The sequence below is a fragment of the Azospirillum sp. TSO22-1 genome, from assembly GCF_003116015.1.
Lineage (GTDB): Bacteria > Pseudomonadota > Alphaproteobacteria > Azospirillales > Azospirillaceae > Azospirillum.
In genome coordinates, this window is record NZ_LGQZ01000007.1 from 56,509 (window position 1) to 111,241 (window position 54,733).

Sequence of the window (54,733 nt, forward strand, 5' to 3'; positions counted from 1 at the left end):
CCGTTCAGGAACACGCCACCCAGCGTGTAGGTGCCGTGCACCCCCAGCATCGCCGTCTCGACCCGGCCGGCGCTGGATCCGGCGTCCTTCCAGTCCAGCCGGCTGCGCAGGTAGGCGCCGCCGACGCCGATCTCCAGAGCGTCGGACACGCGGTAGTCCGCGCCGCCCATGCCGGCCCAGGTGGCCGAGCGGTAGCCCGCCATCTCGTCCGTGCCGCCCAGGCGCGCGGCCGCGCCCAGTGCCTTGGTCCACACCGTCAGTCCCGACGCCAGCACCGCCTCCGGCCCGCCGCCCCGCCGGCCGAGCGCGTCGAGGAACAGCGTGCGCTGGTGGTCGAGGACGTGCGGCAGCGCGCCGTATACCTCCGGCCCGAACTGCCGGACGGCGGCCTGCAACGGCGCGGCGTCGGCCGGGCTGGTCAGGTTCAGCACATCAAGCGTCAGCAGCGCGCGGTCGAGGCCGCCGTAGGCGGCCACCGGCACGCCGTCCAGGTAGGTTCCGACCGCCTTCGCCGCGCCGGACAGCCGCGGGCCGTAGGCCAGCACCGGCCCCGGATCGGCGCTGCCGGTGACGGTGTAGTTGGCCGCCGGCACCTGATAACCCTGCACCCCCGCCGCGCCCCAGCCGACGTAGTACTGGATGCCGCCACCCCGGCCCCAGGTGCCGGTGCCGTCCACGGCGTCGGTGATCGGGCCGGCGACGCCGCTCCAGAACGACACGCCGGCCGGGACGACGACCAGCGTCATCGTGTTGTTGCGCGTGCCGTCGCTGTAGACCGGCAGCGCCCAGCGGTCGAGGATCCGCGCCCGCGTCAGCCCGCGCATCTCGGCGATGGGCATGATCCAGCCGCCGGTCTGCCCCGCCTTGCCCGGCAGGTCGCGTGGGCTGACGTAGCTGCGCACCGCCACGAAGGGCTGCGTGGTGCGCACGACGTACGCGGTGGTGCCCGGCTCGAACGGCGGGTTGACCTGGGTGGTGCCGTAGATGCCCTGGAAGACGGTGAGCATCGACTCCGCGCTCGCCGTGCCGAGGACGGTCAGGCCGGGGATGCCGGTGGCCGTCGCGGTGCCCGCCGCCAGCGCGGGGGACGCACCCGGGAGCGCAAGTGCGGCCAGGATCGCCGCGGTGTGCCGGAAGGCCATGCGGACGTATTTCCCGCCTTACGCCGCCGGCTTGAAGAACGTTGCGACGAACTCCTTGATGATGATGTCGATCATCCAGCGGGAGACGTGGACGGACGCGCCGTCGTCGGCACCGTACGCGGTGCCGTCGTAGGCGCCCAGCCACTTCACCGCCTCGAAGGCCGGCCAGTACCAGACGTCTTCGGGGTTGTCGCGCAGCGCCTCGGCAATGGCGACGCGCAGCGTCGACTTGGACAGGCAATCGGTTTGCACCGCCGGCATATCGCCGAACGCCACGTGCAGCGGCACCGGCGACAGGGTGACGACGATTTTCATGGCGGGGTTGAGGCTGCGCAGCAGGGTGAAGATCTGCCGGGCGTTGTCGACGTTCTCCTGCACCGTGCTCATCCGCGAGTGGCACTTGCCGGTCAGCGCGTGCACCGAGGCGTGGCTGCCGCCGGCCAGCGTGAACGCGCCCGTCGCCTTGTCGAAGAAGCAGGGGGCGACGCCGAAGGTGAAGATGAACAGCGACGAGCGGGCGATCGCCTCCCGGTCGGCGATGGGGTCGCGCCCGATCATCTCGCACAGCGCCCGGCCGTTGTGGTCCAGCGGAAAGCCGCAGACGCGCTCGATGTAGGCGCGGTTGGCGAAGGTGCTGTTGATGAGCTCCCCGAAGCCGGCGTTGATGGTCCGCACGCCCTGGGCGGTGAGCGCCAGCGCGATGTTCTGGGCGAAGCACGAGCCGGCGGTGAACACCTGCGCGGTGCGGTCGAGCGGTGGTTCCATGCCGACCAGCTTGCCCAGCACGTGCTTGCGGAAGCTGCCGGCGATGTCCGCCTTGATGTCGTCCACGCGCTCCGGGAAGCGGGAGAACGGCTGCCGGCGGATCTTGCCGAGCTTCTCCAGCTCATCGCGGGTGCTGCGGAACGCCCCGTTGTCGGGGGCGAGCCGGACGGCCGTCTCCGAGCACCGGAGCGCGTCGTCGAAGCGACCGACGGTGGAGAGCACCGTCGCCATGTGATGATTCGCCGCCGCCTCCAGCCGGGGGGCCGCCGCCGCGGCCTCGATGTGGTGCAGCGCCTCCTCGTAGCGGCTCTGGACGTACAGCGCGCGGCCCAGCAGCAGTTGTGCGTCGGCGTTGTCATGCCAGTGCTCGACCGCCACGCCCATCCAGCGCGCGGTCTCGCGCCCGTAACCGGGGCCGAGCTGGAACAGCAGATAGCCGAGCATGTAGGCGGCCGCCACGAACCGCTCGTCCACGGCGAGCGCCGCGCGCAGCTTCTCGACGTTCGCCAGAACGGTCGAAAGCTCCCGCGCCTGCGGGGAGGGGAGGGACGCCCAGACCTCCAGGACGTTCCGGGCCGCCGCCATGTAAGGACCCGGCGGCTGCGGCAGGCGGTCCGCCGCCTCGGCGGTCTCGGGATCCAGCTTCAGGCCGTAGAGGCGCAGCGCCGCCTCGGCGAAATACCCGTGGTTCAGCAGGGCGGTCACGGGGTCGGCGCCGTCCTCGCCCGGCGGCAGGAAACCAACGAACGGGCAGTCCCTCATCTCGGTCCTCTTCGGCAGGGGGCGCGGCCACGGACGGGACGCCGGACCATTGTACCCGCCGCCGTTCGGCCACCCCAGGCCTTTGTGGTCGCAGGGCCGGGACAAACCACGGCACCCCGTACGCTGCCGCTTGCGGAAAACCCGCGCCTGCCGCTACTTTTGCCGCCTTTCCTGTCCAGCGAGAGTGATCGCGGTGCGCTACATCAGCACGCGGGGCGCGGCCCCGGCCCTGGGTTTCGAGGACGTCCTTCTGACCGGGCTCGCCCGCGACGGCGGCCTGTACGTGCCGGAGACCTGGCCGCAGTTCACCGCCGACGACATCCGCGCGCTGCGCGGCCTGCCCTACAGCGAGGTGGCGGTGCGCGTCATGCTGCCGTTCCTCGGCGGCGCGATCTCCGAGAGCGACTTCCGCGCCCTGGTGCGGGACGCCTACGCCACCTTCGACCACGACGCGGTGACGCCGCTGGTGCAGCTCGACCAGCGCACCTGGGTGCTGGAGCTGTTCCACGGGCCCACCCTGGCCTTCAAGGACGTGGCGCTGCAGCTGCTCGGCCGCCTGTTCGACCACGTGCTGGAAAGGCGCGGCGAGCGCGTGACCATCGTCGGCGCCACCTCGGGCGACACCGGCTCCGCCGCCATCGAGGCGTGCCGCGACCGCCACAACGTGGACATCTTCATCCTGCACCCGAAGGGCCGCACGTCCGAGGTGCAGCGCCGGCAGATGACCAGCGTGCTGTCCTCCAACGTCCACAACATCGCGCTGGAAGGCAGCTTCGACGACTGCCAGGACCTCGTGAAGGCGATGTTCAACGACACCGCCTTCCGCGACAAGCTGAACCTGTCGGCGGTGAATTCCATCAACTGGGCGCGCATCATGGCCCAGATCGTCTACTATTTCGCGTCCGCGGCGGCGCTCGGCGCGCCGGACCGCGAGATCGACTTCGTGGTGCCCACCGGGAACTTCGGCAACGTCTACGCCGCCTATGGCGCGCGGGCGATGGGGCTGCCTACGGCCAAGCTGATCGTCGGGTCGAACACCAACGACATCCTGGCGCGCTTTTTCGCCAGCGGGACGATGGCGGCGCAGGGCGTCACGCCTACTTTAAGCCCCAGCATGGACATCCAGATCTCGTCCAACTTCGAGCGCCTGCTGTTCGACCTGCTGGGCCGCGACGGGGCGGCGGTCGAGGCCTGCATGCGCACCTTCCGCGCCGAGGGCCGCTTCGCCGTCACCGACGCGCAGCTCGCCCAGGCCCTGGCGATCTTTGCCGGCCACCGGGTGGACGAGGACGCTACCATGGCCACCATCACTGACACCTGGAGACGCCACGGCGGCTACACTGTCGATCCGCACACCGCGGTCGGCGTCGCCTCGGCCGCCGCGGCCGGGACCGCGCCCGGTCGTCCGGTCGTCGTGCTGGCCACCGCGCACCCGGCCAAGTTCCCCGATGCCGTCGAGAAGGCCACCGGCCGCCGTCCCGCCCTGCCGCCGCGCCTCGGCGACCTGTACGAGCGCGAGGAGCGGTTGAGCGTGCTGCCCAACGACCTCGCCCAGGTGCAGGGCTTCGTCACCCAACGCGCCCGCGCCGCCCAGGGGGTGGCATGAGCCGGGTGCGGGTGACCACGCTGGCGAACGGCCTGCGCGTCGCCACCGACACCATGCCGGACGTGCAGACCGTGTCGCTCGGCTGCTGGGTCGGCGTCGGCACGCGCAACGAGGCGCCCAGCGTCAACGGCGTCGCCCACCTCGCCGAACACATGCTGTTCAAGGGCACCAAGCGCCGCACGGCGTTCCGCATCTCCGAGGAGATCGAGAACGTCGGCGGCCAGCTGAACGCCTACACCACGCGCGAGCACACCGCCTACTACGCCAAGGTCCTGCACGAGGACGCCGGGCTGGCGCTGGACATCATCGCCGACATGCTCCAGCACTCGCTGCTCGACGAGGGCGAGCTGGCGCGCGAGCGCACCGTGGTGCTGCAGGAGATCGGGCAGGCGGCCGACACGCCCGACGACATCATCTTCGACCACTTCCAGACCACCGCCTACCCGGAGCAGGCACTGGGGCGGCCGGTGCTCGGCTCGGCGGACATCGTCGGGCGGCTGCCGCGCTCGGCGCTGGTGGACTACCTGGGGCGGCACTACTCCGGCCCCGCCACCGTGCTGGCCGCCGCCGGGCGGATCGAGCACGACGCCTTCGTCGCCCTGGCCGAGAAGGCCTTCGCCCACCTGCCCAACACCACGCACCCCGAACCGGAGCCCGCCCTCTACCGAGGCGGCGACTTTCGCGAGGAGCGTGACCTGGAGCAGCTGCACCTCGTGCTGGGCTTCGACGGGGTGGGTATCCACGATCCGGACTTCTACGCCCACGCGGTGCTGTCGACGCTGCTGGGCGGCGGCATGTCGTCCCGCCTGTTCCAGGAGATCCGCGAGAAGCGCGGCCTCGTCTACTCCATCTACACCTTCACCGGCGGCTACCGCGACGGCGGGCTGTTCGGCGTCTACGCCGGCACCGGCGAGGGCGAGGTGGAGGAGCTGGTCCCGGTGGTCTGCGACGAGATCGTCAAGGTCGCCGACGGCGTCAGCGAGGACGAGCTGGCCCGCGCCCGCGCCCAGATGAAGGCCGGCACGCTGATGGCGCTGGAGAGCACCATGTCGCGCTGCGAGCAGCTCGGCCAGCAGCTCCTGGTCTACGGCCGGCCGATCCCGGTGGAGGAGATCGTCACCCGCATCGAGGGCGTGGACGCGGATGCGATCACCCGCGCCGCCCGCCGCCTGCGCCAGTGCCGCCCGACCGTGGCGGCGCTCGGCCCCGTGCACCGTCTGGAGGCGTATGAGCGGATCGCGGCCAGATTGGCTTGATAGCTATTGGCGTAAGGGCGCGCCGTCATGATCCGCCTGCTCGGCAGCGGCCTCATCAGCCCGCCGGCGGTGCGGCTCGACGGGCCACGCTGCTACATCCGGCCGCCGCTGCCGCGTGACTGGCGCGAATGGGCCGACCTGCGCGCCGAATCCCGCGCCTTCCTGACGCCGTGGGAGCCGACGTGGCCGGCCGACGCGCTGACCCGCTCCTCCTTCACCCGCCGGCTGCGCCGGCAGGCGCAGGAGTGGCGCGACGACGAGGGCTACAGCTTCCTCGCCTTCGACCGGCCGACCGACACCATGGTCGGCGGCCTCGGTCTGTCCAACGTGCGGCGCGGCGTGGCGCAGATGGCGACGCTCGGCTACTGGGCCGGCAGGCCGTACGCGCGGCGCGGCTACGTCTCCGCAGCGACGCGTCTGGTGCTGGATTTCGCCTTCGGCCAGCTCGGCCTGCACCGCGTCGAGGCCGCCTGCCTGCCGACCAACGAGGCGAGCCGCGGCCTGCTGGAAAAGGTCGGCTTCACCCATGAGGGCTACGCCCGCGGCTACCTGCGCATCGACGGCACGTGGCGCGACCACGTGCTCTACGCCATGCTGCGCGAAGAGTGGCGCGATTAGGAAGTATCAATAACTCCCATTCGAACGTTCCGGATATTGCCGAGTTAAGCAACGTTTAACCTCTTCCGGGCACCCTGTAGGCAACAACGTTCCAAAAGCCTATGGTGCAGCGATGACCGAGAAGCCGATCTGGACGCAGGAATCCTCCCGCCACTACACGCTGAATCTGGCCGACCGCCGTGTCGAGGTGCGTTACGAGGCCGCCGGGTTCCAGAGCGCCTGGGCGATCGTCGTCGGCAGCCGGGTGGTCGAACGCTGCCAGGAATTCATGCAGGCCCGCGGCGTCGCCCTGGCGGTGGCCTCGCGTTAACAGCGGTTCCGTTCACAACAAAAAGGCCCGGTGCGTCTGTGCGCACCGGGCCTTTTTGTTTCTGGGACGCTCAGGCGGCGTTGGGGTTGCGGCCGAGCGCCACGTCCTGTGCCAGCTGGTCGATGCGCCCATCAAGCCGGCCGATTTCCTTCAGGCGAACGAAGCTCAGCATCTCCTTCATCTGACGCTGCTCGTCTTTCATCTGGCGCTGCTCCTCCCGGAGCAAGCGCTGCTCATCCTCAAGGCGCGCAATGTCGTCCTTGGTGGCCATGTTCGCTTCGATCCGCTCGACCTTGTCGAGGAGGACAGTCAGAAGCGACTTCATCTCGGGGTCCATGGCGTCTCTCCGGCAGCGCCCGCCCGGCAGGATACCACCCGCACGCGATGGCATTCAACCGGATGTTCGCGCATCACGCGTGCCCGGCCTCGCCCGACAGCATCGACACGCTCACCCCCAGCTTGCCGATGGCGCGCTCCCACTTCGCCTCCAGGTCAGGGTCGAACAGCAGGTCCTCGTCGCAGGGCACGTTCAGCCAGCCGTTGGCCTGGATCTCCGCGTCGAGCTGCCCGGGCCCCCAGCCGGCGTAGCCGAGCAGCAGGAACGAGCGCTTCGGCCCGCGGTTCTCGGCGATGGCGCGCAGGATGTCGATGGTGGCGGTCAGCGCCACCTCGTCGTCCACCACCAGCGTGCCCTCGCGCACGTAATCGGTCGAATGCAGGACGAATCCGCGCCCGGATTCCACAGGTCCGCCATAATGCACGGGCAAATTGACCGTGGGCTTGGTATCCTCCAGGCCCAGCTGGTCGAGCAGGTCGTGGAACGTGATCGAACCGAACAGCTTGTTGACGACGAGCCCCATGGCGCCGTCCTCGTTGTGCGCACACATGTAGATCACGGTGCGCTGGAAGCGCGGATCCGTCATGCCGGGCATGGCGATCAGAAGCTGTCCGGTGAGGTACTCGGAAGACTTCAGGAAACCGGAAGACTTGGTCGAGTACGGCATGCGCGGATATCCTTCGGCCTGGGCGGAAACGCCCGGGGTGCAGGGACCCCGCCGCCGCCTGAATTGCAAGTGTGACAGCAGGAGGCGCGGGCTGTCACCCAAATTTGCGCCACCGGACGCGCGGTGGTCGCGGACTGAGATGAGAACAGTGCGGACGATGAAAAAGCTTGCCGTCCTTCCGATGCTCTTGGCCCTCGTCCTTTCGGGCAACGCTTTCGCCGCCGCCGGTCCCTGGATCAAGGGCGGGCCGGTGGAGGCGCGGCTGGTCTCGGCGGTGGAGGCGGTGGGCGAGCGTGAGTCGCTGCCGCTGGCGCTGGAGGTCCGCCTGGACAAGGGTTGGAAGACCTACTGGCGCTCGCCGGGCGATGCCGGCCTGCCGCCGCGCGTGGAGTGGGAGGGCTCGGCCAACCTGAAGGAGGCCGGCTTCGGCTACCCGGTGCCGCACCGCACGACGACGCTGGGGATCGAGACGGTCGGCTACGAGGGCGCGGTCACCTTCCCGGTACGCGCCGTACCGGCCGAGCCGGGCAAGCCGCTGGGCCTCAAGGCCGGCGTCGACCTGCTGGTGTGCTCGGAGATCTGCGTGCCGCAGCGCGTCGACGTGGCGCTGAGCCTGCCGGCCGGGCCGGCGACGGCGGGGCCGGAGGCCAACATCGTCTCGCGCGCCGAGAATTCCGTGCCCGGCGACGGCCGCGCGGCAGGGCTGGAGATCCGCGCCGTCCGCACCCAGGGCACTGTGCTGGAGGTCGAGGCCGCCGCCCGCGAGCCCTTCGCCAAGCCCGACGTCTTCGTCGAGCTGGATCCTCCGGCGCCGCTCACCGCGCCGACCGTGCGCCTGTCGGACGGCGGCCGCACCGCGGTGCTGCGCTTCCAGGTGCCGGACGCGCCGAAGGACACCGACCTGACCGGCCGGCCGGCGGTGCTGACCCTGGTGGACGGCGCCCGCGCCGCGGAGTTGCGCGCCACCGTCGCCGCCGGGCCGGTGGGCGGCGCGCCAGCCGGGGTTGCGCCGTCGCTGCTCGCCATGCTGGGCGTGGCGCTGCTCGGCGGGCTGATCCTCAACCTGATGCCCTGCGTGCTGCCGGTGCTGTCGCTGAAGCTGCTGCACGCCGTCCAGCACTCGGCGGCGCCGCCGCGCGCGGTGCGCGCCGGCTTCCTGGCCTCGGCGGCGGGCATCGTCGCCTCGTTCCTGCTGCTGGCCGGCGTCATGGTCGGCCTGAAGGCGGCGGGCGCGGCGGTGGGCTGGGGCATCCAGTTCCAGCAGCCGCTGTTCCTGGTCTTCATGGTGGTGCTGGTGACGTTGTTCGCCGCCAACCTCTGGGGCCTGTTCGAGATTCCGCTGCCGCGCCGGATTGCCGACGCGCTGGCCGGGCCGGAGGAGGGGCACGGGCTGGCCGGACCGTTCGCCACCGGGGCCTTCGCCACGCTGCTCGCCACGCCGTGCTCGGCGCCGTTCCTCGGCACGGCCGTGGGCTTCGCGCTGGCGCGCGGGGCGCTGGAGATCGTCGCCGTCTTCGCCGCGCTGGGCGTCGGGCTGGCGCTGCCGTATCTGGCGGTCGCCGCCTTCCCGCGCGCCGCGCGGCTGCTGCCGCGGCCGGGGCGCTGGATGCTGACGCTGCGCCGGGTGATGGGCGCGGCGCTGGCGCTGACCGGCGTGTGGCTGCTGACCGTCATGGCGGTGCAGGTCGGCGACACCGTGGCCGCCGTGGTCGCCGGGCTGATGCTGGCGCTGCTGGCGGCGCTGTGGGTGGGCGGCGGTCGCGGCGGGGCCGTGGGATGGGGCGGTGCGGCGCTGGCCGTGCTGCTGACCGTCGCCTCCTTCGTCGTGCCGGCGCAGTTCGGACGCGGCGCCGACGCCGCCCCCGTGGTGGACGCGGTGGCGCGCTGGGAGAGCTTCGACGAGGCGGCGATCCGCAGCCACGTCGCGGCCGGCCGCACGGTGTTCGTCGACGTCACCGCCGACTGGTGCATCACCTGCCAGGCCAACAAGAAGCTGGTCATCAACCGCGGCGAGACCGCCAAGCGCCTCAAGGGCGGCGGCATCGTCGCCATGCGCGCCGACTGGACCCGGCCGGACGAGCGGATCACCGCCTATCTGGCGGCGAATGGCCGCTACGGTATCCCGTTCAACATCGTCTACGGCCCCGGCGCACCGGATGGCGTGGCGCTGCCGGAACTGCTGAGCGAGGCGGCGGTGGTCGAGGCGTTCGACAAGGCGGCCCCGAAAAAATAAGTGGCAAGCGCTGCGCTTGCCGGGTGCCGCCCCCGCCGGTACAACGGGTGCTTGGCCCAACGAACCAAAGGGAGAGAGACCATGGCCATTTCCGTCGGCGACGCCGTTCCGTCCGTCGCGCTGAAGCATCTGACCGACAACGGCATGCAGGAGCTGAACACCGGCGACTTCTTCAAGGGCAAGAAGGTCGTGGTGTTCTCGGTTCCCGGCGCCTTCACCCCGACCTGCTCGGCCAAGCACCTGCCGGGCTTCGTGCAGCAGGCCGAGGCCCTCAAGGCCAAGGGCGTGCAGGAGATCGTCTGCCTCGCCGTCAACGACCCCTTCGTCATGCGCGCCTGGGGCGAGAAGAACGGCGTCGAGGGCAAGGTGTTCATGCTGCCCGACGGCAACGCCGCCTTCACCGAGGCGCTGGGCCTGACCATGGACGGCTCGGGCTACGGCCTGGGCAAGCGCGGCCAGCGCTTCGTGCTGGTCGCCGAGAACGGCAAAGTCACCCACCTCGCCGTCGAGGAGCCCGGCAAGTTCGAGGTGTCGAGCGCCGAGGCGGTGCTGGAGACGCTCTGAGGCCGTGAGGGCGTAGCCCCCACCCTAACCCTCCCCCGCCGGAGGCGGGGGAGGGAATTAGGCCCGTCCCAGCCCGCGCTCCTCGCGCGATTCGGCCAGTCCGCGCCGGGCCAGCTCGTCGGCGCGTTCGTTCTCCGGGTGGCCGGCGTGGCCGCGCACCCAGTGGAATTCGATCTCGTGGCGCTGCGCCGCCTCGTCGAGGCGCTGCCAGAGGTCGACGTTCTTCACCGGCTTCCGGTCGGCCGTCAGCCAGCCGCGGGCTTTCCAGCCCTTGATCCACTGGGTGATGCCGTTCTTCACGTACTCGCTGTCGGTGTAGAGCCGCACCGTCACCGGCCGCTTGAGGGCTTCCAGCGCCTGGATGGCGGCCATCAGTTCCATGCGGTTGTTGGTGGTGTTGGCCTCGCCGCCGCACAGTTCCTTCTCCACGGCGCCGAAGCGCAGGATGGCGCCCCAGCCGCCAGGGCCGGGGTTGCCGCTGCAGGCACCGTCGGTGAAGATGTCGACGGCCTTGTCCTCAGATGTCATAGCTGCCGCCATCGTCCAGGGCGTAGGCGCCGACGCTTCGCACCGTCTGGTGGAAACGCAGCTTGCGCAGGTACTCCAGCGGGTCCTTCGGCCGCACGAAGGCGCCCGGCGGGTGGTTCAGCCAGTCGTACAGCCGGGTCAGCAGGAAGCGCACCGCGCTGCCGCGGCACAGCCAGGGCAGGGCGCTCAGCTCCTCGGCCGACAGCGGCCGGACGCGCTGGTAGTTGGTCAGCAGTTGCCGAGCCTTGGTGGCGTTGAACGACCCGTCCGCCTCGAAGCACCACGCGTTCATGCAGATGGCGATGTCGTAGGCCAGGAAGTCGTTGCAGGCGAAATAGAAGTCGATCAGGCCGGACAGCCGCTCGCCGCTGAAGAACACGTTGTCCGGGAACAGGTCGGCGTGGATGACGCCGCCGGGCAGCCCGTTCGGCCAGTGCGCGGCGAGCGCGTCCAGCTCTGCCGCCAGCGTGTCGCGCAGGCCGGGGCGCACCTCATCGGCACGTTCGGCGCACCGGGCGAACAGGTCCTGCCAGCCGGCCAGCGACAGCGCGTTGGAGCGGGTCATGTCGAACCCCGCTCCGGCGAGGTGCAGGCGCGCCAGCGCCTCGCCCAGCTGCGCGCAGTGCTGCGGCTGGATGCGGCGCGGCCACATGCCCTTCAGGAAGGTGACGATCACCGCCGGCCGGCCGCACAGCTCGTGCAGCGCCTCGCCGTCGCGGGCGTGCACCGGCAGCGGGCAGTCCACCCCGTGCTCCGACAGGTGCTCCATCAGGCCGAGGAAGAACGGCAGGTCCTCGCGCTTCGTGCGCTTCTCGTAGAGGGTGAGGATGTACGGCCCGGTCTCGGTGACGAGGAGGAAGTTGGAGTTCTCCACCCCCTCGGCGATGCCCTTGCACGACAGCACGGCGCCCAGGTCGTACTGGGCGGCGAACGCGCTCAGCTCCTCGTCGGAGACTTCGGTGTATACGGCCATGGGCCAGCCGCTTACCGGGATTCGCGGCGGCGGTCAACGGCTAGAACGCGGAATTAGAACGCCACGCCCTCGTGCATTATGCGTCCACCCCCGCCTTCCGGAAAGCGCCATCCTCTTCCGTCAGCGCCTTGGGCAGCTTGAACACCACGTCCTCGGTGGCCGTCCGCACCTGCTCCACGCTCACCTGGAAGCGCTCCTTCGCCGCGGCAATCACCTCCTCGACCAGCACCTCGGGCGCCGAGGCGCCGGCGGTGATGCCGAGGCGGCGGATGTCGCTCAACGCCGTCCAGTCGATGTCGGCCGCCCGCTGCACCAGTTGCGCGCGGGGGCAGCCGGCGTTCTTCGCCACCTCGACCAGCCGCTTGGAGTTGGACGAGTTCGGTGCGCCCAGCACCAGCACCGCGTCCACCCCGGGCGCGATGGCCTTCACCGCCTGCTGGCGGTTGGTGGTGGCGTAGCAGATGTCCTCCTTGCGCGGGCTGGAGATCGCCGGGAAGCGCGCCTGGAGCGCCGCGAGGATGCCCGCCGTCTCGTCCACCGACAGCGTCGTCTGGGTGGCGAAGGCGAGGTTCTCCGGGTCCTCGACCTCGATGCGCGCCACGTCCTCCACCGTCTCCACCAGCACCACGGCGCCCGGGGGCAGCTGGCCCATGGTGCCGACCACCTCCGGGTGGCCGGCGTGGCCGATCAGGACGACCTGGCGGCCCTCGACGTGGTGGCGCTCGGCCGCGCGGTGGACCTTGCTGACCAGCGGGCAGGTGGCATCCAGGTAGAACAGGCCGCGCCGCTCGGCCTCCGCCGGCACCGCCTTGGGCACGCCGTGCGCCGAGAACACCACCGGCACGCCGTCCGGCACCTCGTCCAGCTCATCGACGAAGATGGCCCCCAGGGCCTCCAGGCTCTCGACCACGAAGCGGTTGTGCACGATCTCGTGCCGCACGTAGACCGGCGCGCCGTAGCGCTCCAGCGCCACCTCGACGATCTGGATCGCCCGGTCGACGCCGGCGCAGAAGCCGCGTGGCGCGGCGAGCAGGATGGTCAGCGGGGGCTTGGCAGTCATACGTCCTCAGGGGTCCTCAAGAGCGGTGCGCCGCCTTGTGCGGGTGCGGCGGGTTCTCTACAGTGCGGCGCCACACGATCCAACCGAGAACAGGCCAGACCTATGGACCGCCGCGACCGTAATATAGGAACCCCCGTCCGGAAAAGCCTGCTGGCGCTTGGCATTCTGGCGCTGTCCGGCTGCTCGATGTTCGGCGGCGGGCAGCCGGCCAATCCGGCGACCGCGGCGCTGGCGTGCCCGAAGATCGGCATCGTGCGCGAACTTCAGGAGGTGACTCAGTTCCGCGCCGGCGGCAAGGACATGACCGACGTCACCTCGCGCGCCGCGATCACCGACTACAGCGGCAACTGCGAGTACGGCAGCGACGGCGTCACCATCAACCTGAACCTCTTCGTGCTGGCCGAGCGCGGCCCGGCCATGCAGGGCGACCAGGCGACCTACCGCTACTTCGTGGCGGTCGCCCGCCCGGACGAGGAGAACCCGGCCAGCAAGGCGGAGTTCGAGACCTCCGTCGCGTTCCCCAAGGGGCAGACGCGAGTCGTCACCAAGGAGGAGCTGGCGCCGAAGATCCCGCTGCCCAAGGACGCCAACGCCAAGAGCTGGCGCGTGCTGGTCGGCTTCCAGCTGACGCCGGAGCAGCTCAACTTCAACCTCGCGCAGATCAAGCGCTGAGCGGTGCGGCCTACGGCCGTTCGCGCGGATTGACAATCCGGAGCGAGCCGGTAGGTTAGCCGCACACGCCGACGACCCCTCGCGGGAGAGACCGCCGCGGAGCCTTCTCCATAAAGGAAGACGGCTCCGGCAGGCGGCGCCGAAGGAGCAACCGCCCCCGGAAACTCTCAGGCAAACGGACCGCAGGGAAAGGCACTCTGGAAAGCAGGCGCCCCGCCGTTGGGCAGGGCGTCTCACCGAAGGAGTAAACCGGTTTCCGGGCTTGTGCCCGGCCGGTGAATCTCTCAGGTCCACGACAGAGGGGGCTGGCACACCGCGCATCCGCGCGGTGTGAACCACTGTCGGAGGACGCGCGTGACCGATTCGCCTGAAAACCTGTTGAAGACGCCCTTGCACGCCCTGCACGTCGAGCTGGGCGCGCGCATGGTGCCGTTCGCCGGCTACGACATGCCGGTGCAGTACCCCGCGGGCATCCTCAAGGAGCACCTGCACACCCGCGCGAAGGCGGGCCTGTTCGACGTGTCGCACATGGGGCAGGTGCGCCTGACCGGCGACGACCCCGCGGCGGCGCTGGAGTCGCTGGTGCCCGGCGACATCAAGGGCCTTGGCCGCGGCCGCATGCGCTACACCCTGTTCACCAGCGAGACCGGCGGCATCCTGGACGACCTGATGGTCACCAATGCCGGCGACCATCTGTTCCTGGTGGTCAACGCCGCCCGCAAGGAGCACGACATCGCCCACCTGCGCGAGCGCCTGAAGGGCAAGGCGGAGGTGGAGCCGCTGCCCGACGCCGCGCTGATGGCGCTGCAGGGGCCGGACGCGGCCGGCGTGCTGGCGCGCTTCGTTCCCGAGGCGGCGACCATGAAGTTCATGACGCTGCTGCCGGCCACCTTCAATGGCATCCCGGTGCTGATCACCCGCTCCGGCTACACCGGCGAGGACGGTTACGAGATCTCCTGCGCGTGCGCGGACGCCGAGACGATCGCCCGCGCCCTGCTGGCGGAAGCCGAAGTCGAGGCCATCGGCCTGGGCGCCCGCGATTCGCTGCGCCTGGAGGCCGGGCTGTGCCTGTACGGCCACGACATCGACGAGACGACGACGCCGGTCGAGGCGGCGCTGGAGTGGGCGCTGTCCAAGCGCCGCCGCGAGGAAGGCGGGTTCCTCGGCGCCGAGGTCATCCTCGGCCAGCTCAAGACCGGAGCCCAGCGCCGGCGGGTCGGCATCCGTCCGGACGGCCGCGCCCCGGCGCGCGAGCACACGGAGATCGCCGACGAGGCCGGCAACCGGCTGGGCGAGATCACCAGCGGCGGCTTCGGCCCGACGGTGAACGGCCCGGTCGCCATGGGCTACGTCGGCATCGGCCGGGCGGCCGAGGGCTCGCCGCTGGCGCTGATGGTCCGCGGCAAGCCGCTGGCCGCCCGGGTCGCGGCCATGCCGTTCGTTCCTCAACGCTATTACCGGGGCTGATCGCCCGCACCATGAATACGGATAAAACTGGGCACGACCAACAGGGGGCATCCATGACCGTCAAGTACACCAAGGATCACGAGTGGGTCCGCGTCGAGGGCGACGTCGCCACGGTGGGCATTTCCGACTACGCGCAGAGCCAGCTCGGCGACGTGGTCTTCGTCGAGTTGCCGGAGGTCGGCCGTGAACTGACCCAGGGCAAGGAGGCTGCGGTCGTCGAGTCCGTCAAGGCCGCCAGCGAGGTCTTCGCGCCCGCCTCGGGCACCGTCACCGAGGTGAACGCCGACCTGGAGGGCGAGCCGGCCAAGGTCAACACCGGTGCCGAGGGCGACGGCTGGTTCTTCAGGATGACGCTCGCCAACCCGGCCGAGCTGGACGGCCTGATGGACGAAGCGGCCTACAAGGACTTCGTGGAGGGTCTGCACTGATGCGTTACCTGCCCCTCACCGAGGCCGACCGGCACGCCATGCTCGCGGCCATCGGCGCGTCGTCGGTGGACGAGCTGTTCCGCGACGTGCCGCCGGCGGCCCGCCGCTCCGGCCCCGTCGAGGGGCTGCCGGGCTTCGCCGGCGAGCTGGAGGTCGAACGCCAGCTCGCCGCGATGGCGGCGAAGAACATCGCGGCCGGCAGCGTGCCGAGCTTCGTCGGCTGCGGTGCCTACCGGCACCACATCCCGGCCACCGTGGACTACATGGTCCAGCGCGGCGAGTTCCTCACCGCCTACACGCCGTACCAGCCGGAAATCAGCCAGGGCACGCTGCAGGTCCTGTTCGAGTTCCAGACCCAGGTGTCGCTGCTGACCGGCATGGACGTCGCCAACGCCTCCATGTACGACGGCGCCACCGCGTGCGCCGAGGCCGTCATGATGGCCAACCGCCTGACCCGGCGGAAGAAGGCGATCCTCTCGGGCGGCCTGCACCCGCATTACCGCGACGTCACCACCACCGACGCCCACTTTATCGGCTTCGAGGCGGTGGCGCTGCCCCCCGCGCCGAAGGGCGGCGAGGACCTGGTGGCGCTGGTGGACGCCGACACCGCCTGCATCGTCGTGCAGAACCCGGACGTGTTCGGCCAGGTGCGCGACTACACCACGCTCGCCCAGCAGTGCCAGGCCAAGGGCGCCCTGCTGATCGTCGTGGTGACCGAGGCGGTGTCGCTCGGCCTGCTCACCCCGCCGGGCGAGATGGGCGCCGACATCGTCGCGGCCGAGGGCCAGTCGCTGGGCAACGCGCTGAACTTCGGCGGGCCGTACGTCGGCCTGTTCGCGGTCAAGGAGAAGTACGTCCGCCAGATGCCCGGCCGCCTGTGCGGCCAGACGGTGGACGCCGACGGCCGCCGCGGCTTCGTGCTGACGCTGTCGACGCGCGAGCAGCACATCCGCCGCGAGAAGGCGACCTCGAACATCTGCACCAACGCCGGCCTGTGCGCGCTGGCCTTCTCCATCCACCTCAGCCTGCTGGGCGAGGAGGGCTTCACGCGTCTGGCGAGGATCAACCACGCCAAGGCGGTGCAACTCGCCGACCGGCTGTCGGGGGTGAAGGGCGTGTCGGTGGTGAACGACAGCTTCTTCAACGAGTTCACGGTGACCCTGCCGCGCGCCGCGGCCGAGGTGGTGGAGGAACTGGCCAAGCGCCGCATCCTCGCCGGCGTTCCGGCCTCGCGCCTCTTTGCGGGCCAGCTGGAGGATCACCTGATCCTCGCCGCCACCGAGACCACCACCGAGTCCGACATGGATGCGCTGACCAAGGCGCTCTCCGAGGTGCTGTGATGACGATGAATTCCCAGGGACGCCCCTCCACCCCGGCCGGCGCCGACAGCGCCGTCCCGGAGACCGTCACCGGCAACCGCGGCCTGCAGATCGAGGAGGCGCTGATCTTCGAGCAGGACAGCCCCGGCATGTCCGGCGTCGACCTGCCCGCGGTGCCGGCCACGCCGCTCCGCCTCGGCGCCGTCAAGCCGCGCGGGCGCGTCGGCCTGCCGGGCCTGTCGGAGCCGCAGGTGGTCCGCCACTACACGCGGCTGTCGCAGAAGAACTATTCCATCGACACCGGGCTGTACCCGCTCGGCTCCTGCACCATGAAGCACAACCCGCGCCTCAACGAGAAGATGGCGCGGCTGCCGGGCTTCGGCGACGTGCACCCGCTCCAGCCCGTCAGCACCGTGCAGGGCGCCCTGGAGCTGATGGACGCGCTGGCGCACTGGCTGAAGACGCTGACCGGCATGCCGGCGGTGACGCTGGCCCCGGCGGCCGGCGCGCACGGCGAGATGGCCGGCATGATGGCGATCCGCGCCGCGCTGGAGCACCGCGGCGAGGCCGGCCGCACCCGCGTGCTGGTGCCGGAGAGCGCGCACGGCACCAACCCGGCGACCGCGGCGGCGCTGGGCTTCTCGGTCGATCCGATCCCGGCCGGGCCGGACGGGCGGGTCGATCTGGCGGCGATGGAGGCCAAGCTGGGGCCGGACGTGGCCGGCATCATGCTGACCAACCCCAACACCTGCGGCCTGTTCGAGCGCGACATTCGCGCCATCGCCGACGCCATCCACGGGGCCGGCGGCTACTTCTACTGCGACGGCGCCAACTTCAACGCCATCGTCGGCCGGGTGAAACCCGCCGACCTCGGCATCGACGCCATGCACATCAACCTGCACAAGACCTTCTCCACGCCGCACGGCGGCGGCGGGCCGGGGTCGGGGCCGGTGGTGTTCTCGGAGGCGCTGGCGCCCTTCGTGCCGGTGCCCTACGTGGTGCACGACGCGAACGGCTTCCGTCTGGTGGAAGGCGCCCAGGTTGAAAATGGGGGGCAGGGCACCGAGGTCGGCCGCATGAAGGCCTTCCACGGCCAGATGGGCATGTTCGTCCGGGCGCTGTCCTACATCCTCAGCCATGGTGCGGACGGGCTGTGGCAGGCGGCGGGCGACGCGGTGCTGAACGCCAACTACGTGATGGCGCGTCTGCAGGACACGCTCAGCGCGTCGTTCGAGGGGCCGTGCATGCACGAGTGCCTGTTCGACGACCGCTTCCTGAAGGGCACCGGGGTGACCACGCTCGACATCGCCAAGGCGCTGATCGACGAGGGCTTCCACCCGATGACCATGTACTTCCCGCTGGTGGTGCACGGCGCCCTGCTGATCGAGCCGACCGAGACCGAGTCCAAGGCCGGTCTCGATCAGTTCATCCTGGCGCTGAAGTCCTTGGCTGAGCGGGCGAAGGAGGGCGACGTCGCCTACTTCCAGGGCGCCCCGCGGCTCACCCCGCGCCGCCGCCTGGACGAGACGGCGGCGGCCCGCAAGCCGGTGCTGCGCTGGACGCCCGCGTCCGAGCCGGCGCTGGCCGCGGAGTAACGACGAACGCCGGCCGGAAGCGGATCGCTTCCGGCCGGTTCCGTTTCAGGGGTTCGTTCAGCGCTGCTTCACCAGGGCGCCCTGGCCGGCGAAGTTGCCGATGCCGGCGGAGAGGTTTTGCACGTTGGCGGCGTTCGACGGCGCGAACTTGCCCTTGCTGCTCTGCATGACCAGCGCACCCTGGTGGGCGTGGTTGCCGATGCCGGCGGCGGTGTTGCCGACCGTCGCCGTCGAGCCGCCGGAGAACAGCCCGCTGGAGCGCTGCTTCACGGTGGCCGCCTGGGCGGCGTGGTTGCCGATGCCGGCCGCGGTGTTCGACACGCTCGCCGCGTTCGGGCCGGCGAACATGCCCTTGCCCTTCTGCATGACCAGCGCGCTTTGCTCGGCGCTGTTGCCGATGCCGGCGGCGGTGTTCGAGACGTTGGCGACGTTCTGCGCCATGGCCGGGGCGGACAGCAGCGCGAGCGAGGCGAAGCCGGCGAGCAGGGAAGTGCGGATCATGGTCGGTCTCCTGTAAGGGGGCCGGCGCTCTGTCGCGTCCGGCGCGTTGTCGATGACAGGACCCTACCGACCCGCGCCCGGCGCCGATGTGAGCCGGGCCACAGTCGGGCGGCGTTTCCAGGAATTGACGGATCAACGGTTCGTCCGGCATTCGCGGCAAATGCGGTTTCGCCTACGAACCTCTGCCTGTTTCCCATCGTGCGCGGAATGCTGTAGGCTTTCCCCTAGGGATTGGGGAAACCAGTCGGGAGGCGGTCATGTCCGTGTGGCGCCGTTACCTCGTACGGGAGACATCCGGGCGGCTCGTCGAGTTGCCGAGCCATGCGTTCGACCGCGCGGACGACGGCGTGGCACCAATCCCGGATTTCGCCGGACGCTGCGTGAACCTCGTCGCGGCCGTGCTGGTCGCGGAGGAGGGTGGAGAGCCGCGCCTCGCCGAGGTCGAGTTCACCAAGCTGTATTTCGACGCCTCGGGCTTCGTCGACGGCTCCAAGCGCGACCGTATGATCCGCCTGATGCTGGAGAGCACCGCCGACCGCCGTTGCGTGTCGCCGATCCAGCCCGGTTGCCTGGACGCCGCCATGCGCGCCGACGCCGCGCGCGACCAGCTCGCCCGCGAGTTCGGCTGGCAGCCCGAACCGGCCGAGGTGAACGAGGTGCTGTTCCGCCTCGACGGGCTGCGCTGGATGCCGGCCTCGCCGACCCTGCACTGACGGGGAGGGTGTTCGCCGCTCCCGCGCGCTCCCATATGCCTGGGCAGTGACCGCGCAGGGAGACATCGGGGCCGCCATGGACCGTCACCACGCCGCCAAGACCGCCACATTGTCGTACGACCGTGTCCGTCAGCTGATGCTGATCGGCATGGGCTGGACGATCATCGCGCTGGGCGTGCTGATCGCGCCGCTGCCCGGGCCGGGCGGCATTCCGGTGATCGCGCTGGGCGGCATGCTGCTGCTGCGCAACTCGGCCGATGCGCGCCGCCTGTTCGTCCGCGCCAAGCGCCGCTGGCCGCGCGCACTCTATCCTTTCGAGAAGCTGCGCCAACGCTTCCGCAAGCGCTGAGCGGCTGGACTTTCCCGGCTCTACGCTGCCATCCTCCCCTCTCCGGTTGAGAGGAGATGAGAGCGGTGAAGGCTGGCAACGCGATCCTGTCGGGCTATGGGACCACCATCTTCGAGGTGATGTCGCGCCTCTCGGAGGAGCATGGCGCCATCAACCTGGGCCAGGGCTTCCCCGACGAGCGCGGCCCCGCCGACGTGCTGGAGGCGGCGTCCAGGGCGATCCTGGAGGGCTGGAACCAGTACCCCTCGATGATGGGCACGCCGGACCTGCGGCAGGCGCTCGCCAGCCACGCGAAGCGCTTCTACGGCCTGGACGTGGACTGGCGGACCGAGACCATGGTCACCTCCGGCGCCACCGAGGCGCTGACCGCCAGCCTGCTCGGCCTCATCAACCCGGGCGACGAGGTGGTGCTGTTCGAGCCGATGTACGACAGCTACCTGCCGATCGTGCGGCTGGCCGGCGGCGTGCCGCGCTACGTCAACCTCAAGGCGCCGGACTGGAGCTTCACCCGCGCCGACCTTGAGGCGGCGTTCTCCGACAAGACCAAGCTGGTCCTCATCAACGATCCGCTGAACCCCGCCGCCAAGGTGTTCAGCCGTGCCGAACTGGAGCTGCTGGCCGAGTTCGTGCAGCGTTTCGACGCCTTCGCGGTGTGCGACGAGGTGTACGAGCATCTGGTCTTCGACGGCCGCGGGCACATCCCGCTGATGACGCTGCCGGGCATGCGGGAGCGCTGCCTGAAGATCGGCTCGGCCGGCAAGACCTTCTCGCTGACCGGCTGGAAGGTCGGCTACATCACCGGCGCACCGCACCTGCTGCAGCCGGTGGCCAAGGCGCACCAGTACATCACCTTCACCACGCCGCCGAACCTCCAGGCCGCGGTGGCCTACGGGCTGGGCAAGGAGGACGCGTACTTCACCGGGCTGGCGGCCTCCATGCAGGCCAAGCGCGACCGGCTGGCGGCGGGGCTGCGGGAGGCCGGGCTGACGGTGATGCCGAGCGCCGGGACCTACTTCCTGACCGTGGACATCGCCTCCACCGGCTTCGAGGGCGACGATCAGGCGTTCTGCCGCTGGCTGACCGCGGAGGCCGGGGTGACGGCGATTCCGGTCAGCGCCTTCTACGTCGAGAACGCGCCCACCACCGTCATCCGCTTCTGCTTCTCGAAGAAGGACGAGGTGCTGGACGCGGCGGTGGAGCGGCTGAAGACGCGGTTCGCATAGACGGTCCTACCCCCCGCCCGGCACGCGTCCGGGCGGCGCGTACCATGTGGTCATCGCCCAGCGCTCCCAATGGGCGGCGGCGGGGCCCAGGGGCTCGACGTCGTGCTGTTCGAGGGTCGGGCGGAACAGGACCAGCCGGTTCGGCAGGGGATCGAGCGCCCGCACCAGCGCATCCCCCTCGTACTGGCGGAGCCGGCCGCCGAACGTCGGCTGCCAGCCCGTCCCGAAGTACAGGACGCTGCACAGGGTGCGGCCGTGGTTGAAGTCGTTGTGCCGGTCGAGGCGCTGGCCGTACCGGGTGATCCGCAGCAGACTGAACGGCGCCACGCCGGCGCACAGCCCGGTCAGCCGGTGCAGGAACGCCAGATGGGCCGCCGATTGCAGGAACATCCGGAACCGGACGTGGGTGACCATGCCGGGGCTCAGGCGGTGCTCGGGCTTGGGGCCGGCGAACCTCATCTCGTCGTGGAATCGCCGGCCGGGCTCGGCGTCACGCCATTCCTCGGGGGTGACGTCCCTGGCGCGACCGTCCGCCGCCCGTTCGTAGAGGCGGTGGACCTGTTCAAACGCGCCTTCGGTGGCGAACACGCGCTGAAGGTTGGCGAACGGCTCCGGCATCAGGAAATCGTCGAGCCAGATGGTGTTCAGCGGATCCCCGGCGAACGACGACGCCATGCGTTCCATGGAGTCGGGGTGGAGATGCCGCGGGTCGATCCAGCGTTCGATGCCACTCACATGCGTGTCTCCGTCCCGCGTTGATCGTCAGGCGCGAGAAGCAGGGTAGCGGAGCGCGGCGGCGCGAGCCAGCGGACGCATGCCCCGGATCGCGCCGCCGCGGCTGAAGGCGCCGCTGGAAACCGCCCTGCCAGTTCGGCATACTCCGCCGCCGAACCGTGCGGGGTACTCCACTCCGGCGCGTCCTCTTCTTCCAAGGGTCTCCGGTCATGCAGCGTGCCTTGGCGCGTGTCCTTGCCATCCTCGTCGCCGGTGCGGCCGTGCCGGCGCTCGCCGCCGAGACCGCGCCGCCGCAGGCCCCGCCCGTCGAGCCGCCGGCCCCCGTCGGTTTCCAGGTGAGCGGCAGCGAGGTGCTGGCCGAGCGTGACGCGCCGCAGGTCTGCTTCACCTTCACCGAGCCGCTGGAGAAGTCGCGCGCCATCGATTACCGCGCCTACGTCGAGGTGCAGCCGCGCGTCGAAGGCAACGTGGTGCCGCGCGACAAGACGCTGTGCGTCGAGGGCCTGCAGCACGGGCAGATGTACGACGTCACGCTGCGCGCCGGCCTGCCGTCGGCCGGCGAGCGCTCGCTGGCCGCCACCGAGCAACGCCTGATCGAGGTGCCGAACCGCAAGCCGAGCCTCGCCTTCCGCGGTGCCGGCTACATCCTGCCGCGGGTCGGCTCGGAAGGGCTGCCGCTGCGCACCATCAACGTCGAGCGCGCGCGCCTGCAGGTGCTGCGCCTGACCGACCGCGCGGTGGTCGAGCAATTCTACTTCGGCCGCATCAACCAGCAGCTCACCGACTACGACGTCGGCGTCATGCTCGACAAGGCGGCGCAGGAGGTCTGGAAGGGTGAGATGGCGGTGCAGTCGGCGCGTAACGCGCCGGTGGTCACCGCCTTCCCGATCGACGCCGTGCTCGGCGCGCTGGAACCCGGCGTCTACGTCGCCGTGGCCGGCGCTGACGGGGCGCGCGACGGCTGGGCCTCGAAGGCGACGCAGTGGTTCGTGGTGTCCGATCTCGGCCTCAACACCATCCTTGGCGACGACGGGCTGCTGGTCTTCGCGCGCAGCCTGTCGAAGGCGGAGCCGGCTGGCGGCGTGTCGCTGCGCCTGCTGGCGCGCAACAACGCGGAGCTGGGCAAGGTCACCACCGGCGCCGACGGCATCGCCCGCATCGACGCGGCGGCGCTGAAGCGCACCGGCAACGAGGCGCCGCAGGCGGTCTTCGCCGAGCGCGGCGCCGACGTCGGCTTCCTCGACCTGTCGGTGCCGGGCTTCGACGTGTCCGACCGCGTGCCCGGCGGGCGCGCCGCGCCGGGGCCGCTGGACGCCTTCCTGTACGCCGAGCGCGGCATCTACCGCCCGGGCGAGGCGGTGAACCTTGCCGTGCTGCTGCGCGATGCCGGCGTCAACGCCGTGGCGGGCAAGCCGCTGACGCTGAAGGTCCTGCGCCCCGACGGCTTCGAGGTCGAGCGGCGCACGCTGACCGACTCCGGCGCCGGCGGTTACGCGGCGCGGGTCGATCTGCCGTCCAGCGCCTTCCCCGGCACCTGGAGCCTCACCGCCCACGCCGAGCCGGACGGCCCGGCCATCGGCCGCATCGACCTGCTGGTGGACGACTTCGTGCCGCCGCGACTGGAGTTCGGCATGACCGCCGCGGCGAAGCGGCTCGCCCCCGGCGATACCGCCAGGCTGGCCATCGACGCGCACTACCTGTTCGGCGCCCCCGCCGCCGATCTGCCGGGCGAGCTGTCGCTGACCCTGCGCGCCGCCCGCAACCCGTACCCGGAGCAGGCCGGCTACCGCTTCGGCCTCGCTCAGGAGGAGGTGCAGCCGCAGCGCGCTGACCTGCCGGGCTTCACCACCGATGACGCCGGCAAGGCCGAGGCGGAGGTGAAGCTGGAGCGCAAGCCGGAGAACACCCGCCCGCTGGAGGCGGTGCTGCGCGCCAGCATCTTCGACATCGGCGGCCGGCCGGTCAGCCGCGAACTGGTGCTGCCGGTGCGCCACCAGCCCTTCGCCATCGGCGTCAAGCCGCGCTTCGACGGCGACGGCGTGCCGGAGGGGGCGACGGCCGGCTTCGACGTGGTCGCCGTCGGCCCGGACGGCGCGCCGATCGACAAGTCCGACCTCGCCTACGAGATGTACGAGGAGGAGTACGAGTACGTCTGGTACGAGGCGAACGGCCGCTGGGACTACAAGGTCCAGGTCAAGGACAAGCGCGTCACCGGCGGCACCCTGTCGCCCACCGCCGCCAAGCCGGCCGCGGTGGAGGAGCCGGTGGGCGCCGGCCGCTACCGGCTGGAGGTGTCGGACCGCGCGTCCGGCGTGGCGACCAGCGTGCGCTTCGCCGCCGGCTGGTGGATGACCCCGACCGCCGCCGACCGCCCCGACAAGGTCGAGGTGACGGCCATGCTGCCCAGCTACAAGGGCGGCGACACCGCCTGGGTCTACGTCAAGCCGCCGTACAAGAGCCAGGTGCTGGTCGCCGTCGCCGACCGCAGGGTGCATCAGGCGTTGACCCGCGAGGTCGGGCCGGAGGGCGCCTTCCTGCAGATCCCGGTGGACGGCGGCTGGACCGGTGGCGTCTACGTGGTGGCCACCGCCTTCGCCATGCCCGACCCGCAGCTGAAGGGCGCGCCGCGCCGCGCCATCGGCTCGGCGTGGCTGCCGGTCGACCCGGCGGCGCGCATGCTGGACGTCGAGGTCTCCGCGCCCGCCGAGGCGGAGCCGCGCCGTACCGTCACCGCCGAGGTGACGGTCACGGGCGCCGAGGAGGGCAAGCCGGCCTTCGTCACGCTCGCCGCCGTCGATGACTCGGTGCTGCAGGTGACCGATTTCTGGGCGCCCGATCCCAACGACTATTACCTGGGCAAGCGCCACCTGGGCGTGGAGCTGCGCGACGTCTACGGCCGTCTGATCGGTCCGGAGCCGGAGCGCGCCGCCGAGCGCCCGGTGCCGCGCCGGGTGCGGCAGGTGGGCGCGCTGCCGCAGCGCACGTCGCGCGTCGTCTCGCTGTTCTCCGGCATCCTGCCGGTGGGGCAGGGCGGCAAGGTGGCGGTGCCGCTGGAACTGCCGGACTTCCAGGGCCGCGTCCGCCTGATGGCGGTGGCGTGGAGCGAGGGCAGGCTCGGCCACTCCGACACCACCATGGTGGTGCGCGACAGGGTGGTCGCCGATCTGGCGCTGCCGCGCTTCCTGGCGCCGGGGGACAAGGCGCAGGTGCTCGCCACGCTCGACAACCTGGACGGCGCCGCCGGGGCCTACGCGATCACGCTGAAGGCCTCCGGCGCGCTGGCGCTGGAGGACGGTGCGGTCGAGGTGCCGAATCTCGCCCGCGGCAAGCGCGCCAGCGTCGGCCGCGTGCTGACCGGCACCACTGCCGGCACCGGCACGGTGACGCTGGAGGTGTCCGGCCCGAACGGGTGGGCTTATAGCCGCAGCTGGGAGGTGATGGTGCGCCCGGCCGCGCCGATGGTGGTCCGCCGGCAGGTGGCCACCCTGGCGCCGGGGCAGGCGGTGCCGGTGCCGGCCGATCTCGCGGCCGGGCTGCGGCCGGAGACGGTGGTGCAGGCGCTGTCGCTGACCACGCTGCCGGACTTCGACGCGCCGGGCCTGCTGGCGACGCTCGACCGCCACCCCTACGGCTCGGCCGAGCAGGCGGCCAGCCGCGTGCTGCCGCTGTTGTCCGGCGGCGACCTCGCGGTGTCGCTCGGCCTGTCCACCGAGGAGCGGGTGAAGGCGCGCGTGCAGCGCTCGCTCGACCGGCTGCTGACCATGCAGCGCGCCGACGGCGCCTTCGCGCTGTGGTCGCCGAAGGGCGACGCCGACCCGTGGCTGACCCCTTACGCCGTGGATGTGCTGGGCCGCGCCCGTGCCGCGGGCTACCGCGTGCCCGACGCGCCGTACCGCAAGGGCATGGAGTGGCTGCGCGGCCTGGTCGACAACTCGTGGTTCGACATCGACGAGTTGCCGGGCCGCGCCTACGCGCTCTACGTTCTGGCCCGCGCCAAGGCGGTGGACACGGCCGCCGCCCAGCATTTCCAGGAGACCTACTGGAACAAGCTGCAGACCGACTTCGCCCGCGCCCAGGTCGCCACCGCGCTCGCCCACCTCGGCGACGCCAAGCGGGCGGGGGAGGCGTTCGACAAGCTGTCCGGCGGTGCCCGCGTGGTGCCGGCGAGCCTGCGCGATTACGGCTCGGTGGTGCGCGACCAGGCCGGCGTGGTGGCGCTGATGGCCGAGGCCGGCATCGAGCGCGACCGCATCATCGCCGCCGCCGACCGCCTCGCCAAGGCCTACGCCACGCTGTCGGTGCCCTCGGCGCAGGAGCAGGCGTGGCTGCTGCTGGCGTCCCGCGCGCTGGCCGAGCGCTCCGGCCCGGTGAAGCTGGTGGTCGGCGATCAGTCGGCGGAGGGCAACAAGCCGTTCACCCAGCGCCTCGACGCCGCCAGCCCGCCGTCGGTGAAGAACGCCGGCGCCGAGCCGCTGCGTCAGACGCTGACCGTGGCCGGCGTGCCCGCGACGCCGCTGCCGGCCGAGGAGCAGTCGCTGAAGATCACCCGCAAGGTCTTCGACATGGAAGGCACGCCGGTGGACCTCGCCGCGGTCGAGCACAACGAGGTGCTGGTGGTGATCCTGGAGGGCGAATCGACCGACCCGCTGGAGCATCAGGCGATGGTGGTCGACCCGCTGCCGGCCGGGCTGGAGATCGAGAACGTGCGTCTGGCCGACAGCGCGCAGCTCGGCGACCTGACGTGGCTGGGTGCGCTGTCGCCGGCGCGGCACGTGGACTATCGTGAGGACCGCTTCGTGGCGGCGGTGGACCTGTCGAAGGAGAAGCCCGGCTTTCGGCTGGTCTATCTGGTGCGCGCGGTGACCCCCGGCGACTACCTCGCCCCCGGCGCCTCGGTGGAGGACATGAACCGCCCCCACCTGCTGGCGCGCACGGCGGCGGCGCGGGTGCGGGTGCTGCAGGAGGAGTGATGCGCGCTACGCCCGGTGCCCGTCGTGGTCGCCGCGGTGCCGGGCGATCAGCAGCAGCACGCCGACGAGCACCGCGAAGAACACGGTGACCGCGACGTAGAACGCCAGCGCCATGCCCACCGTCAGGGTGCCCAGCAGCACCATGAGGAGGATCCCGAGGCCAAGCGCGACAATGCTGCGCGACGACATGGGGTGTCCCTAACCCGCCCTGTGGATACCGGCTTCGATGATGGTGCGCGTCCGCTGCATGGGCGGTCGCGTCTTTGGTAGGACCAAAGTGGCCTTCGCGTGTGCGAAACTGAACGTGGCAAGCTGTCACTGCGCGCCCGCGCCGCACCCGTTCGTCAGGGCTATGACGAACGTCAGGGGTGTTGACCCAGCGGTGTGCGCCGTACCCTTGGGGCAACCAACAACGCCCCTGAGGGAGGGATCCGCATGTCCGTTCGGTCGTGGAGTCTGGCTGCGGCGCTTGGCGCCGTGCTCGCGTTCACCGTTCCCGCCGCAGCAAGGGCCGCCGAATCGTCGCGGCTCGACGCCGTGCTGGCGTCCGGCACGCTGCGCGTCGGCACCACCGGCGACTACAAGCCCTTCACCTACCTGAACCCGCAGACCCAGCAGTTTGAGGGCATGGACATCGACCTCGCCAACGCGCTGGGCAAGGCGCTGGGCGTGAAGGTGGAGTTCGTGAAGACCTCCTGGCCGACGCTGATGCAGGACCTCGAATCCGACCGCTACGACATCGGCGTCGGCGGCGTGTCGGTGACGCTGGAGCGGCAGAAGAAGGCGCTGTTCTCCTCGCCGCTGATGCGCGACGGCAAGACGCCGATCACCCGGTGCGAGAACAAGGATCGCTTCCAGACCGTCGCGGACATCGACAAGCCCGGCGTGCGGCTGATCGTCAACCCCGGCGGCACCAACGAGAAGTTCGCCAAGGCCAACGTCACCAAGGCGGAGATCACCGTCTACCCCGACAACGTGACGATCTTCGACCAGATCATCGCCGGCAAGGCCGACCTGATGATCACCGACGCGGTGGAGACGCGCCTGCAGCAGAAGCTGCACCCCGAACTGTGCGCCGTGCACCCGGACCAGCCCTTCGACTTCTCCGAGAAGGCGTTCCTGATGCCGCGCGACATGGTGCTGAAGCAGTTCGTCGACCAGTGGCTGCACCGCGCCGTCGCCATCGGCGAGTACCAGGCGGTCTTCGACAAGTGGCTGAAATGACAGGCTGAGCAGGGGGCGGATCGTCCGCCCCCTCCGCTTTCGGCGTAGCCACACGCAGGGGCTTGACAGGCTTGGTCACGTACCTTACGTTTACGTCAACGTAAGGTACGGGAGGGACGAATGCCGGGGGCCGCGCCGCTGCGCATCGACAGCGACGGACAGCGCACCTACACCATCGGCGAGCTCGCCGATGAGTTCGGCCTGACGTTGCGGACCATTCGTCACTACGAGGACGAGGGGTTGCTGGCGCCGGCGCGCGACGGCATGAACCGGGTCTACGGCCACCGCGACCGCGCGCGCCTCGTGCTGATCTGCCGGGGCAAGCGCCTGGGGTTCAGCTTGGCCGACATCAAGGAATTCCTCACCCTCTACGACGGCAGCGACGGGCAGGTGCGGCAGATGCAGCACCTCCAGGCGCTGACCCGCCGCCGCGTTTCGGCGCTCGAACGGCAACTCGCCGACGTCCAGCAGACGTTGGCCGAACTGCACCGCATCGACGCCCGGATCACCGACCATCTCACTCAGCACCTTCGCCGCCACGGCATCGACGAGACGAGCACCAGGGAGGACAAGAACCTATGAAATCCGTCGTCATCGCGGGCTACGCCCGCTCCCCCTTCGCCTTCGCCCACAAGGGCGAGCTCGCCAAGGTCCGCCCGGACGACCTGCTGGCCCGCGTGGTCGCGGCGCTGGTCGAGCGTACCGGGGTGAATCCGCAGGACATCGAGGACGTCATCGTCGGCTGCGCCTTCCCCGAGGGCGAACAGGGCCTGAACGTCGCCCGCACCGTGTCCTTCCTGGCGAAGCTGCCGGCCAGCGCGGCGGCGACGACGGTCAACCGCTACTGCGGCTCGTCCATGCAGGCCATCCACATGGCGGCCGGTGCCATCGCCATGGGCGCCGGCGACGCGATCGTCTGCGGCGGCATCGAGTCGATGAGCCGCATCCCGATGATGGGCTTCAACCCGATGCCGCACCCGGGCCTGAAGCTGAGCTACCCCGAGGCCTACTCCTCCATGGGCATCACCGCGGAGAACGTCGCCAGGCGCTACGAGCTGACCCGCGAGCAGCAGGAGGCTATGGCCGTCGCCTCGCACGCCAAGGCCGCCGCGGCGCAGGAGGCCGGCCGGCTGCGCGACGAGATCGTCGCCATCGAGACGCCGAACGGCGTGGTCGAGCGCGACGGCTGCATCCGCCCCGGCACCACCGCCGAGGGGCTGAGCGGCCTGAAGCCGGCCTTCCTGGCCGACGGTTCGGTGACCGCCGCCACCTCCTCGCCGCTGACCGACGGCGCCTCGGCCGTGCTGGTCACGTCCGAGGAGTACGCCAAGGCCAACGGTCTGCCGATTCTCGCCCGCATCCGTTCGATCGCCGTCGCCGGCTGCGCGCCGGAGGTGATGGGCCTGGGCCCGATCCCCGCCGCGCAGAAGGCGCTGGCCCGCGCCGGTCTGTCGATCAAGGACATCGGCGTGGTCGAGCTGAACGAGGCCTTCGCCGCCCAGGCGCTGGCCTGCATCCGCGACCTCGGCGTCGATGAGGCGACGCTGAACCTCGACGGCGGCGCCATCGCGCTCGGCCACCCGCTGGGCGCCACCGGCGCCCGCATCACCGGTAAGGCGGCGGCGCTGCTGAAGCGCGAGGGCAAGCAGTTCGCGTTGGCCAGCCAGTGCATCGGCGGCGGCCAGGGCATCGCCACCATCCTCGAGGCCGTGTGAGCGCGGAGGTGAGTTCCATGGACATCAAACGCGCCGCCGTGATCGGCTCCGGCGTGATGGGCAGCGGCATCGCCGCCCACATCGCCAACGCCGGCATCCCGGTCGTCCTGCTCGACATCGTGCCGAAGTCGGGAGACGACCGCTCCGCCATCGCCAAAGGGGCCTTGGAGAAGCTGAAGAAGGCCGACCCGGCCGCCTTCATGCACCCGAAGAACGCCCGTCTGGTCACTCCGGGCAACCTGGAGGATGACCTCCACCTGCTCGCCGAGTGCGACTGGATCGTCGAGGCGATCATCGAGGACATCGGGCTCAAGGCCGCCCTCTACCAGCGCATCGACCCGGTCCGCAAGCCGGGCTCGGTGGTGTCGTCGAACACCTCGACGATCCCGCTGAACATGCTGACCGAGGGGCAGTCGGAGACCTTCAAGGCCGACTTCCTGATCACCCACTTCTTCAACCCGCCGCGCTACATGCGCCTGCTGGAACTGGTCACCAGCGAGAAGACGCGTCCCGAGGCGGCCGAGGCCATCGCGGCCTTCTGCGACCGCTCGCTCGGCAAAGGCGTGGTGCGCTGCAAGGATACGCCGGGCTTCATCGCCAACCGCATCGGCGTCACCTGGATCCAGGCGGCGGTCAACGAGGCGATCAACCTCGGCCTGACGGTCGAGGAGGCGGACGCCGTCGCCGGCCGCCCGATGGGCATCCCGAAGACTGGCATCTTCGGCCTGATGGACCTCGTCGGCATCGACCTGATGCCGCACATCGCCAAGAGCCTGCTGTCCACGCTGCCCGACGGCGACTTCTACCGCGGCATCTACCGCGAGCACGCGGTGATCAAGCAGATGATCGCCGACGGCTACATCGGCCGGAAGGGCAAGGGCGGCTTCTACCGCGTCAACAAGGCGGGCGGGAAGCGGGTCAAGGAGGCCATCGACCTCCAGACCGGGCAGTTCCGCACCTCCGACAGGGTCAAGCTGGAGAGCGTGACCACCGCCGGCAAGGACCTGCGCGCGCTCGCCGAGTTCCCGGACAGGACCGGCGCGTACGCCCGCAAGGTGCTGGCGCAGACGCTGGCCTACGCCGCCAGCCTGGTGCCGGAGATCGCCGATTCCATCGTCGCCGTCGATGAGGCGATGCGCCTCGGCTACAACTGGAAATTCGGCCCGTTCGAGCTGATCGATAAGCTGGGCACGACGTGGTTCGCCGAGCTGTGCCGGTCGGAAGGCCTGACCGTGCCCGCTCTGGTGGCGCAGGCCGACGGCCGCAGCTTCTACCGCGTCGAGGGCGGCAAGCTCCAGTACCTCACCACCGGCGGCATCTACGACGACGTGGTGCGGCCCGAGGGCGTGCTGCTGCTCGCCGACGTGAAGCGCGCGGCCGGCGGCAAGCCGGTGTGGAAGAACGGCTCGGCCGCCCTGTGGGACATCGGCGACGGCGTGCTGTGCTTCGAATTCACCTCGAAGATGAACGCGCTGGATGAAGGCACCATGGCCGCCTACCAGAAGGCCATGGGGCTGATCGGCGATGGAAAGGGCCAGTGGAAGGCGCTGGTCATCCACAACGAGGCGGACAACTTCTCGGTCGGCGCCAACCTCGGTCTCGCCATGTTCGCGGTGAACATCGCGCTGTGGCCGCAGATCGAGCAGCTGGTCGAGATGGGTCAGCAGACCTACCGGGCGCTGAAGTACGCGCCGTTCCCGGTGGTGTCGGCGCCCTCCGGCATGGCGCTGGGCGGCGGCTGCGAGATCCTGCTGCACTCCGACCACGTCCAGGCGCACGCCGAGACCTACATGGGCCTCGTCGAGGTCGGCGTCGGCCTGCTGCCCGGCTGGGGCGGCTGCACTGAGATGCTGGCCCGCGCCGCCGCCAACCCGAGGCGCCCGGCCGGCCCGATGCCGCCGGTGGCCCAGGCGTTCGAGACCATCAGCCTCGCCAAGGTCGGCAAGTCCGCCGCCGAGGGCAAGGAGCTGATGTACCTGAAGGCCAGCGACGGCATCACCATGAACCGCGACCGCCTGCTGGCCGACGCCAAGGCCAAGGCGCTGGAGCTGGCGCAGGACTACACCCCGCCGGAGAAGACCACCTACACGCTGCCCGGCCCGACCGGCCTCGTGGCGCTGGAGATGTTCGTCGAGGGCTTCGCGCTGCAGGGCAAGGCGACGCCGCACGACCTCGTGGTGTCGCGCCACGTCGCCGCGGTGCTGACCGGCGGCGACACCGACCACACCCAGACGGTCGGCGAGGATCACCTCCTCGAACTGGAGCGCAAGGGGTTCATGGCACTCATCCGCACGCCGGCCAGCATGGATCGCATCGAGCACATGCTGACCACCGGCAAGCCGCTGCGGAACTAAGGGAGGGAATGGAACGATGCCGATCTACAAGGCTCCGCTGGAGGACGTGCGTTTCGTCCTCGACGAGATCGTCGGCGTCGGGCAGCTCTCCCAGCTGCCCGGCTACGAGGACGCCACGCCGGACCTCATCGCGCAGGTGCTCGACGAGGGCGCCAAGCTGTGCGAGGAGGTGCTGTTTCCGCTGAACCAGCCCGGCGACAAGGAGGGCTGCGCGTTCGAAAACGGCGTGGTCCGTACGCCCAAGGGCTTCAGGCAAGCGTACGACACGTACATCGCCGCCGGCTGGCAGGGACTGTCCTGCGACCCGGCGTACGGCGGCCAAGGCCTGCCGAAGCTGGTCAACGCCATGCTGGAGGAGTTCGTGTGCTCCGCCAACCTCAGCTTCGGCATGTACCCGGGGCTGTCGCTGGGCGCGTACAACGCGGTGCACAAGTACGGCTCGGAGGAGCTGAAGGCGCGCTTCCTGCCGAAGCTGGTGGACGGCACCTGGTCGGGCACCATGTGCCTGACCGAGCCGCACTCCGGCACCGACCTCGGCATCATCCGCACCAAAGCGGTGCCGCAGGAGGACGGGTCGTACAGGATCACCGGCACCAAGATCTTCATCTCGGCCGGCGAGCATGACCTGACCGAGAACATCCTCCATCTCGTGCTGGCCCGTCTGCCGGACGCGCCGGCGGGGACGCGCGGCATCAGCCTGTTCCTGGTGCCGAAGTTTCTGCCCAAGGACGACGGCACGCCGGGGCCGCGCAACGGCGTCGCCTGCGGCTCCATCGAGCACAAGATGGGCATCAAGGCGTCCTCGACCTGCGTGATGAACTTCGACGACGCCACCGGCTGGCTGGTCGGCGAGCCGCACAAGGGCATGCGCGCCATGTTCGTCATGATGAACGCGGCACGCCACGCGGTCGGTGTCCAGGGCCTGGGCCTCGCCGAGGTCAGCTACCAGAACGCCGCCGCCTACGCCAAGGAGCGCCTGCAGGGCCGTTCGGTGAAGGGGGCGAAGTTTCCGGACAAGCCGGCCGATCCAATCATCGTCCATCCCGACGTGCGCAAGAACCTGCTCACGGCGCGGGCCTACACCGAGGCCAGCCGGGCGCTGGGGGCGCTGGTCGGCTACCACCTCGACCTCGCCGAGAAGCACCCCGACGCGCGGCAGCGCCAGGAGTCGGACGAGTTCGTCCAGCTGATGACGCCGATCGTCAAGGCGCTGTTCACCGACATCGGCTCGGAGGTCGCCAACATCGCCGTGCAGGTGCACGGCGGCCACGGCTTCATCTGGGAGACCGGCGTCGAGCAGTACGTCCGCGACGCCCGCATCGCCCAGATCTACGAGGGCACCAACGGCATCCAGGCGCTGGATCTGGTGGGCCGCAAGATGGGCCAGGACATGGGCCGCCTGCTGCGCCGCTTCTTCCACCCGCTCCAGGCCGAGCTGGAAGCCGACATGGAGAACGAGGCTCTCGCCGAGTACGCGATCCCCGTCGCCAAGGCGTTCGGCAAGCTGCAGCAGGCCACCGCGGTCATCGCCCAGAAGGGACTGAAGGACCCGGAGGAGGCCGCCGCCGCGGCGACCGACTACCTGCGCCTGTTCGGCTTGGTGGCGCTGGGCTGGATGTGGCTGAAGATGGCCAAGGCGGCCGGCGCCAGGCTGGCGGCCGGGGAGGGCAACACCACCTTCTACGATTCCAAGTTGAAGGTCGCGCGCTTCTACATGTCGAAGTTGCTGCCGCAAGTGAACACGCTGTTCATCACCATCATGGCCGGCGCCAAGCCGCTGATGGAGTTGGAAGACGCAGCTTTCTAGGGGCTCCGACGCGTTCCTCCGCGTTGCACTGGGGCGGGCCCGCGAGGGCCCGCCCTTTTTTTGCCCTCCCAACCGAATCGCATAGGGACAAGGTCGGATTTGCGCTGTTCCACGCGCTCGCTATGCTTCCATTGGAAGCACCCCTTACGGATCAGCGGACCGTCGCCACGGTTCGAGAAAGGGCGGACATGCGGAGCATGCTCGAAGCGATCACGACTCGAGCGGAAGCCCTCGCCAGCACCCGCAGCATGGCGCCGCGGGCGGCCGAAGCGCTTCTGGTGCTGGCCGGGGCGCTGCTGGCCGTCACGCTGCCGCTGGCGTCGGTGCGTGGCGGCATCCCGCTCGGCCCGCTGGTGATGTGGCTGGCGTGGATGGCGTCGCTCGGCACCGTGGCCGTGGCCGTTCTGGCCGTGCGGCGCCCCCACCGGCCCGTCGAGCCCGAGCCTCGCTGACGGCGCTTCCGGTTGCCGGAAGCGGGTATCCGGGCTATGTCTGCTACCGGGCCGGGCAAGCAGCGGAATCGCACGCATCCCCTCACGGACGGCCTAGGCATCCAACCTTGCGGTGTGACAAACGGCGAATCCGGGTTGTCCGGAGGTATGGGGCGTGGTACATCTCATTAGTCAATACACAAGTTAAAGACCTTCTATATCTTCTGGTTTTGCTGCGTATGCGTTGTGAATGCCTATCGCATTTGCGTTGCAGTCGAACCAGCTCAGGGATTGCGTATGGGGGTACTGTCATGAGGATCCTGATCGGCGACGACCACGTGCTTTTCCGCGAGGGACTGCGCCGGCTCCTCGAACAGCTCAAAGAAGGAAGCGTTTTCGTCGAGGCCAGCAATTTCGATGAGATGCTGGAGATCTGCGGCGGCGGCGAGACGTTCGACCTGATCCTGACCGACCTGCGTATGCCCGGCTGGCCCGGCTTCTCGGGCATCGAGGCGCTGCGCGAGAAGCAGCCGCAGGGCAAGGTGGTCGTGGTCTCCGCCTCGGAGGCGCACCACGACGTCCGCGACGCGCTGGAGCACGGCGCCGCCGGCTACATCCCGAAGTCGTCCAGCGTGAAGATCATGCTGAGCGCGCTCGACCTCATCTTCTCGGGCGGCGTCTACGTGCCGCCGACCGTCCTGCGCGAGGGCACCGCGGCCGACGCCGGTGGCGAGGCCCGCGCCGGCGCCATGCCGCCGGCCGACCCGGCGCTGGAGCAACTGCTGACCCAGCGCCAGCGCGAGGTGCTGGAGCGCCTGCGCGAGGGCAAGTCCAACAAGCAGATCGCGCACGAGCTGGGCCTGTCGGAAGGCACCGTGAAGATCCACATGACGGCGATCTTCAAGTCGCTGGGCGTGCGCAACCGCACCCAGGCGGCGATGGCGTTCCCGCAGTCGTCCTGACGCCCGGACACGGCCGACAAGGGGGCGCTCCGCCGGCGGGTGGGGCGCCCTTTTTGGTGCGCGGGTGGTCAGCCGATTCCGGCCACGTAGCCGCGCAGCGACTCCACCTCCAGCTCCGCGTCGTCCAGGCGGGCCTTGACCACGTCGCCGATGCTGATCAGCCCGGCCAGCCGCCCGTCGTCCATGACCGGCAGGTGGCGGATGCGGTGTTCCGACATCACCGCCATCACGTGCGCCACCGTGTCGTCCGGCCGGCAGGTCACCAGGTCGCGGGTCATCAGGGTGGCGGCCGGCTGCTGCAGGGCGCCGGCGCCCTGCTTCGCCACGCCGCGGACGATGTCACGTTCCGACAGGATGCCCACCGGGGCGCCGCCGTCGATCACCAGGGCGGCGCCGATGCGGCGCTCGGCCAGCATGCGGGCGACGGCGCCGATGGCATCGCCGGGATGGACGGAGACGATGTCGGTACCCTTCCTCTTCAACACCGCGGCAACGTGCATGGGGCATTCTTCCTCTGCGAGGCCGGCTTCATCCGACGAAGCTCACATCAGAAGGTGGGGCGCGGAGAAGCCCCAAAAAAGAGAGGGCCGGGCACCCTGATGGGGGTACCCGGCCCAATCCTCGCGCCCCTCCGCCCGTGGGCGGGGGCTTATGATCAGAACTTGTAGCCGACGCCGACGCCGACCAGCCACGGGTTCAGCGTGACCTTCGAGTTCCAGTCCAGGCCAACGTTCGTCGTACCGTGCACGTCGGTCTTCAGGAAGACCTTCTTGACGTCGATGTTCAGCAGCAGGTTGTCGGTCAGGTAGAAGTCGGCACCAGCCTGCAGGGCCCAGCCGAAGCGGTTCTTGTAGTCGGTGTTGGTGATGGCCAGGCCGGCCGCGTTGCGGGCGTTGGCGGCGTCCTCACGATAGAAGAGCGTGTAGTTGATGCCGGCGCCGATGTACGGGTTGAACTGCGAGTTCGGCAGCGGGTGGTAGGTGACCGTCAGGACCGGCGGCAGCAGCGACACCTTGCCGACGTCCAGTCCGCCGGCGACGTCGGACGTGACCTTGTGGCGGCTGGTGCCGGCGATCAGGTTCACGCCGATGTTCGGGGTGACGAAGTAGGTCGCGTCGACCTCGGGGATGAAGTCGTTGCCGACCTTCACGCTGCCGATCTTGGTGCCGCCGGAGGTCTTCACATCGCCGCTCTCGGACGGGGCGACCCACACGCCGCGGGCGCGGACGACGATGTCACCGGCCTTGACGCCTTTGAACTCCTGGGCCTGGGCGGTGGAGGCGATGGCGGCGACGGCGGTGGTCGCCAGCAGGGCGGCGGCGGCGCGCTTCAGGATGCTCATGATTTTTTGTGCTCCGAGGCAGATTGTTGTCAGGACGTCAGGAGAAACTTGCTGGAAGGGTTACTACCAAAGTTTCTGTGGTTATACCAGACGTCCATGACCTTTCTGCCAAATTGCGGCGCCTCTGCCACAGTGACGGAGTGCCGCACCCCCGCGGAGCACGCGTGGTGACCATAACGCGGGAAGTATTCGCATTTCCTAAGGTGCCGGCGCCGCCGGGCGTGGCCCCGGTTGCAACCCTACCTGCGGCGCGCCGTGCGGGACCTGCGCCAGGCAGTTCCCCACCACGTGGTAGCACTGTCCCAGCGTGCTCGCTCCACCCGGCGCGCCGCCGTAGACCAGCCGTTCCACCGCCCCGCCCCGCAGCGTGAAGGTGGCCTCGCAGGTGGTGGAGCGGATGTCCACGTCGTAGACGGGATAGCCCCAGCCGCCCCAGCCCGGCCCCCAGTGCCCGCCCCACATGCCCACCGAGCCGGGGTACGAGGTGATTCGCCCGCTGCGGTAGGTGAAGAACTCCTGGTTATCGGCGGTGGCTTGCCGGTCCGGCACGCCGGCACAGGACAGCAGCGTCGCCTTCGGCATGCCGACCAGCGCGGATTGTGCGTACAGCGCTTGGTCCGCCGCCGGGTTGGCGCAGGCGACCAGCAGGGCCACGCCCGCCAGGGCGCGCAGGGTGCGACCGAGACTCATCGTTCCGTACTCCTCCTCACGCGTCAGCGCAGGCGGCCCGGGGACAGGTCGGCCGCCGTCACGCCCAGTGCCGCCAACTCCGCCGGCAGCCCGCCGCCGCTGGCCAGCGCCGCAGCGGTGCGCGCCATGGCCGGCGCCGTCTGGATGCCGTAGCCGCCCTGTCCGGCCAGCCACAGGAAGCCTTCCGCCGCCGCGTCGAAGCCGACCACCGGCACCTTGTCGGCGACGAAGCTGCGCAGGCCCGCCCAGCGGTGCGCGATTCGCCGGATTCGGAAGCGGACCGCCTGCTCGACACGATCAACAGCCACGGCCACGTCCCATTCCTCGGGCTGCACGTCGCAGGGCGCGACCGGCGTCTCGTCGGCGGGGGAGGCGAGCAGGCGGCCCGCATCCGGCTTGAAATAGAAGGTCTCGTCCACGTCGATCACCATGGGCCAGCCATCCAGGCCGGCGGCGTCGGCCGGATCGTCGAACACCGGGTCGAAGGTCAGCGCGGTGCGCCGCTTCGGCACCAGCCCGAGCGGCCGCACGCCGGCCAGTTCCGCCAGCGAGTCGGCCCAGGCGCCGGCGGCGTTGACCAGCACCGGGGCGGCGTAGTCGCCGGCCGGAGTGCGGGCCACCCACAGCCCGCCGCGGCGCTCCACCGCCCGCACCTCGGCGTCGGTGACCGTCTGTCCGCCGCGCGCCTTCAGGCCGCGCAGGTAGCCCTGGTGGATGGCGTGCACGTCGAGGTCCATCGCCTCGGGCTCCCACACCGCGCCGGCGACGTAGTCGGCCCGCAGCAGCGGCGCGCGGGCCAGCGTCTGCGCCGCGTCCCAGCGCTCCACCGACGGCGTCAGGCGCCGGCCCTCGGCGAAGGCGGCGTCCAGCGCCGCCGTCTGGTCGGCGCGGCCGATCAGCAGCACGCCGCGCGGGGACAGCGGCGGGTGCTCGGAAAAGCCGTCGGGCGGGCTGCTGTAGAAGTTCCAGCTCGCCACCGTCAGCGCCCGCACCACCGCGTGCCCGTAGGTCTGCGTGTACAGCGCCGCCGAGCGGCCGGTGGAGTGGTAGCCCGGCTGCGCCTCGCGTTCGAGCAGCAGCACGCTGCCCAGCGCCGCCAGTTCGTACGCCGCCGAGGCCCCGGCCATGCCGGCGCCGACGATCAGGAAATCCGCGTGTTGCACGGCTGTCCGTCCCTTCCTGTTTTGCCGGGCATCGTGCGACGGACTGAAAGCGTGCGCAAGCTGCACCCGTTGCGGTTACAGTGCACGAAACCGCGGAGGCAGCATGACCGACGACCTCTCTGCGCTGATCGCGCGCATCACCACCCGCGCCCCGGACCGCGAGTTGAACGCCGCCGTGGCGCGGGCGCTGGGTTGGACGATCGGGCCGAACACCAAGGGCTGGAAGGTGGTGCAGCCGACCGGCTACATCGGCGGCATGGTGGTTCCGCCGCGCGAGGACAGCACGCCCGCCGACGCCTGGTTCGACCCCAAGGGCCGCGAGCGCGGCCTCGCCGACAAGGAGGAGTCGCTGCCGGCTTTCCTCACCAGCCTGGACGCCGCTTTGGGTGCGGCGCCGTTCGAGGGCCGGGCCGAGCTGCTGCGCCGCGCGCTGGATGCGCACACCCGCTGGCTGGACGAGTCGGGCAAGGACGACGCGGCGCTGGGCCGGCTGCCGGCGTTCGTGATTGCGGAGGTGCTGATGGCGGCGCGCTGATTCCATCTACGACCATGGTCGTAGATGGAATCCCCTGTACTAAGCCTTTCGATGGTGATATACCGCAATGCAGCAATAACCTCTTCCGTATGTGGTTCGGAGATGCTGCGCAGTTTCACCAGGGATTGGTCGCGTTGGTCCGCCGCCGAACGGTGGTCGGTGACCATCGCCGGGGCCGGGGTTCTGGTGGTCCTGGCGGTCCAAATCGGTTCCCATCTGGTGTGAGGGGAACGATGGCTCCGTCGGTGCTCCGGGCTCTCGAGGCCATCAAGCGCTACAACGCGCAGCCCGAACAGATCGACCACGCCATCCTCTGCGCCATCAACGTCACACTCTGTCTCGCCTCGGGCGGAGACGACCGGGTCTCCGAAGGCTTCAACGAGGACATCGCCCGAAGCGGGCGGAACTTCGGTCTCCAGTACACGTAAGGGCGCCGCGGGCGCCTTTTTTCATGCCCGCGCGCCGGGACCGCGCCGTCAGGCCACCTGCGCGCCGCGCAACTCCTCCGCGGCGCTGAGGTCCACGCTCACCAGCTGCGAGACGCCGCGTTCAGCCATGGTGACGCCGAACAGGCGGTCCACCCGCGCCATGGTCAGTCGGTGGTGGGTGATGATGAGGAAACGCGTGTCGCCCTCGCGCGCGATCGCCTCCACGAGGTCGCAGAAGCGGTTGACGTTCGCCTCGTCCAGCGGCGCGTCCACCTCGTCCAGCACGCAGATCGGCGCGGGGTTGGAGCGGAACACCGCGAACAGCAGCGACAGCGCGGTCAGCGCCTGCTCGCCGCCGGACAGCAGCGACAGCACCGTCAGCTTCTTGCCCGGCGGGCTGGCGTAGATCTCCAGGCCGGCGTTCAGCGGGTCTTCGGCGTTGACCAGCTCCAGATAGGCCTTGCCGCCGCCGAACAGGGTGGTGAACAGCTCCTGGAAGTTGCGGTTCACCGCGTCGAAGGAGGCGGTCAGCCGCTCGCGCGCCTCGCGGTTCAGGCTGGCGATGCCCTGGCGCAGGCGGGCGATGGCGGCGATCAGGTCCTCGCGCTCGGTCTGCAGGGCGCCGATCTGGGTCTCCAGCTCGGTGGCCTCCAGCTCGGCGCGCAGGTTGACCGGGCCCATGTTCTCGCGCTCGCGGACCAGCTTCTCCAGCCGGGATTCGGTGGCGGCGGTGTCGGGCAGCGGGTCGTCGGGGCCGAGCTCGGCGGCGGCGCGGGTCTGCTCGGGCGCGCAGTCCAGGCGCTCGGCGATGCGCTCGGTCAGCGTCTGGCCCTGCTGGACGGCGGCCTGCACCGCGGCCTCGGCGTGGGCGCGCGCCTCGCGGGCGTCGGCGAGGCCGGATTCGGCGGTCTTCAACGCAGCCTCGGTGTCGGACAGGCGGGCCTCGGCCTCGGCCAGCGCCTCGGCGGCGCGCTTGCGGGCGCGTTCGGCCTCGGATATCCGGGCCAGCAGGTCCTGACGCTCTCCGGCGATTTCGGCTGGGCGGCCGGCGAGCTGGTCCAGCTCGGCCTGCGCCGCCGCGGCGCGCTCCTCAAGTTCGCCGACGCGGCCGCCGGCGCCCTGGGAGCGGGTGGACCACGAGGAGACCTCGTGCTGGACGGCGTTGAGCCGCTGGCGGCGGGCCTGGGCGTCGCGGGTCAGGCGGTCGAGCGCGTTCTGCTTCTCGGCCTGGGCGGTGCGGCGCTCGGCGAGGGCTGCGCGCTTCTCGTTGACGGCCTCGCGGCCCTCGCGCGGGTCGGCGAGCTGGTCGAGCAGCGCGCGGGCGTCCTCCAGCTGGGTGTCGGCGTCGCGGCGGTCGGCCTCCAGCCGCTCGATGCCCTCGACCAGCGCGGCGAGCTTCGAGGCGGCGGCGTCGGCCTCGCGGGCCAGCTTGGCGTGGCGGTCGCGGGCGGCGTTCAGCGCGGCGAACGCCTCGCGCACCGCATCGCGGGCGCGGCGGTCGCGGACGGCGGCGTCCTCGGCGGCTTGGCGGGCGGCATCGAGCGCCTCGCGGGCCAGCTCGACGGCCTCCTCGGCGGCCTCCAGCTCCTCGCGCAGCTCGCGCAGGCGGTTGCGCTGCTTCAAGCGGACGGCGGCGGCGGTCGGCGCGCCGGCCTGGGTGACCAGACCGTCCCAGCGCCACGCCCCGCCGTCGCGGCTGACCAGGATCTGGCCGGCGGCCAGCGTCGGCGCGAACAAAGCGCCGGTGGCGGCGTCGGCGACCACGCCGATGTGGGTGAGGCTGCGGGTCAGCGCGTCCGGCCCCTGCACATGGGTGGCCAGCGGCTCGGCCCCGGGCGGTAGGGCGGGGACGGGCAGGGGCGGCAGGGCGCGCCAGTGCACCGGCGCCGCCTCGTCCAGCGGCGCGATCAGCGCGTCGCCGAGCCCGGCGGCCAGCGCACCTTCATAGCCTGGAGCGACGGTCACCGCGTCGATCAGCGGCGGGAACAGGTCCGACGTGCCGGCGGCCAGCAGCTCCGACAGCGCCTTCTCTTCCGCCTTCAGTTTCGTCCGCCACGCCTCGGCGGCGTGCAGGGCGTCGCGGGCGCGGGCCTGGGCGGGTTCGGAGTCGGCCTTGGCGCGCTCGGCGGCCTCGGCGGCTTCGCGGGCGTCCTCGACGCGCTGCTCGGTCACTTCGACGGCCAGTTCGGCCTCGGCGACGTCGGGGCGGGCGGCGATCTCCTGTTCCAGCAGGGCGCGCTGCACCTGCTGCTCGCCGATGCGTTTGGTGAGGGTGGCGGTGCGCGCCTCCAACTCGCCGACCTGCCGCTGGGTGGCGGCGCGGCGGGCCTCGTCGGCGGCCACCTGTTCGGTCAGGCGGGTGAGGTCGCGGTCCAGCTCCTCGACCGCCTCGCGGGCCTCGGCCAGCGCCTCGCGGGCGGCCTCCTCCAGCATCTCCTCGTCGGCCTGGGCCTCGAGGAGACGTTCGCGCTCCTCCTCCAGGCGGGCCAGTGCGTCGCCGGCGTCGGCGGCCAGTGCCTGCTCGCGGCCCAGGTCGCCGGCGATCTGCCGCAGGCGGTCCTGGAGGGCGCGCTGCTGCTCGGCGACGCGGCGCTCCTCGGCGTCCAGCTGCTCGCGGGCGATGACGAGGCGCTGCAGGGCGGCTGCCGCGGCGGCCTCGGCCTGCCGCGTCCCGGGCAGGCCGGCGGCGTCCTCGGCGCGCTTGGAGGTCAGCTGCGTGACCGACAGCATCAGGCCGCGGACGTGCTCCTCGGCCTTGGCGAAGGCGGCGCGGGCGCGTTCCAGGTCGGCTTGGCAGCCGATCCAGCGCAGGTGCCACAGCACCGCCTCGACCTTGCGGATCTGTTCGGACAGATTGCGGTAGCGGCTGGCCTGCCGGGCCTGCTTCTTCAGGCTCTGCAGCTGGGTGTCCATGGCGCCGACGACGTCGTCCAGGCGCGTCAGGTTGCCCTCGGCCGCCTTCAGGCGCAGCTCCGCCTCATGCCGGCGGGAGTGCAGGCCGGTGATGCCGGCCGCCTCCTCCAGCAGCATGCGGCGGTCCTGCGGCTTGGCGTTGATGATCTGGCCGACCTTGCCCTGGCTGACCAGCGCCGGCGAGTTGGCGCCCGATGCGTTGTCGGCGAACAGCAGTTGCACGTCGCGGGCGCGCACCAGCTTGCCGTTGATGCGGTAGTCGGAGCCCGAGCCGCGCTCGATCCGCCGCGTCACCTCCAACTCGTCGGCCTCGTTGAAGCCGGCCGGCGCGGTGTGTGAGCGGTTGTCGACGGTCAGCGACACTTCGCCCAGGTTGCGCGCCGGACGGTTGGACGTGCCGCCGAAGATGACGTCGTCCATGTCGCCGCCGCGCATCTTCTTGGCGGAGGTCTCGCCCATCACCCAGCGCAGCGCCTCCACCAGGTTCGACTTGCCGCAGCCGTTCGGGCCGACGATCCCGGTCATGCCGGGTTCGATCACCAGCTCGGTGTTGTCGACGAACGACTTGAAGCCGGACAGGCGGAGGCGCGAGAAGTGCACCGGGGTGTTCCTGACTTACTTGGCCAGCTTGTCGATGGCTGCGGCGAACGCCTCGAAGGGCTGCGCGCCCTCGACCTTGGTGGTGCCGCTGCCGCTGGAGAGGATGAAGGTCGGCGTCGATTCGACCTTGTCCTTGTTCTGGCCTTCCAGGCGGCTGTTGAGGATGCCGTCGGCCAGCGCCTTGTCCTCCCAGCAGGCCTTGATGGTGGCCTCCGACAGGCCGGCCAGCTTGCCGATCTGGGTCAGCGCGGCGGCCTGGTCCTTGGCCGAGGCCCACTGCGCCTGCCCCTTGAACAGCACGTCGAGCAGCGGGAAGTAGCGCTCCGGCGGCGCACAGCGGGCCAGCATGGAGGCGCGCAGCGCCCACTGGTCGAAGGGGAAGTCGCGGAACACCAGCTTGGCCTTGCCGGTGTCGATGTACGTCTCCTTGATCTTCGGCAGCGTCTCGGTGTGGAAGCGGGCGCAGTGCGGGCAGGTCATCGACGAGTAGTCGACGATGGTGACCGGCGCCTTGGGGTCGCCCAGCACGCGCTCGCCCAGCGCCTTCGTGGTGTCGATGGTCGCCTGCGCGGCGGCTGGGCCGCCGGTCAGGGCCATCGTGGCGAACAGGGCGAACGCCCCGAAAGCGGCTGCTACGTATCGGCGCACCTTGGCCTCCTGGATACTAAATGTTGGGGATTATAGCGGGTGCGGCGGAGGCGGCAAGCCCCCACCATGGTGAATCACTTCTGCCTGCGCCCCAGCAGCGAGCGGCCGAAGCGCTCCAGCGCCTCGCGCAGGCCCTCGTCCTCGATGGTGGCGGTGGCGGACATCACGGTGATCTCCTCGTCCATGCTTAGCGGGCGGGGCTGGGGTGCGCGCAACGTCGCGGTGGCGACGGGGGCGGCGTGCACGAGGCGCAGCCGGGAGACCGCCTTGTAGCCGAAGAAGCCGTTGATCTTCTCGATGATGAGGGGTTCCAGGTGCTGCAGCTCCAGCGCGATGGCGCCCATGGCGCGGACGTGCAGCGTCGCGTCCTCGCGCTTGCCGCGCGGGAAGACCAGCTTGTCCGGCTGCGTGCGCAGCGCCAGCTGGTGGCCGACGATGCTCGGCCAGTCGGTGATCAGCGCGCCGAAGGCGAGGCCCTTCTTGCCCAGCGCCTTGCCCGCCACCTCCGGCACCGTGCGGCCGATCAGACGCGGTCCCGCCATTCCACCAGTCCATCCTTGCCCTGTGCCCGAGAACCTAGCGCGCCGGACGCGGCGATGCCAGAGCCGGTGCCGTGACCCTTTCGCAGGATCATGCGCATCGCTATGTGTCAGCCCTATGACGGATACGCTTCAGATCGCCGCCCGCCTGCTGCCCTGGTACGACCGCCAGCGCCGCGACCTGCCCTGGCGCAGCCCGCCGGGCCACTACGCCGATCCCTACCGCGTTTGGCTGTCGGAGATCATGCTCCAGCAAACCACCGTGCCGGCGGCGGCGCCGTACTTCCGCGCCTTCACCGAACGCTGGCCGACGGTGGAGGACCTGGCATCCGCTTCGCTGGACGAAGTGCTGGTGGCGTGGGCCGGCCTCGGCTACTACGCGCGGGCGCGCAACCTGTACAAGTGCGCCCAGGCGGTGGCGGAGCGGCACGGCGGACGCTTCCCGGACACCGAGGAAAGGCTGCTGGAACTGCCCGGCGTCGGCGCCTACACCGCCGCGGCGATCGCCGCCATCGCCTTCGGCCGGCCGGCGACCGTGGTGGACGGCAACGTCGAGCGCGTGGTCGCCCGCCTGTTCGCCGTCGAGGAGCCCTTGCCCGGCGTGAAGCCGAAGCTGCGCACGCTGGCTGCCACCCTGACGCCGCGGCAGCGGGCCGGCGACTATGCGCAAGCGATGATGGATCTCGGCGCCACCGTGTGCACGCCGCGCAAGCCGAAGTGCATGCTCTGCCCGGTGGCGGAGTCCTGCGCCGCCCGCGCCGCCGGCATCCAGGAGGAGCTTCCCCGCAAGTCCGCCAAGGCCGACAAGCCGACGCGCCGCGGCACCGCCTACTGGCTGCTCAACCCGGAGGGCGCGGTCCTGCTGCGCCGCCGTGCCGAGGAAGGGCTGCTGGGCGGCATGGCGGAAGTGCCGTCAATCGGCTGGGAACCGGGCGGCGTGCCGCCGCTCGACGTGGCGTGGCGGGCGCTGCCGGGGATGGTCCGCCATACTTTCAGCCATTTTCACCTGGAACTTCAGGTGCTCGCCGGCCGCGCCGGGGCCGACTGGACGAAGGCCGCGGGCATCTGGGTGCCGGTGGACCGGCTGGGCGACCAGGCGCTCCCCTCGGTGATGCGCAAGGTCGTCCGCCACGCGCTGGCGCATGTGTGACGCTCTGGGTTTGCCGATGCTGAAACGCCTTCTGTTCCTTGTCCTCCTGCTGGCCTCGCTCCCCGCCGCCGCGCAGCCGGTGCCCGGCCGCAAGCCGCAGCCCACGCCGTCCGTCGGGCTGGAACTGGTGCTGCTGGTGGACGGGTCGGCCAGCATCACGGTGGGCGACCTGGAGTTCCAACTGCGCGGCCACGCCGCCGCCTTCGCCGACCCGGAGGTGGCCGAGGCGCTGGCGGCGCGCGGGGTGGCGGTGACGCTGGCGGCGTTCTCCGGGCCGAAGTCGCTGCACGTGCTGGTGCCGTGGACGGTGATCTCCAGCCCCGAGGACTCCCAGGCCTTCGCCGGCCGGATCCTGGCGGCGCCGCGCGAGGGCAGGGCGGACTCCACCGCCATCGGCAGCGCCATCGAGGAGGCGGCACGCCTCTTCGGTACCGGCGGCGTGCGCTCGGAGCGGCAGGTGATCGACCTCGTGGCCAACGGCTTCTCGAACGCCGGCGTGGACCCGGCGCAGGCGCGCGACCGGGCGGCGGCGCGCGGCATCACCATCAACGCGCTGGCCATCCTCGACGAGTTCCCCTGGCTGGAGGAGTACTTCGCCGAGAACGTCATCGGCGGCGCCAACTGCTTCACCAGGTCGGCGCTGGACCGCGAGACCTTCGTCGCGGCCCTGCGCCAGAAGCTGGTGCTGGAGGTGGCGGCGCTTCCCTAGGACTTGCCGACCACCTTCGGCAGGTTGTCGAGGCCGCCGCGGTAGACGCCCTGGATGGCCTTCTTGGCGCTTGCCTCGTCGCTGCCGGGCGCCGGGTCGAAGGTCGAACTCCAGGTGACGGTGCTGCCCTTGCCGGACGGCTTGACGCGGATGGTCGAGACGTAACCCTGGACCGGCAGCACCTTCTGGTTCTCGCCGTTGTCGAGGATCTTGTAGGTGAGGCTCTGCTTCTTGTCGTTGCGGCGCACGAGCTGCTCGACCAGCACCGGCCCGCCGAGGTCGATGCGGCGCTCGGACCCTGCCGTGTTGCCGTTCGGCGCGGTGGTCGATTTCACCGCCGGGTGCCAGCCGAGCGAGCCGAAGTCGCCGACCACGCCCCACACCTTGGACGGCGGCGCGTCGAGTGTGACGCTCTCCACCACCTTGACCTTCTTGCCGGCCGCCTGGGCGTCCGCCGGCACGGAAAACGTCACCAGCGCCGCGACCGCGAGCGCCGAACCCATGATCCTCAGCATGCCCTTCCTCCCCCGATTATGGATGGTTCCAACGGGGAATGATGGGCCGCGTGCGGCGGTCGGAAAAATTGTACTTATTGACGAGACGGGCGGGTCAGCCGCGCGAGCGCTCGATCTCCACGCCGACCGAGGCGGCGTCGGGGAAGACGTCCAGCTTCTCGACGCGCACGGTGACGCGGCGCACCCGGGCGTCCTGCAGGCAGCGGGCGGCGATGCGCTCGGCCAGCGTCTCGACCAGCATGATGTGGCCGTCGCCGGCGACCGCGCGGATCGCCTTCACGCCGTCCTCGCCGGTGACGCCGGAGCCGATGACCTCCATGTCGAGGTTCAGGCGGATGCGCTGCGCCGCCGCCTTCTCATGGTCGTAGACGCCGATCGAGGCGTCCATGACGAGGTCGCGCACGAAGACGCGGTTGAGCGCCGTGGCGGTGGCGAGGCGGGGCGCGGTGACGGCGGCAAACAGCTTGTTCATGGGCGAACGGGTACCACGCGGCACCCGTCGCGGACAAGCGCGGGCCCTTGCGGTGGACGCAGGGCTGGGGTCAGTGCTTCTCGGCCCGGATCTGCTCGCGCAGCACGTCGATGGGCTTGAGCTGGCCGTGGTCCTCGAAGTGCCAGAAGGTCCAGCCGTTGCAGGCGGGCAGGCCGGTCATCGCGGCGCCGACGCGGTGGATCGAGCCGGCGTGGTTGCCCAGATGGTTGACGCCGACCAGCGTGCCGTCGGCCTTGACGTGCGCCGCCACCCGCTTGCGCAGGTCGTACAGCGTGACGCCGGGGCGCAGCAGGCCGCGCTCCACCACCGCGCCGAAGGGGATGCGCGGCGCCTGTCGCTTTGGCGGGGCGTCGAGCAGGGTGGGATCCGGCGCCTCCTCGGTGGCGTCGATGCGGGCCTGCGCCATCTTGGCGTAGCCCTCCTCGCGCTCCAGCCCGATCCACTTGCGGCCCAGGCGCTTGGCCACCGCGCCGGTGGTGCCGGTGCCGAAGAACGGGTCGAGCACCACGTCGCCCACCCGCGTCGACGATAGGATGACGCGGTAGAGCAGCGCTTCCGGCTTCTGCGTCGGGTGGACCTTCTGCCCCTTGTCGTCGCGCAGCCGCTCGGACCCCGAGCAGATCGGCAGCACCCAGTCGCTGCGCATCTGAAGATCCTCGTTGAGGTTCTTCATGCTGTCGTAGTTGAAGCGGTAGCGCGCGTCCTTGTCGCGCGACGCCCAGATCATCGTCTCGTGCGCGTTGGCGAAGCGGGTGCCGCGGAAGTTCGGCATCGGGTTGGTCTTGCGCCACACGATGTCGTTGAGGATCCAGAAGCCCAGGTCCTGCAGCACGGCGCCGACGCGGAAGATGTTGTGGTAGCTGCCGATCACCCACAGCGAGCCGTCCGGCTTCAGGATGCGGCGCACCGCGCCCAGCCAGTCGCGGGTGAACTGGTCGTACGTCGCGAAGTCCTGGAACTTGTCCCAGTCGTCGTCCACCCCGTCGACGCGGGTGTGGTTCGGACGCAACAACTCGCCGCCGAGCTGGAGGTTGTAGGGCGGATCGGCGAAAACCATGTCCACCGACCCGGCCGGAAGCCCGTTCATCAGGGACACGCAGTCCCCCAGGAGAATCCGATTCGGCTCCAGCATGCCCACACCCGTCAAAATTCAGCGAATCACTTGGCCCACCATGATTCAGGCCCGAGTCGCCGTCAACGGGATTTTTTCAAAAGAGTCTTGGGAGTCAGCGTCTTAGCGCCAGAACTTGAGACACGGGACCAAAGGTAGTGCGGTGGTGCGGCGTGGCCCCCAACCGCTTGAGGGCGGCGAGGTGCGCGGCGCTGGGATAGCCGGCGTTGCGGTCCCAGGCGAAGTCGGGGAACTGCGCGTGCAGTTCCGTCATGATGCGGTCGCGTTCGACCTTGGCGACGATGGAGGCGGCGGCGATCGACAGGCTGGTGCTGTCGCCCTTCACCACGGTGCGCACGGTGCAGGCAAGCTTCGGCGCTTTGTTGCCGTCCACCAGCGCGTGGGTGGGGGAGACGCCCAGCCCTTCCACCGCGCGGCGCATGGCGAGGAGCGCGGCCTGCAGGATGTTGATGGCGTCGATCTCCGCCACCGACGCCTCGGCGACGCAGACGGCCAGCGCATGCTCGCGGATCAGCGGGGCGAGATCCTCGCGGGCGCGGGCGGTGAGCTTCTTGCTGTCGTGGATGCGGCCGGCGACGGCCTCGGGCAGGCCCGCCGGGGGCAGCACCACGGCGGCGGCCATGACCGGACCGGCGAGCGGCCCGCGGCCGACCTCGTCGACTCCGCAGACGACGGCGTCCGGGCCACAGGCGGTTTCCAGGGCGAGGTCGGGGCGATTCATCACTTCATCCGGGCGTAGTCGAAGAGAAAGCTGCCGTTCATGCCGCACCAGTTGCCGCTGGCGGCGCGGTTGGCGTCGCTGTCGGCGATGCGCACGCCGCCGGCGGTGCGCTGCAGGACGACGCCGTTGCCGTCGGCGTCGGGCGTGCCGACGACCAGCGCGCCGTCGGCGCCGGGCCGGCCGATGCCCTCGAAGCCGCAGATCCAGCGGCCGGCCGTCGGCTCTGCCCCGAAGATGTTGACTGCCAGCGTGCCGTCGCGCAGGCGCAACGCCGCCACCTCCAGGAACCCGCCATGGTCGAAGCGCCCGACGAACGGATCGGCGGGCGAGGGCGCACCGGGGTCCGGCTTGAAGCCCAGCACCGCCACGCGGCGCTCGTACTGGCCGCGCAGGCAGGCGGCGTCGGCGCCGCAGGCGTTGCGCTCGGCCAGCCACGCCTTCTGGTCGGCCTTCAGCGCCGCCTGGACGGCGCCATCGGTGTTGGCGCCCAGGCGCTGCACGGCGTCCTTGAACCCCTTGGCGAGCCGCTCGTCGAGCGCGGAGACCGCGGCGTCGGCGCAGATCGCCTTTTCCGTTGGCGTCCCGGCCTTGGTGCACGGGAAGCTGGCGGCTGAGGCCGGGGTCGCGAGGGCGAGGGCGAGGAGGGCGGTGATCGGGCTCAGGCGCGGCATCCGGAGGGGATCCTTGCGGGCAACAGGGGACACACGGATTTCACGGATTATTGGCACGGATTGCACGGAATTTTTGAGGCTTGGAGTGTGCCGCCTCACCCTACAGCAGACTCAACTGGTCCCCCGGCATCGGTGGCGGGCGGAACGATGCGGTGTCCAGTTCCCGCCAGCGCCCGCCCAGCCCCAGCCGCTCGGCGGTCAGCCGGAAGCGCCTGGACAGCAGCTCGGCGTACGGCCCCTGGCCGGACATGCGCCGGCCGAAGCCGGACTGGTACAGCGCGCCGCCGCGGCATTGGCGGATCAGGCTGAGCACCCGGTCGGCGCGCTGCGGCGCGTGGGTGCGCAGCCATTCCTCGAACAGGCCGGAGATCTCCAGCGGCAGGCGCACCAGGATGGTGCTGGCGCCGGTCGCCCCGGCGTCGGCCGCCGCCTCCAGGATGGTTTCCAGCTCGTGGTCGGTCAGGCCGGGGATCATCGGCGAGGCGAGCACCGTCACCGGCACCCCGGCCCGGCTCAACTCGCGGATCACCTCCAGCCGGCGCGGCGGGGTGGATGCCCGCGGCTCCAGCCGGCGGGCGAGGCCGCGGTCCAGCGTCGTCACTGAGATGCAGACATGCGCCAGATTGCGCGCCGCCATCCGCGCGAGGATGTCGAGGTCGCGCAACACAAGGGCCGACTTGGTCACCAGCGCCACCGGGTGATTGGTCTCGTCCAGCACCTCCAGGATGCGGCGGGTCAGCTTCAGGTCGCGCTCGACCGGCTGGTAGGGGTCGGTGTTGGCGCCCAGCGCCATCGGCGCAACGGTGTAGCCGCGGGCGCGCAGCTCCTTCTTCAGCAGCTCCGGCGCGTCGGGCTTGTGGAACAGCCTGGTCTCGAAATCCAGGCCCGGCGACAGGCCGAGATAGGCGTGCGTCGGCCGTGCGAAGCAGTACACGCAGCCGTGCTCGCAGCCCTTGTACGGGTTGATCGAGCGGTCGAACGGGATGTCCGGCGAGCTGTTGCGCGTGATGATGGTGCGGCTGGTGTCGACACTCAGCGTCGTGCGGAGCGGCGGCGGGTCATGATCGTCGTCGACCGTCCAGCCATCGTCCACGAACACCCGCGCGTGCGGCTCGAACCGGCCGCTGCGGTTGCTGACGGCGCCCCGTCCCTTGCGCCCACGGTCGGGAAGTTCGTCCACCATGGGCACGAGGGTGCCAGACAAACGCGAACAAATCAAGAACTGGCGTGGGCTACGCCGTGAGACGCGCCGCCGTCACCCACCAACCGGGCCGCATCAGCCGTTCCGCTGCGGTCTGCGCTTCCGCCGCCGTGGCGTACAGGGCGAAGCAGGTGGCGCCGCTGCCGGACAGGCGTGGCAGCAGGCAGCCGGGCGTGGCGGCCAGTGCCTCCAGCACCGTGGCGACCACCGGCGCGACGGTCAGCGCCGGCGCCGTCAAGTCGTTGCGCCGCCCGGCCAGCCGCGCGGCAAGTTCCGCGGCGGTCGCCGGGGACTCGGCGAAGCGGGCGGGGGCGGAGAAGCCGCCCTGGCGCGCCTTGAACACCGCGGGGGTCGGCACCGGCACGCCGGGGTTGACCAGCACGATGTGCGTCTCCGGCAGGGCGGGGGCGGGGTCGAGCCGGTCGCCGATGCCGCCGAAATAGGCCGGCCGCCCGGCGAGGCAGACCGGCACGTCGGCGCCGAGCCGCCCGCCGATCTCGGACAGCTCCGGCGCGTCGGCCGGCACGCCCCACAGCCGCGCCAGCGCGCGCAGGCACGCTGCCGCGTCGGCCGAGCCGCCGCCGATGCCGGAGGCCACCGGCAGGTTCTTCTCCAGGTCGATGCGCACCGCCGGGGCGCGGCCGAGCCGTTCGGCCAGCGCCGCCGCGGCGCGGGTCACCAGGTTGCCGGCCGGATCCTCGGCCAGCAGCGGGGCAGCGAAAGGGCCGGCGATGGCGAGGTGCGGGCCGTCGTGGGCGGGGGAGACGGTCAGCCGGTCGCCGACGTCGGCGAAGGCGACGAGGCTGTCCAGCTCGTGATACCCGTCGGCGCGGCGGCCGAGCACGTGCAGGTACAGGTTCAGCTTGGCCGGGGCGGCCTCGGTGATGGCGGTCATGGGCGAGAGGTAGCGGAACGGCCGCGCGGACGGAAGTGGGAAGTCGCCGACTGCTCCCACCCTAACCCTCCCCCGCTGGGCGGGGGAGGGAACTGCGCCGCAGTGCAGGGAGGCATGGGCCATTGCCCCCTCCCCCGCCCAGCGGGGGAGGGATGGGGTGGGGGCTGGCAGGTATTCTGCCGCTACCGCTTCCCCCCCTCCGCCTTTGCCGCCTGGACGTCGGTCAGGCCCTTGTCCAGCTTCTCCTGGATCTGGTCCTTCTCCTTCTGCTCCTCGGCGGTGCGCAGCGCGCGCAGCCACTGGAAGCGGGCCTCGTTGCGGCGGCCGACGCGCCAGTAGGCGTCGCCGAGGTGGTCGTTGATGGTGGAATCCACCGGGCGCAGTTCCACCGCGCGCTCCAGCTTCCCCACCGCGCCCTCGAAGTCGCCAAGCTTGTAGAGCGCCCAGCCCAGGCTATCGACGATGTAGCCGTCGCGCGGCTTCAGCTCGACCGCCCGCTCGACCATCGCCTTGGCCTTGTCCAGGTTCAGCCCGCGGTCGATCCAGCTGTAGCCAAGGTAGTTCAGCAGGTACGGCTCCTCGGGCTTCAGCTCCAGCGCCTTCTTCAGGTCGGCCTCGGCGTCCGGCCAGCGCTCGATCTTGTCGTAGGTCAGCGCGCGGGCATAGTAGACCGCCCAGTGCCGCTCCTGCGGCGTGCCGATGCGCTCCAGAGCCTTGCCGTAGGTGTCTGCCGCCTCGGCATAGCGCTTGGAGACGCGGTACAGGTCGGCTTGCCGGACCAGCGCGTCGGTGCGCTCCGGCCGCTCGTCGGCCAGCTTGCCCAGCACGGCGATGGCCTCGTCGGTGCGCTCCAGCCGGGCCAGCGCCTCGGCGGCGCGCAGGCGGGCGGCCCAGCCCAGCACCGGGTCGGTCTCCAGCGCGCGGTATTCGGCCAGCGCCTCCTCGTGGTGGTCGCGGCCCTCCATGATGTCGCCGATCATCAGGCGCGCCAGCGTCAGGTCGGGGCGCAGGTGCAGTGCGATGCGGCCGAACAGCAGCGCCGTCTCCTCCGCGCCCTCGTGGTGCAGCGCGCTGCCGAGGTCGAACAGCGCCTCGCCCAGTCCCTGGCGGGCGTCGGAGACGATGGGCTTCGGCGGGGCGCCGGCCTCCAGCGCCTTCAGCGCCGGCTCGATCATCACGCTGTCGGGGTTGCCGGAGCGGAAGGCGGTGTACAGGCGGCGCGCTTCCTCGGCCTGGCCCTGGCGCTCCGCGTAGTTGCCGACCAGCTGGACGACGCGCAGCGGCGCCTCGTTGCCGATGACCTTGCGGTAGAACTCGCCGGCCTCCGCCGGCTTGCCGCCGACGTCGAGAACCAGCGCCGCGTGCAGGTTGTGCAGCGCCGCGAAACCGACGGAGCCGGCCAGCGGGGTCAGCGCCTGCTGCGCCCTGGCGGTGTCCTTGCGGGCGGCGGCCAGCCACGCCTCGTACAGCGGTGCCAGGAACTTGCCCAGTCCCTCGCGCGACATGCCCTTCAGCAGGTCCTCGGCGTCGTTCAGGCGGTCACGCCTGAGGGCGTCGGCGACCAGCAGCGCGGCGGCCAGCTGCGGCTCGCCGTCCGGGCCGGTCAGGCGCATCGCCAGCGCCAGCGCCGTGTCGATCTGCCCCTCGCCGAGCTTCAGGATGAAGGCGCGGCGCATCAGCGCCGGGTCGCCGGGGTTGGCGGCGAGCGCCTGGCCCATGTACTGGGCGGCGGCCGTCCAGTCGTCCTGGTGCTGGGCGAACCGGCCGGCGAGGTAGCTGCCCGTGCCCGCCGTCGCGCGTCCCGGCCCGTCCGCCGCGGCGAGCGCCGTCGCCGACAGGGGAAGGCTCGCCGCCACGAGCAGGGCGGCAGCCGCAGCGCCGCGTTTGGTCCGGGAGATCATCATGCCGCGTCCGTTCCTGGAAGAAACCGCCATTTAGATAAGCGCCGGCGCGCCGCTGTCACGGGGGCCGACTCGGGGAGCGTAAGCCGGAAGCCGTCCCGCGACAACACACAGGACGCGTTCCCCGTCGCGACAAAAGATGGAAGCTCAATTCCAGTCCGCCCGCACGCGGTCGATGGTCTCCGGGCGGAAGACGTCCTCGACCCGCTCCTGCAGGTGGGCGCGCAGCGCGTCCGGCATGCCGGGGGAGAGCCGGTCGCCCTCGATCTTCCAGCGCGCCATCCACGACAGGCTGCGCAGCCACGTCAGCCGGCGCAGCGGCTTCAGCCACGGGCGCACGGCGGCGGCCAGCTCCGCGGCGACCGCGGCCTCCCAGGCTGCGAGGAACGCTTTCACCTCGGCCTTGGTCAGCGCCGTGGCGACGTCGGGATCCCACATGGTGGAGGTGTAGAGGCTGGCGTGCGCGAGGTCGATGGCCGGGTGGCCGTACTGCGCCTTCTCCAGGTCGGTGAACCACGCCTTGCCTTGGGCATCGATCAGGAAGTTGCCGGGGTGGGTGTCGGTGCCGACCAGCGTCACCGGCAGCGGTGCGGTGATGCGGTCGGCCTGGGCGGCGCCCAGCTCGATCTCGATGCGCATCAGCGCCATCGGATCAAGGTCGGCGCGGTCGAAGTGCTCCGCCTGCCGCAGCACCAAGGCCAGCGTGGCGGCCACCGGGTCGGGCGGGCTGGCCAGCGGGGCGCGCTCCTCCGGCACCGGCAGGCGGTGCAGGGAGGCGAGCGCCGCGGCGATGGCCGGCATGTCCTCGGGCAGGCGCGGCGGGCGGCCGGCGATCTCGGCAACCAGCAGGGCGCCCATCGGCAGGCCGGGGCGCGGCTCCAGCACCTCCGCCAGCTCCGGCGTGTGGCCGGAGGGCGCGGCGCGCGAGAAGGCCGCCGCCTGGTAGGCGAGGTTGGCCGCCGGGTCGAGCCCGACCTGGCTCCAGCGCGGCACGCGGGCCACCACCTCCCGCCCGACGACGCGCACGTGGTCGTGCGCCACGCCCTTCAACGGCAGTGGTTCGAGCGCGGCGCCGTCCAGCGCGGCGGAGAGGGTGCTCAGGATCCCTCCCTCGCCTCCGGCGGGGGAGGGAAGGGGCCCGCGCGCAGCGCGGGAAGGGTGGGGGCTGGTGGGCGGCAAGGGTCGGGAACGTCCTGGGTTT

52 protein-coding genes and 1 riboswitch (1 of these 53 cut by a window edge) are annotated in these 54,733 nt (G+C 70.9%); of the genes, 26 read left to right on the top strand and 26 right to left on the bottom strand.

Translation table 11 applies throughout. The features are described 5' to 3' along the window. Together TSO221_RS02080 and TSO221_RS02085 are read right to left on the bottom strand one after the other, a co-directional pair. Positions 1 to 1,142 carry the 5' portion of an autotransporter outer membrane beta-barrel domain-containing protein gene (locus TSO221_RS02080; RefSeq protein ID WP_109116829.1) on the bottom strand. Its footprint begins 586 nt before the window's first position, so 1,142 of the gene's 1,728 nt are visible here — the first part of the coding sequence; its start codon is at positions 1,140 to 1,142; its stop codon lies off the left edge, out of view. Positions 1,143 to 1,160: 18 nt separating this feature from the next. Beyond that, positions 1,161 to 2,669, bottom strand: coding sequence for a GSCFA domain-containing protein (locus TSO221_RS02085; RefSeq protein ID WP_109116830.1), 1,509 nt, complete (start codon positions 2,667 to 2,669; stop codon positions 1,161 to 1,163). 193 nt (positions 2,670 to 2,862) lie between these two features. Here TSO221_RS02085 and thrC point away from each other — a divergent pair, with 193 nt between their 5' ends. The 4 genes from thrC (at position 2,863) to TSO221_RS02105 (ending at position 6,459) form a co-directional block, all read left to right on the top strand. Further along, on the top strand, positions 2,863 to 4,275 hold the full coding sequence (thrC, locus tag TSO221_RS02090; protein WP_109116831.1) for a threonine synthase: 1,413 nt from the start codon (positions 2,863 to 2,865) through the stop codon (positions 4,273 to 4,275). Further along, positions 4,272 to 5,531, top strand: coding sequence for a pitrilysin family protein (locus TSO221_RS02095; RefSeq protein ID WP_109116832.1), 1,260 nt, complete (start codon positions 4,272 to 4,274; stop codon positions 5,529 to 5,531). Before thrC ends, TSO221_RS02095 begins: the two co-directional genes overlap by 4 nt. Positions 5,532 to 5,558: 27 nt before the next feature. Then, positions 5,559 to 6,149 (top strand): GNAT family protein, encoded by a 591-nt coding sequence (locus TSO221_RS02100; RefSeq protein WP_109116833.1) that lies wholly within the window; start codon positions 5,559 to 5,561, stop codon positions 6,147 to 6,149. Positions 6,150 to 6,261: 112 nt separating this feature from the next. Next, the gene (locus TSO221_RS02105; RefSeq protein WP_109116834.1) at positions 6,262 to 6,459 is read left to right on the top strand and encodes a hypothetical protein; all 198 of its coding nucleotides are present in this window, start codon (positions 6,262 to 6,264) and stop codon (positions 6,457 to 6,459) included. 70 nt (positions 6,460 to 6,529) lie between these two features. On the opposite strand, the gene TSO221_RS02110 is transcribed toward TSO221_RS02105, so the two are convergent. Continuing rightward, on the bottom strand, positions 6,530 to 6,796 hold the full coding sequence (locus tag TSO221_RS02110) for a hypothetical protein (protein ID WP_109116835.1): 267 nt from the start codon (positions 6,794 to 6,796) through the stop codon (positions 6,530 to 6,532). Between the two features lie 73 nt (positions 6,797 to 6,869). Next, the gene (locus tag TSO221_RS02115) at positions 6,870 to 7,463 is read right to left on the bottom strand and encodes a YqgE/AlgH family protein (protein WP_109116836.1); all 594 of its coding nucleotides are present in this window, start codon (positions 7,461 to 7,463) and stop codon (positions 6,870 to 6,872) included. A gap of 157 nt (positions 7,464 to 7,620) precedes the next feature. Between TSO221_RS02115 and TSO221_RS02120 the strand changes: the two genes are divergently transcribed. Both TSO221_RS02120 and TSO221_RS02125 read left to right on the top strand, forming a co-directional pair. After that, positions 7,621 to 9,696 (top strand): protein-disulfide reductase DsbD domain-containing protein, encoded by a 2,076-nt coding sequence (locus TSO221_RS02120; RefSeq protein ID WP_109116837.1) that lies wholly within the window; start codon positions 7,621 to 7,623, stop codon positions 9,694 to 9,696. Between the two features lie 81 nt (positions 9,697 to 9,777). Then, complete coding sequence (locus tag TSO221_RS02125; RefSeq protein WP_109116838.1) at positions 9,778 to 10,260, top strand: peroxiredoxin; 483 nt, start codon at positions 9,778 to 9,780, stop codon at positions 10,258 to 10,260. 57 nt (positions 10,261 to 10,317) lie between these two features. Here the strand turns inward: TSO221_RS02125 and rnhA are convergent, their stop codons facing one another. The 3 genes from rnhA to ispH all read right to left on the bottom strand — a co-directional run bounded on the left by rnhA (position 10,318) and on the right by ispH (position 12,821). Next, a complete protein-coding gene (gene rnhA, locus TSO221_RS02130; protein WP_199229361.1) occupies positions 10,318 to 10,800 on the bottom strand; it encodes a ribonuclease HI in 483 nt (160 codons plus the stop codon). Beyond that, positions 10,778 to 11,761: a homoserine kinase gene (locus TSO221_RS02135; RefSeq protein ID WP_109116840.1), complete on the bottom strand. Its 984-nt coding sequence runs from the start codon at positions 11,759 to 11,761 to the stop codon at positions 10,778 to 10,780. Before TSO221_RS02135 ends, rnhA begins: the two co-directional genes overlap by 23 nt. A gap of 76 nt (positions 11,762 to 11,837) precedes the next feature. Further along, a complete protein-coding gene (gene ispH, locus TSO221_RS02140) occupies positions 11,838 to 12,821 on the bottom strand; it encodes a 4-hydroxy-3-methylbut-2-enyl diphosphate reductase (protein WP_109116841.1) in 984 nt (327 codons plus the stop codon). A 102-nt stretch (positions 12,822 to 12,923) separates the two neighbouring features. Here ispH and TSO221_RS02145 point away from each other — a divergent pair, with 102 nt between their 5' ends. The 5 genes from TSO221_RS02145 to gcvPB all read left to right on the top strand — a co-directional run bounded on the left by TSO221_RS02145 (position 12,924) and on the right by gcvPB (position 18,302). Further along, positions 12,924 to 13,493, top strand: coding sequence for a hypothetical protein (locus tag TSO221_RS02145; RefSeq protein WP_109116842.1), 570 nt, complete (start codon positions 12,924 to 12,926; stop codon positions 13,491 to 13,493). A 72-nt stretch (positions 13,494 to 13,565) separates the two neighbouring features. Further along, positions 13,566 to 13,686: riboswitch (glycine riboswitch) on the top strand. A gap of 161 nt (positions 13,687 to 13,847) precedes the next feature. After that, positions 13,848 to 14,960, top strand: a complete 1,113-nt coding sequence (gene gcvT, locus TSO221_RS02150) for a glycine cleavage system aminomethyltransferase GcvT (protein ID WP_109116843.1) — start codon at positions 13,848 to 13,850, stop codon at positions 14,958 to 14,960. A 53-nt stretch (positions 14,961 to 15,013) separates the two neighbouring features. Continuing rightward, positions 15,014 to 15,388: a glycine cleavage system protein GcvH gene (gene gcvH / locus TSO221_RS02155; protein WP_109116844.1), complete on the top strand. Its 375-nt coding sequence runs from the start codon at positions 15,014 to 15,016 to the stop codon at positions 15,386 to 15,388. After that, positions 15,388 to 16,728, top strand: a complete 1,341-nt coding sequence (gene gcvPA, locus TSO221_RS02160; RefSeq protein ID WP_109116845.1) for an aminomethyl-transferring glycine dehydrogenase subunit GcvPA — start codon at positions 15,388 to 15,390, stop codon at positions 16,726 to 16,728. The genes gcvH and gcvPA overlap by 1 nt, the downstream gene beginning before the upstream one ends. Continuing rightward, positions 16,728 to 18,302: an aminomethyl-transferring glycine dehydrogenase subunit GcvPB gene (gcvPB, locus tag TSO221_RS02165; protein ID WP_109116846.1), complete on the top strand. Its 1,575-nt coding sequence runs from the start codon at positions 16,728 to 16,730 to the stop codon at positions 18,300 to 18,302. Before gcvPA ends, gcvPB begins: the two co-directional genes overlap by 1 nt. Positions 18,303 to 18,359: 57 nt before the next feature. On the opposite strand, the gene TSO221_RS02170 is transcribed toward gcvPB, so the two are convergent. Beyond that, positions 18,360 to 18,803, bottom strand: coding sequence for a hypothetical protein (locus TSO221_RS02170; RefSeq protein WP_109116847.1), 444 nt, complete (start codon positions 18,801 to 18,803; stop codon positions 18,360 to 18,362). A 257-nt stretch (positions 18,804 to 19,060) separates the two neighbouring features. On the opposite strand from TSO221_RS02170, the gene TSO221_RS02175 reads away from it, so the two are divergent. The 3 genes from TSO221_RS02175 to TSO221_RS02185 all read left to right on the top strand — a co-directional run bounded on the left by TSO221_RS02175 (position 19,061) and on the right by TSO221_RS02185 (position 21,088). Then, positions 19,061 to 19,516, top strand: a complete 456-nt coding sequence (locus tag TSO221_RS02175) for a hypothetical protein (protein WP_109116848.1) — start codon at positions 19,061 to 19,063, stop codon at positions 19,514 to 19,516. 76 nt (positions 19,517 to 19,592) lie between these two features. Further along, complete coding sequence (locus TSO221_RS02180) at positions 19,593 to 19,865, top strand: PGPGW domain-containing protein (protein WP_109116849.1); 273 nt, start codon at positions 19,593 to 19,595, stop codon at positions 19,863 to 19,865. Between the two features lie 65 nt (positions 19,866 to 19,930). Beyond that, the gene (locus TSO221_RS02185; RefSeq protein ID WP_109116850.1) at positions 19,931 to 21,088 is read left to right on the top strand and encodes an aminotransferase; all 1,158 of its coding nucleotides are present in this window, start codon (positions 19,931 to 19,933) and stop codon (positions 21,086 to 21,088) included. Between the two features lie 6 nt (positions 21,089 to 21,094). On the opposite strand, the gene TSO221_RS02190 is transcribed toward TSO221_RS02185, so the two are convergent. Next, the gene (locus tag TSO221_RS02190; protein ID WP_109116851.1) at positions 21,095 to 21,823 is read right to left on the bottom strand and encodes a 2OG-Fe(II) oxygenase; all 729 of its coding nucleotides are present in this window, start codon (positions 21,821 to 21,823) and stop codon (positions 21,095 to 21,097) included. Positions 21,824 to 22,032: 209 nt separating this feature from the next. On the opposite strand from TSO221_RS02190, the gene TSO221_RS02195 reads away from it, so the two are divergent. Next, positions 22,033 to 26,793, top strand: coding sequence for an alpha-2-macroglobulin (locus TSO221_RS02195; protein ID WP_109116852.1), 4,761 nt, complete (start codon positions 22,033 to 22,035; stop codon positions 26,791 to 26,793). A gap of 6 nt (positions 26,794 to 26,799) precedes the next feature. Here the strand turns inward: TSO221_RS02195 and TSO221_RS02200 are convergent, their stop codons facing one another. Continuing rightward, positions 26,800 to 26,982 (bottom strand): hypothetical protein, encoded by a 183-nt coding sequence (locus TSO221_RS02200; protein ID WP_109116853.1) that lies wholly within the window; start codon positions 26,980 to 26,982, stop codon positions 26,800 to 26,802. A 246-nt stretch (positions 26,983 to 27,228) separates the two neighbouring features. On the opposite strand from TSO221_RS02200, the gene TSO221_RS02205 reads away from it, so the two are divergent. From TSO221_RS02205 to TSO221_RS02235, 7 genes are all read left to right on the top strand, one after another. Beyond that, complete coding sequence (locus TSO221_RS02205; protein ID WP_109116854.1) at positions 27,229 to 28,017, top strand: transporter substrate-binding domain-containing protein; 789 nt, start codon at positions 27,229 to 27,231, stop codon at positions 28,015 to 28,017. A 120-nt stretch (positions 28,018 to 28,137) separates the two neighbouring features. Beyond that, a complete protein-coding gene (locus TSO221_RS02210) occupies positions 28,138 to 28,599 on the top strand; it encodes a MerR family DNA-binding transcriptional regulator (RefSeq protein WP_109116855.1) in 462 nt (153 codons plus the stop codon). Next, entirely contained in the window at positions 28,596 to 29,732 is a 1,137-nt protein-coding gene (locus tag TSO221_RS02215) for a thiolase family protein (RefSeq protein ID WP_109116856.1), read from the top strand. The genes TSO221_RS02210 and TSO221_RS02215 overlap by 4 nt, the downstream gene beginning before the upstream one ends. A 17-nt stretch (positions 29,733 to 29,749) precedes the next feature. Further along, on the top strand, positions 29,750 to 32,086 hold the full coding sequence (locus tag TSO221_RS02220) for a 3-hydroxyacyl-CoA dehydrogenase NAD-binding domain-containing protein (RefSeq protein ID WP_109116857.1): 2,337 nt from the start codon (positions 29,750 to 29,752) through the stop codon (positions 32,084 to 32,086). A 16-nt stretch (positions 32,087 to 32,102) separates the two neighbouring features. Continuing rightward, on the top strand, positions 32,103 to 33,893 hold the full coding sequence (locus TSO221_RS02225; protein ID WP_109116858.1) for an acyl-CoA dehydrogenase C-terminal domain-containing protein: 1,791 nt from the start codon (positions 32,103 to 32,105) through the stop codon (positions 33,891 to 33,893). Between the two features lie 197 nt (positions 33,894 to 34,090). Next, positions 34,091 to 34,345: a hypothetical protein gene (locus tag TSO221_RS02230; RefSeq protein WP_146208675.1), complete on the top strand. Its 255-nt coding sequence runs from the start codon at positions 34,091 to 34,093 to the stop codon at positions 34,343 to 34,345. A 290-nt stretch (positions 34,346 to 34,635) separates the two neighbouring features. Further along, positions 34,636 to 35,286, top strand: coding sequence for a response regulator transcription factor (locus TSO221_RS02235; RefSeq protein WP_109116860.1), 651 nt, complete (start codon positions 34,636 to 34,638; stop codon positions 35,284 to 35,286). 68 nt (positions 35,287 to 35,354) lie between these two features. On the opposite strand, the gene TSO221_RS02240 is transcribed toward TSO221_RS02235, so the two are convergent. From TSO221_RS02240 to TSO221_RS02255, 4 genes are all read right to left on the bottom strand, one after another. Next, a complete protein-coding gene (locus TSO221_RS02240) occupies positions 35,355 to 35,786 on the bottom strand; it encodes a CBS domain-containing protein (protein ID WP_109116861.1) in 432 nt (143 codons plus the stop codon). Between the two features lie 155 nt (positions 35,787 to 35,941). Continuing rightward, positions 35,942 to 36,628, bottom strand: coding sequence for an OmpW family outer membrane protein (locus TSO221_RS02245; protein ID WP_109116862.1), 687 nt, complete (start codon positions 36,626 to 36,628; stop codon positions 35,942 to 35,944). 198 nt (positions 36,629 to 36,826) lie between these two features. After that, positions 36,827 to 37,318 (bottom strand): hypothetical protein, encoded by a 492-nt coding sequence (locus TSO221_RS02250; protein WP_109116863.1) that lies wholly within the window; start codon positions 37,316 to 37,318, stop codon positions 36,827 to 36,829. Between the two features lie 23 nt (positions 37,319 to 37,341). Continuing rightward, positions 37,342 to 38,481 (bottom strand): FAD-dependent oxidoreductase, encoded by a 1,140-nt coding sequence (locus TSO221_RS02255; protein WP_109116864.1) that lies wholly within the window; start codon positions 38,479 to 38,481, stop codon positions 37,342 to 37,344. Between the two features lie 103 nt (positions 38,482 to 38,584). Between TSO221_RS02255 and TSO221_RS02260 the strand changes: the two genes are divergently transcribed. Beyond that, positions 38,585 to 39,016, top strand: a complete 432-nt coding sequence (locus tag TSO221_RS02260; RefSeq protein ID WP_109116865.1) for a hypothetical protein — start codon at positions 38,585 to 38,587, stop codon at positions 39,014 to 39,016. Between the two features lie 245 nt (positions 39,017 to 39,261). Beyond that, complete coding sequence (locus TSO221_RS02265; protein ID WP_247877887.1) at positions 39,262 to 39,444, top strand: hypothetical protein; 183 nt, start codon at positions 39,262 to 39,264, stop codon at positions 39,442 to 39,444. A 48-nt stretch (positions 39,445 to 39,492) separates the two neighbouring features. Here the strand turns inward: TSO221_RS02265 and TSO221_RS02270 are convergent, their stop codons facing one another. The 3 genes from TSO221_RS02270 to TSO221_RS02280 form a co-directional block, all read right to left on the bottom strand. Next, positions 39,493 to 42,957 (bottom strand): AAA family ATPase, encoded by a 3,465-nt coding sequence (locus tag TSO221_RS02270; protein ID WP_109116867.1) that lies wholly within the window; start codon positions 42,955 to 42,957, stop codon positions 39,493 to 39,495. Positions 42,958 to 42,972: 15 nt separating this feature from the next. After that, entirely contained in the window at positions 42,973 to 43,605 is a 633-nt protein-coding gene (locus TSO221_RS02275) for a DsbA family protein (protein WP_247877888.1), read from the bottom strand. Between the two features lie 74 nt (positions 43,606 to 43,679). Beyond that, positions 43,680 to 44,147, bottom strand: coding sequence for a DciA family protein (locus tag TSO221_RS02280; RefSeq protein WP_109116868.1), 468 nt, complete (start codon positions 44,145 to 44,147; stop codon positions 43,680 to 43,682). Positions 44,148 to 44,262: 115 nt separating this feature from the next. Here TSO221_RS02280 and mutY point away from each other — a divergent pair, with 115 nt between their 5' ends. Both mutY and TSO221_RS02290 read left to right on the top strand, forming a co-directional pair. Further along, on the top strand, positions 44,263 to 45,294 hold the full coding sequence (mutY, locus tag TSO221_RS02285) for an A/G-specific adenine glycosylase (RefSeq protein ID WP_109116869.1): 1,032 nt from the start codon (positions 44,263 to 44,265) through the stop codon (positions 45,292 to 45,294). A 16-nt stretch (positions 45,295 to 45,310) separates the two neighbouring features. Further along, positions 45,311 to 46,003, top strand: coding sequence for a DUF1194 domain-containing protein (locus TSO221_RS02290; protein ID WP_109116870.1), 693 nt, complete (start codon positions 45,311 to 45,313; stop codon positions 46,001 to 46,003). Here the strand turns inward: TSO221_RS02290 and TSO221_RS02295 are convergent. The 9 genes from TSO221_RS02295 to TSO221_RS02335 all read right to left on the bottom strand — a co-directional run bounded on the left by TSO221_RS02295 (position 46,000) and on the right by TSO221_RS02335 (position 54,711). After that, complete coding sequence (locus tag TSO221_RS02295) at positions 46,000 to 46,518, bottom strand: SRPBCC family protein (RefSeq protein WP_109116871.1); 519 nt, start codon at positions 46,516 to 46,518, stop codon at positions 46,000 to 46,002. The genes TSO221_RS02290 and TSO221_RS02295 overlap by 4 nt on opposite strands. 94 nt (positions 46,519 to 46,612) lie before the next feature. Continuing rightward, positions 46,613 to 46,990: a dihydroneopterin aldolase gene (locus tag TSO221_RS02300; protein ID WP_109116872.1), complete on the bottom strand. Its 378-nt coding sequence runs from the start codon at positions 46,988 to 46,990 to the stop codon at positions 46,613 to 46,615. A 70-nt stretch (positions 46,991 to 47,060) separates the two neighbouring features. Next, a complete protein-coding gene (locus TSO221_RS02305) occupies positions 47,061 to 48,143 on the bottom strand; it encodes a site-specific DNA-methyltransferase (RefSeq protein ID WP_109116873.1) in 1,083 nt (360 codons plus the stop codon). Between the two features lie 94 nt (positions 48,144 to 48,237). Beyond that, positions 48,238 to 48,864, bottom strand: coding sequence for a ribonuclease HII (locus TSO221_RS02310; RefSeq protein ID WP_109116874.1), 627 nt, complete (start codon positions 48,862 to 48,864; stop codon positions 48,238 to 48,240). Next, positions 48,864 to 49,535 (bottom strand): lysozyme inhibitor LprI family protein, encoded by a 672-nt coding sequence (locus TSO221_RS02315; RefSeq protein WP_109116875.1) that lies wholly within the window; start codon positions 49,533 to 49,535, stop codon positions 48,864 to 48,866. The genes TSO221_RS02310 and TSO221_RS02315 overlap by 1 nt, the downstream gene beginning before the upstream one ends. Positions 49,536 to 49,635: 100 nt before the next feature. After that, on the bottom strand, positions 49,636 to 50,718 hold the full coding sequence (locus TSO221_RS02320) for a PA0069 family radical SAM protein (protein ID WP_109116876.1): 1,083 nt from the start codon (positions 50,716 to 50,718) through the stop codon (positions 49,636 to 49,638). A 49-nt stretch (positions 50,719 to 50,767) separates the two neighbouring features. Next, positions 50,768 to 51,691 carry a 4-(cytidine 5'-diphospho)-2-C-methyl-D-erythritol kinase gene (locus TSO221_RS02325; RefSeq protein WP_348770247.1) on the bottom strand — a complete coding sequence of 308 codons (924 nt, stop codon included), beginning with the start codon at positions 51,689 to 51,691 and terminating at the stop codon, positions 50,768 to 50,770. A gap of 122 nt (positions 51,692 to 51,813) precedes the next feature. After that, positions 51,814 to 53,535: a tetratricopeptide repeat protein gene (locus tag TSO221_RS02330; protein WP_109116877.1), complete on the bottom strand. Its 1,722-nt coding sequence runs from the start codon at positions 53,533 to 53,535 to the stop codon at positions 51,814 to 51,816. A 144-nt stretch (positions 53,536 to 53,679) separates the two neighbouring features. After that, positions 53,680 to 54,711, bottom strand: a complete 1,032-nt coding sequence (locus TSO221_RS02335) for an aminoglycoside phosphotransferase family protein (protein WP_247877889.1) — start codon at positions 54,709 to 54,711, stop codon at positions 53,680 to 53,682. Between the last annotated feature and the right edge of the window lie 22 nt (positions 54,712 to 54,733).

Coding starts and splice junctions, on each gene's coding strand:
- TSO221_RS02085 (WP_109116830.1), bottom strand. CDS start 2,669: ATGAGGGACTGCCCGTTCGTTGGTTTCCTGCCGCCGGGCGAGGACGGC.
- TSO221_RS02095 (WP_109116832.1), top strand. CDS start 4,272: ATGAGCCGGGTGCGGGTGACCACGCTGGCGAACGGCCTGCGCGTCGCC.
- TSO221_RS02100 (WP_109116833.1), top strand. CDS start 5,559: ATGATCCGCCTGCTCGGCAGCGGCCTCATCAGCCCGCCGGCGGTGCGG.
- TSO221_RS02105 (WP_109116834.1), top strand. CDS start 6,262: ATGACCGAGAAGCCGATCTGGACGCAGGAATCCTCCCGCCACTACACG.
- TSO221_RS02110 (WP_109116835.1), bottom strand. CDS start 6,796: ATGGACCCCGAGATGAAGTCGCTTCTGACTGTCCTCCTCGACAAGGTC.
- TSO221_RS02115 (WP_109116836.1), bottom strand. CDS start 7,463: ATGCCGTACTCGACCAAGTCTTCCGGTTTCCTGAAGTCTTCCGAGTAC.
- TSO221_RS02120 (WP_109116837.1), top strand. CDS start 7,621: ATGAAAAAGCTTGCCGTCCTTCCGATGCTCTTGGCCCTCGTCCTTTCG.
- TSO221_RS02125 (WP_109116838.1), top strand. CDS start 9,778: ATGGCCATTTCCGTCGGCGACGCCGTTCCGTCCGTCGCGCTGAAGCAT.
- rnhA (WP_199229361.1), bottom strand. CDS start 10,800: ATGGCGGCAGCTATGACATCTGAGGACAAGGCCGTCGACATCTTCACC.
- TSO221_RS02135 (WP_109116840.1), bottom strand. CDS start 11,761: ATGGCCGTATACACCGAAGTCTCCGACGAGGAGCTGAGCGCGTTCGCC.
- ispH (WP_109116841.1), bottom strand. CDS start 12,821: ATGACTGCCAAGCCCCCGCTGACCATCCTGCTCGCCGCGCCACGCGGC.
- TSO221_RS02145 (WP_109116842.1), top strand. CDS start 12,924: ATGGACCGCCGCGACCGTAATATAGGAACCCCCGTCCGGAAAAGCCTG.
- gcvH (WP_109116844.1), top strand. CDS start 15,014: ATGACCGTCAAGTACACCAAGGATCACGAGTGGGTCCGCGTCGAGGGC.
- gcvPA (WP_109116845.1), top strand. CDS start 15,388: ATGCGTTACCTGCCCCTCACCGAGGCCGACCGGCACGCCATGCTCGCG.
- gcvPB (WP_109116846.1), top strand. CDS start 16,728: ATGACGATGAATTCCCAGGGACGCCCCTCCACCCCGGCCGGCGCCGAC.
- TSO221_RS02170 (WP_109116847.1), bottom strand. CDS start 18,803: ATGATCCGCACTTCCCTGCTCGCCGGCTTCGCCTCGCTCGCGCTGCTG.
- TSO221_RS02175 (WP_109116848.1), top strand. CDS start 19,061: ATGTCCGTGTGGCGCCGTTACCTCGTACGGGAGACATCCGGGCGGCTC.
- TSO221_RS02180 (WP_109116849.1), top strand. CDS start 19,593: ATGGACCGTCACCACGCCGCCAAGACCGCCACATTGTCGTACGACCGT.
- TSO221_RS02195 (WP_109116852.1), top strand. CDS start 22,033: ATGCAGCGTGCCTTGGCGCGTGTCCTTGCCATCCTCGTCGCCGGTGCG.
- TSO221_RS02200 (WP_109116853.1), bottom strand. CDS start 26,982: ATGTCGTCGCGCAGCATTGTCGCGCTTGGCCTCGGGATCCTCCTCATG.
- TSO221_RS02205 (WP_109116854.1), top strand. CDS start 27,229: ATGTCCGTTCGGTCGTGGAGTCTGGCTGCGGCGCTTGGCGCCGTGCTC.
- TSO221_RS02210 (WP_109116855.1), top strand. CDS start 28,138: ATGCCGGGGGCCGCGCCGCTGCGCATCGACAGCGACGGACAGCGCACC.
- TSO221_RS02215 (WP_109116856.1), top strand. CDS start 28,596: ATGAAATCCGTCGTCATCGCGGGCTACGCCCGCTCCCCCTTCGCCTTC.
- TSO221_RS02220 (WP_109116857.1), top strand. CDS start 29,750: ATGGACATCAAACGCGCCGCCGTGATCGGCTCCGGCGTGATGGGCAGC.
- TSO221_RS02225 (WP_109116858.1), top strand. CDS start 32,103: ATGCCGATCTACAAGGCTCCGCTGGAGGACGTGCGTTTCGTCCTCGAC.
- TSO221_RS02230 (WP_146208675.1), top strand. CDS start 34,091: ATGCTCGAAGCGATCACGACTCGAGCGGAAGCCCTCGCCAGCACCCGC.
- TSO221_RS02235 (WP_109116860.1), top strand. CDS start 34,636: ATGAGGATCCTGATCGGCGACGACCACGTGCTTTTCCGCGAGGGACTG.
- TSO221_RS02240 (WP_109116861.1), bottom strand. CDS start 35,786: ATGCACGTTGCCGCGGTGTTGAAGAGGAAGGGTACCGACATCGTCTCC.
- TSO221_RS02245 (WP_109116862.1), bottom strand. CDS start 36,628: ATGAGCATCCTGAAGCGCGCCGCCGCCGCCCTGCTGGCGACCACCGCC.
- TSO221_RS02250 (WP_109116863.1), bottom strand. CDS start 37,318: ATGAGTCTCGGTCGCACCCTGCGCGCCCTGGCGGGCGTGGCCCTGCTG.
- TSO221_RS02260 (WP_109116865.1), top strand. CDS start 38,585: ATGACCGACGACCTCTCTGCGCTGATCGCGCGCATCACCACCCGCGCC.
- TSO221_RS02280 (WP_109116868.1), bottom strand. CDS start 44,147: ATGGCGGGACCGCGTCTGATCGGCCGCACGGTGCCGGAGGTGGCGGGC.
- mutY (WP_109116869.1), top strand. CDS start 44,263: ATGACGGATACGCTTCAGATCGCCGCCCGCCTGCTGCCCTGGTACGAC.
- TSO221_RS02290 (WP_109116870.1), top strand. CDS start 45,311: ATGCTGAAACGCCTTCTGTTCCTTGTCCTCCTGCTGGCCTCGCTCCCC.
- TSO221_RS02295 (WP_109116871.1), bottom strand. CDS start 46,518: ATGCTGAGGATCATGGGTTCGGCGCTCGCGGTCGCGGCGCTGGTGACG.
- TSO221_RS02300 (WP_109116872.1), bottom strand. CDS start 46,990: ATGAACAAGCTGTTTGCCGCCGTCACCGCGCCCCGCCTCGCCACCGCC.
- TSO221_RS02305 (WP_109116873.1), bottom strand. CDS start 48,143: ATGCTGGAGCCGAATCGGATTCTCCTGGGGGACTGCGTGTCCCTGATG.
- TSO221_RS02310 (WP_109116874.1), bottom strand. CDS start 48,864: ATGAATCGCCCCGACCTCGCCCTGGAAACCGCCTGTGGCCCGGACGCC.
- TSO221_RS02315 (WP_109116875.1), bottom strand. CDS start 49,535: ATGCCGCGCCTGAGCCCGATCACCGCCCTCCTCGCCCTCGCCCTCGCG.
- TSO221_RS02320 (WP_109116876.1), bottom strand. CDS start 50,718: ATGGTGGACGAACTTCCCGACCGTGGGCGCAAGGGACGGGGCGCCGTC.
- TSO221_RS02330 (WP_109116877.1), bottom strand. CDS start 53,535: ATGATGATCTCCCGGACCAAACGCGGCGCTGCGGCTGCCGCCCTGCTC.